At 59.7% G+C, this 55,965-nt stretch carries 60 protein-coding genes and 1 pseudogene (1 of these 61 only partly in view); 34 read left to right on the forward strand and 27 right to left on the reverse strand.

The window, feature by feature from the left end:
* Positions 1-312 (reverse strand): annotated as a pseudogene (locus KX928_RS20775) (signal recognition particle-docking protein FtsY); the annotation flags it as partial.
* An 83-nt stretch (positions 313-395) separates the two neighbouring features.
* Positions 396-2,096 (reverse strand): NAD(P)H-dependent oxidoreductase subunit E, encoded by a 1,701-nt coding sequence (locus tag KX928_RS20780; protein WP_219506539.1) that lies wholly within the window; start codon positions 2,094-2,096, stop codon positions 396-398.
* 216 nt (positions 2,097-2,312) lie between these two features.
* Here KX928_RS20780 and KX928_RS20785 point away from each other — a divergent pair, with 216 nt between their 5' ends.
* Together KX928_RS20785 and KX928_RS20790 are read left to right on the forward strand one after the other, a co-directional pair.
* Entirely contained in the window at positions 2,313-3,398 is a 1,086-nt protein-coding gene (locus tag KX928_RS20785) for an alkane 1-monooxygenase (protein WP_219506542.1), read from the forward strand.
* Between the two features lie 4 nt (positions 3,399-3,402).
* Positions 3,403-3,810: a hypothetical protein gene (locus tag KX928_RS20790; RefSeq protein ID WP_219506544.1), complete on the forward strand. Its 408-nt coding sequence runs from the start codon at positions 3,403-3,405 to the stop codon at positions 3,808-3,810.
* A 7-nt stretch (positions 3,811-3,817) separates the two neighbouring features.
* Here the strand turns inward: KX928_RS20790 and xseA are convergent, their stop codons facing one another.
* Positions 3,818-5,359 carry an exodeoxyribonuclease VII large subunit gene (gene xseA, locus KX928_RS20795; RefSeq protein ID WP_219506545.1) on the reverse strand — a complete coding sequence of 514 codons (1,542 nt, stop codon included), beginning with the start codon at positions 5,357-5,359 and terminating at the stop codon, positions 3,818-3,820.
* A gap of 80 nt (positions 5,360-5,439) precedes the next feature.
* Here xseA and purD point away from each other — a divergent pair, with 80 nt between their 5' ends.
* Positions 5,440-6,702: a phosphoribosylamine--glycine ligase gene (gene purD, locus KX928_RS20800; protein ID WP_219506547.1), complete on the forward strand. Its 1,263-nt coding sequence runs from the start codon at positions 5,440-5,442 to the stop codon at positions 6,700-6,702.
* A 48-nt stretch (positions 6,703-6,750) separates the two neighbouring features.
* Here the strand turns inward: purD and KX928_RS20805 are convergent, their stop codons facing one another.
* Both KX928_RS20805 and KX928_RS20810 read right to left on the reverse strand, forming a co-directional pair.
* Positions 6,751-7,500 (reverse strand): FG-GAP repeat domain-containing protein, encoded by a 750-nt coding sequence (locus KX928_RS20805; protein ID WP_219506549.1) that lies wholly within the window; start codon positions 7,498-7,500, stop codon positions 6,751-6,753.
* Entirely contained in the window at positions 7,500-7,823 is a 324-nt protein-coding gene (locus tag KX928_RS20810; RefSeq protein WP_219506922.1) for a 2Fe-2S iron-sulfur cluster-binding protein, read from the reverse strand. The genes KX928_RS20805 and KX928_RS20810 overlap by 1 nt, the downstream gene beginning before the upstream one ends.
* Positions 7,824-7,949: 126 nt before the next feature.
* Here KX928_RS20810 and KX928_RS20815 point away from each other — a divergent pair, with 126 nt between their 5' ends.
* Positions 7,950-8,330 carry an OB-fold nucleic acid binding domain-containing protein gene (locus KX928_RS20815; protein ID WP_219506550.1) on the forward strand — a complete coding sequence of 127 codons (381 nt, stop codon included), beginning with the start codon at positions 7,950-7,952 and terminating at the stop codon, positions 8,328-8,330.
* A 60-nt stretch (positions 8,331-8,390) separates the two neighbouring features.
* Entirely contained in the window at positions 8,391-8,936 is a 546-nt protein-coding gene (locus KX928_RS20820; protein WP_219506552.1) for a peptidoglycan-binding domain-containing protein, read from the forward strand.
* A 46-nt stretch (positions 8,937-8,982) separates the two neighbouring features.
* Here the strand turns inward: KX928_RS20820 and KX928_RS20825 are convergent, their stop codons facing one another.
* The 6 genes from KX928_RS20825 to rpiA form a co-directional block, all read right to left on the reverse strand.
* The gene (locus KX928_RS20825) at positions 8,983-10,458 is read right to left on the reverse strand and encodes a Do family serine endopeptidase (RefSeq protein WP_219506554.1); all 1,476 of its coding nucleotides are present in this window, start codon (positions 10,456-10,458) and stop codon (positions 8,983-8,985) included.
* Positions 10,459-10,656: 198 nt separating this feature from the next.
* A complete protein-coding gene (locus KX928_RS20830; protein ID WP_219506556.1) occupies positions 10,657-10,860 on the reverse strand; it encodes a DUF2065 domain-containing protein in 204 nt (67 codons plus the stop codon).
* Positions 10,857-11,756 (reverse strand): protease modulator HflC, encoded by a 900-nt coding sequence (hflC, locus tag KX928_RS20835; RefSeq protein ID WP_219506558.1) that lies wholly within the window; start codon positions 11,754-11,756, stop codon positions 10,857-10,859. Before hflC ends, KX928_RS20830 begins: the two co-directional genes overlap by 4 nt.
* On the reverse strand, positions 11,756-12,910 hold the full coding sequence (gene hflK / locus KX928_RS20840; RefSeq protein ID WP_219506560.1) for an FtsH protease activity modulator HflK: 1,155 nt from the start codon (positions 12,908-12,910) through the stop codon (positions 11,756-11,758). Before hflK ends, hflC begins: the two co-directional genes overlap by 1 nt.
* Before the next feature lie 74 nt (positions 12,911-12,984).
* Positions 12,985-14,442, reverse strand: a complete 1,458-nt coding sequence (locus KX928_RS20845) for an FAD-dependent oxidoreductase (protein ID WP_219506562.1) — start codon at positions 14,440-14,442, stop codon at positions 12,985-12,987.
* A 98-nt stretch (positions 14,443-14,540) separates the two neighbouring features.
* The gene (rpiA, locus tag KX928_RS20850) at positions 14,541-15,329 is read right to left on the reverse strand and encodes a ribose-5-phosphate isomerase RpiA (protein ID WP_219506565.1); all 789 of its coding nucleotides are present in this window, start codon (positions 15,327-15,329) and stop codon (positions 14,541-14,543) included.
* A 181-nt stretch (positions 15,330-15,510) separates the two neighbouring features.
* On the opposite strand from rpiA, the gene KX928_RS20855 reads away from it, so the two are divergent.
* The 3 genes from KX928_RS20855 to KX928_RS20865 all read left to right on the forward strand — a co-directional run bounded on the left by KX928_RS20855 (position 15,511) and on the right by KX928_RS20865 (position 18,567).
* Positions 15,511-16,203, forward strand: coding sequence for a glutathione S-transferase family protein (locus tag KX928_RS20855; protein WP_219506567.1), 693 nt, complete (start codon positions 15,511-15,513; stop codon positions 16,201-16,203).
* Entirely contained in the window at positions 16,203-17,576 is a 1,374-nt protein-coding gene (locus KX928_RS20860) for an L-serine ammonia-lyase (protein ID WP_219506569.1), read from the forward strand. Before KX928_RS20855 ends, KX928_RS20860 begins: the two co-directional genes overlap by 1 nt.
* A 61-nt stretch (positions 17,577-17,637) precedes the next feature.
* Positions 17,638-18,567, forward strand: a complete 930-nt coding sequence (locus KX928_RS20865; RefSeq protein ID WP_219506571.1) for a DMT family transporter — start codon at positions 17,638-17,640, stop codon at positions 18,565-18,567.
* Here KX928_RS20865 and KX928_RS20870 read toward each other — a convergent pair.
* Positions 18,473-19,192 carry a thiamine diphosphokinase gene (locus KX928_RS20870; protein ID WP_219506573.1) on the reverse strand — a complete coding sequence of 240 codons (720 nt, stop codon included), beginning with the start codon at positions 19,190-19,192 and terminating at the stop codon, positions 18,473-18,475. The two genes, KX928_RS20865 and KX928_RS20870, sit on opposite strands and share 95 nt — an antisense overlap.
* A gap of 138 nt (positions 19,193-19,330) precedes the next feature.
* On the opposite strand from KX928_RS20870, the gene KX928_RS20875 reads away from it, so the two are divergent.
* Positions 19,331-21,580 carry a hypothetical protein gene (locus KX928_RS20875; RefSeq protein ID WP_219506575.1) on the forward strand — a complete coding sequence of 750 codons (2,250 nt, stop codon included), beginning with the start codon at positions 19,331-19,333 and terminating at the stop codon, positions 21,578-21,580.
* Between the two features lie 59 nt (positions 21,581-21,639).
* Here the strand turns inward: KX928_RS20875 and KX928_RS20880 are convergent, their stop codons facing one another.
* Together KX928_RS20880 and KX928_RS20885 are read right to left on the reverse strand one after the other, a co-directional pair.
* On the reverse strand, positions 21,640-21,864 hold the full coding sequence (locus KX928_RS20880) for a DUF2842 domain-containing protein (RefSeq protein ID WP_219506585.1): 225 nt from the start codon (positions 21,862-21,864) through the stop codon (positions 21,640-21,642).
* 10 nt (positions 21,865-21,874) lie between these two features.
* Positions 21,875-23,167, reverse strand: a complete 1,293-nt coding sequence (locus tag KX928_RS20885) for an adenylosuccinate synthase (RefSeq protein WP_219506586.1) — start codon at positions 23,165-23,167, stop codon at positions 21,875-21,877.
* Between the two features lie 177 nt (positions 23,168-23,344).
* Between KX928_RS20885 and KX928_RS20890 the strand changes: the two genes are divergently transcribed.
* Positions 23,345-23,740: a DUF6524 family protein gene (locus KX928_RS20890; RefSeq protein WP_219506588.1), complete on the forward strand. Its 396-nt coding sequence runs from the start codon at positions 23,345-23,347 to the stop codon at positions 23,738-23,740.
* 56 nt (positions 23,741-23,796) lie between these two features.
* Positions 23,797-24,015: a hypothetical protein gene (locus KX928_RS20895; RefSeq protein WP_219506590.1), complete on the forward strand. Its 219-nt coding sequence runs from the start codon at positions 23,797-23,799 to the stop codon at positions 24,013-24,015.
* Here the strand turns inward: KX928_RS20895 and KX928_RS20900 are convergent.
* The 3 genes from KX928_RS20900 to nthA are packed head-to-tail and all read right to left on the reverse strand — an operon-like array spanning position 24,012 to position 25,605.
* Positions 24,012-24,329: a nitrile hydratase accessory protein gene (locus KX928_RS20900; protein ID WP_219506593.1), complete on the reverse strand. Its 318-nt coding sequence runs from the start codon at positions 24,327-24,329 to the stop codon at positions 24,012-24,014. The two genes, KX928_RS20895 and KX928_RS20900, sit on opposite strands and share 4 nt — an antisense overlap.
* Positions 24,326-24,997 (reverse strand): nitrile hydratase subunit beta, encoded by a 672-nt coding sequence (gene nthB / locus KX928_RS20905; RefSeq protein ID WP_219506596.1) that lies wholly within the window; start codon positions 24,995-24,997, stop codon positions 24,326-24,328. Before nthB ends, KX928_RS20900 begins: the two co-directional genes overlap by 4 nt.
* Positions 24,994-25,605: a nitrile hydratase subunit alpha gene (nthA, locus tag KX928_RS20910; protein WP_219506598.1), complete on the reverse strand. Its 612-nt coding sequence runs from the start codon at positions 25,603-25,605 to the stop codon at positions 24,994-24,996. Before nthA ends, nthB begins: the two co-directional genes overlap by 4 nt.
* Before the next feature lie 322 nt (positions 25,606-25,927).
* Here nthA and secG point away from each other — a divergent pair, with 322 nt between their 5' ends.
* From secG to KX928_RS20995, 17 genes are all read left to right on the forward strand, one after another.
* A complete protein-coding gene (gene secG / locus KX928_RS20915) occupies positions 25,928-26,293 on the forward strand; it encodes a preprotein translocase subunit SecG (RefSeq protein WP_219506599.1) in 366 nt (121 codons plus the stop codon).
* Positions 26,294-26,465: 172 nt separating this feature from the next.
* Positions 26,466-28,112: a CTP synthase gene (gene pyrG / locus KX928_RS20920; RefSeq protein WP_219506600.1), complete on the forward strand. Its 1,647-nt coding sequence runs from the start codon at positions 26,466-26,468 to the stop codon at positions 28,110-28,112.
* Between the two features lie 200 nt (positions 28,113-28,312).
* Positions 28,313-28,981 carry a hypothetical protein gene (locus KX928_RS20925; RefSeq protein WP_219506602.1) on the forward strand — a complete coding sequence of 223 codons (669 nt, stop codon included), beginning with the start codon at positions 28,313-28,315 and terminating at the stop codon, positions 28,979-28,981.
* 88 nt (positions 28,982-29,069) lie between these two features.
* Positions 29,070-29,846 (forward strand): 23S rRNA (adenine(2030)-N(6))-methyltransferase RlmJ, encoded by a 777-nt coding sequence (gene rlmJ, locus KX928_RS20930; protein WP_219506603.1) that lies wholly within the window; start codon positions 29,070-29,072, stop codon positions 29,844-29,846.
* Between the two features lie 65 nt (positions 29,847-29,911).
* Entirely contained in the window at positions 29,912-30,562 is a 651-nt protein-coding gene (locus KX928_RS20935) for a hypothetical protein (RefSeq protein ID WP_219506605.1), read from the forward strand.
* Positions 30,563-30,613: 51 nt separating this feature from the next.
* Positions 30,614-31,006, forward strand: coding sequence for a tellurite resistance TerB family protein (locus tag KX928_RS20940; RefSeq protein WP_257884009.1), 393 nt, complete (start codon positions 30,614-30,616; stop codon positions 31,004-31,006).
* Between the two features lie 37 nt (positions 31,007-31,043).
* Positions 31,044-31,484 (forward strand): tellurite resistance TerB family protein, encoded by a 441-nt coding sequence (locus KX928_RS20945; protein WP_219506610.1) that lies wholly within the window; start codon positions 31,044-31,046, stop codon positions 31,482-31,484.
* Positions 31,481-32,221, forward strand: coding sequence for a phosphate/phosphite/phosphonate ABC transporter substrate-binding protein (locus tag KX928_RS20950; protein WP_219506619.1), 741 nt, complete (start codon positions 31,481-31,483; stop codon positions 32,219-32,221). The genes KX928_RS20945 and KX928_RS20950 overlap by 4 nt, the downstream gene beginning before the upstream one ends.
* A 127-nt stretch (positions 32,222-32,348) precedes the next feature.
* A complete protein-coding gene (locus tag KX928_RS20955) occupies positions 32,349-33,125 on the forward strand; it encodes an ABC transporter ATP-binding protein (RefSeq protein WP_219506621.1) in 777 nt (258 codons plus the stop codon).
* A gap of 33 nt (positions 33,126-33,158) precedes the next feature.
* Entirely contained in the window at positions 33,159-33,896 is a 738-nt protein-coding gene (locus KX928_RS20960) for a transporter substrate-binding domain-containing protein (protein WP_219506623.1), read from the forward strand.
* A gap of 48 nt (positions 33,897-33,944) precedes the next feature.
* Positions 33,945-34,829, forward strand: a complete 885-nt coding sequence (locus KX928_RS20965; RefSeq protein WP_219506627.1) for an ABC transporter permease — start codon at positions 33,945-33,947, stop codon at positions 34,827-34,829.
* Entirely contained in the window at positions 34,826-35,632 is an 807-nt protein-coding gene (locus tag KX928_RS20970) for an ABC transporter permease (protein ID WP_219506629.1), read from the forward strand. Before KX928_RS20965 ends, KX928_RS20970 begins: the two co-directional genes overlap by 4 nt.
* A gap of 85 nt (positions 35,633-35,717) precedes the next feature.
* Complete coding sequence (locus KX928_RS20975; RefSeq protein ID WP_219506631.1) at positions 35,718-37,052, forward strand: glutamine synthetase family protein; 1,335 nt, start codon at positions 35,718-35,720, stop codon at positions 37,050-37,052.
* Between the two features lie 5 nt (positions 37,053-37,057).
* Complete coding sequence (locus KX928_RS20980) at positions 37,058-37,735, forward strand: type 1 glutamine amidotransferase (protein ID WP_219506633.1); 678 nt, start codon at positions 37,058-37,060, stop codon at positions 37,733-37,735.
* On the forward strand, positions 37,735-39,093 hold the full coding sequence (locus tag KX928_RS20985; protein WP_219506635.1) for a glutamine synthetase family protein: 1,359 nt from the start codon (positions 37,735-37,737) through the stop codon (positions 39,091-39,093). Before KX928_RS20980 ends, KX928_RS20985 begins: the two co-directional genes overlap by 1 nt.
* 54 nt (positions 39,094-39,147) lie before the next feature.
* The gene (locus tag KX928_RS20990; protein ID WP_219506637.1) at positions 39,148-40,452 is read left to right on the forward strand and encodes an NAD(P)/FAD-dependent oxidoreductase; all 1,305 of its coding nucleotides are present in this window, start codon (positions 39,148-39,150) and stop codon (positions 40,450-40,452) included.
* Positions 40,453-40,538: 86 nt separating this feature from the next.
* Entirely contained in the window at positions 40,539-41,729 is a 1,191-nt protein-coding gene (locus KX928_RS20995; RefSeq protein WP_219506639.1) for a DegT/DnrJ/EryC1/StrS family aminotransferase, read from the forward strand.
* Positions 41,730-41,731: 2 nt separating this feature from the next.
* Here KX928_RS20995 and phaR read toward each other — a convergent pair whose 3' ends face one another.
* From phaR to KX928_RS21010, 3 genes are all read right to left on the reverse strand, one after another.
* Positions 41,732-42,295, reverse strand: a complete 564-nt coding sequence (gene phaR, locus KX928_RS21000) for a polyhydroxyalkanoate synthesis repressor PhaR (RefSeq protein WP_219506641.1) — start codon at positions 42,293-42,295, stop codon at positions 41,732-41,734.
* Positions 42,296-42,429: 134 nt separating this feature from the next.
* Positions 42,430-42,876, reverse strand: a complete 447-nt coding sequence (locus KX928_RS21005) for a phasin family protein (RefSeq protein WP_219506643.1) — start codon at positions 42,874-42,876, stop codon at positions 42,430-42,432.
* 140 nt (positions 42,877-43,016) lie between these two features.
* On the reverse strand, positions 43,017-44,822 hold the full coding sequence (locus KX928_RS21010) for a PHA/PHB synthase family protein (RefSeq protein WP_219506645.1): 1,806 nt from the start codon (positions 44,820-44,822) through the stop codon (positions 43,017-43,019).
* A 107-nt stretch (positions 44,823-44,929) separates the two neighbouring features.
* Between KX928_RS21010 and phaZ the strand changes: the two genes are divergently transcribed.
* Positions 44,930-46,210 (forward strand): polyhydroxyalkanoate depolymerase, encoded by a 1,281-nt coding sequence (gene phaZ / locus KX928_RS21015; RefSeq protein WP_219506648.1) that lies wholly within the window; start codon positions 44,930-44,932, stop codon positions 46,208-46,210.
* Positions 46,211-46,217: 7 nt separating this feature from the next.
* On the opposite strand, the gene KX928_RS21020 is transcribed toward phaZ, so the two are convergent.
* From KX928_RS21020 to KX928_RS21045, 6 genes are all read right to left on the reverse strand, one after another.
* The gene (locus KX928_RS21020; protein WP_219506650.1) at positions 46,218-46,928 is read right to left on the reverse strand and encodes an alpha/beta fold hydrolase; all 711 of its coding nucleotides are present in this window, start codon (positions 46,926-46,928) and stop codon (positions 46,218-46,220) included.
* A 131-nt stretch (positions 46,929-47,059) separates the two neighbouring features.
* A complete protein-coding gene (locus KX928_RS21025; protein WP_219506652.1) occupies positions 47,060-47,791 on the reverse strand; it encodes a substrate-binding periplasmic protein in 732 nt (243 codons plus the stop codon).
* Between the two features lie 80 nt (positions 47,792-47,871).
* Positions 47,872-48,978: a transporter substrate-binding domain-containing protein gene (locus KX928_RS21030; RefSeq protein ID WP_219506654.1), complete on the reverse strand. Its 1,107-nt coding sequence runs from the start codon at positions 48,976-48,978 to the stop codon at positions 47,872-47,874.
* Positions 48,979-49,130: 152 nt separating this feature from the next.
* The gene (locus KX928_RS21035) at positions 49,131-49,745 is read right to left on the reverse strand and encodes a hypothetical protein (protein WP_219506925.1); all 615 of its coding nucleotides are present in this window, start codon (positions 49,743-49,745) and stop codon (positions 49,131-49,133) included.
* 17 nt (positions 49,746-49,762) lie between these two features.
* Positions 49,763-50,197: a VOC family protein gene (locus KX928_RS21040; protein WP_219506655.1), complete on the reverse strand. Its 435-nt coding sequence runs from the start codon at positions 50,195-50,197 to the stop codon at positions 49,763-49,765.
* Between the two features lie 9 nt (positions 50,198-50,206).
* Positions 50,207-50,959, reverse strand: a complete 753-nt coding sequence (locus KX928_RS21045) for an alpha/beta fold hydrolase (RefSeq protein ID WP_219506657.1) — start codon at positions 50,957-50,959, stop codon at positions 50,207-50,209.
* 119 nt (positions 50,960-51,078) lie between these two features.
* On the opposite strand from KX928_RS21045, the gene KX928_RS21050 reads away from it, so the two are divergent.
* Together KX928_RS21050 and KX928_RS21055 are read left to right on the forward strand one after the other, a co-directional pair.
* Positions 51,079-51,837: an ArsR/SmtB family transcription factor gene (locus tag KX928_RS21050; RefSeq protein ID WP_219506660.1), complete on the forward strand. Its 759-nt coding sequence runs from the start codon at positions 51,079-51,081 to the stop codon at positions 51,835-51,837.
* Between the two features lie 3 nt (positions 51,838-51,840).
* On the forward strand, positions 51,841-52,257 hold the full coding sequence (locus KX928_RS21055) for an MAPEG family protein (RefSeq protein ID WP_219506662.1): 417 nt from the start codon (positions 51,841-51,843) through the stop codon (positions 52,255-52,257).
* 25 nt (positions 52,258-52,282) lie between these two features.
* On the opposite strand, the gene KX928_RS21060 is transcribed toward KX928_RS21055, so the two are convergent.
* Entirely contained in the window at positions 52,283-52,528 is a 246-nt protein-coding gene (locus KX928_RS21060) for a hypothetical protein (protein ID WP_219506664.1), read from the reverse strand.
* 193 nt (positions 52,529-52,721) lie between these two features.
* Between KX928_RS21060 and thrS the strand changes: the two genes are divergently transcribed.
* From thrS to bufB, 3 genes are all read left to right on the forward strand, one after another.
* Positions 52,722-54,680, forward strand: coding sequence for a threonine--tRNA ligase (thrS, locus tag KX928_RS21065; protein ID WP_219506666.1), 1,959 nt, complete (start codon positions 52,722-52,724; stop codon positions 54,678-54,680).
* Positions 54,681-54,885: 205 nt separating this feature from the next.
* On the forward strand, positions 54,886-55,188 hold the full coding sequence (locus KX928_RS21070) for a BufA1 family periplasmic bufferin-type metallophore (RefSeq protein WP_219506668.1): 303 nt from the start codon (positions 54,886-54,888) through the stop codon (positions 55,186-55,188).
* Between the two features lie 88 nt (positions 55,189-55,276).
* Positions 55,277-55,965, forward strand: the 5' portion of a protein-coding gene (gene bufB, locus KX928_RS21075) for an MNIO family bufferin maturase (protein WP_219506670.1). It continues 166 nt past the right edge of the window; the window shows 689 of its 855 coding nt (coding positions 1-689); the start codon lies at positions 55,277-55,279; its stop codon lies off the right edge, out of view.

Consider the following 55,965-nt stretch of genomic DNA (forward strand, 5'->3'; position numbering starts at 1 on the left):
CTCTGGCTCTGGCTCTGGCTCTGGCTCTGGCTCTGGCTCTGGCTCTGGCTCTGGCTCTGGCGAAACAGCCACCGGTTCGGGGGGCAGGTCAAGGTCTTTTACCTGCTCCGTCACTGTTTCTTCAGCGGCTGCGGGCGCGTCGGCGACGGGGGCTTCATCCGCTCTTTCATCCAACTGCTCACGCACCGCATCACCCGTCGCAGATGCAAGTGTTTCTTCTACACCGCCATCTTCGACGATTGCCTCCAGCCCTTCGTCAATCTTGGACGAAGACTTGAAGAGACGATCCTTGAGTTTCTTGAAAAATGCCATGCGCGGCCCCGCTTCTCACTGGGTCCCCATCTAAGGGGATTTTGCCAGAAGGGAAAGGCCCGCGGCCGCTTTGTTGACCGCGGTCAGATCTCGTCGGGGAAGTGCTTCATAACCAATCGGATCGGGTTGGGAGCGGCCTGCCCCAGGCCACAGATCGACGCATCGACCATTGCCGTGCTCAGTTCCTCCAGCAAGCCCTGATCCCAGGTGTCTTGCTGCATCAATTTGACGGCTTTTTCACAGCCCACGCGGCAGGGCGTGCACTGGCCACAACTTTCGTCTTCAAAGAAGCGCAGCATGTTCAGGGCCGCGGCCCGTGCCGAATCCTGATCGGACAAAATCACGACCGCGGCTGACCCGATGAAGGACCCCAATGGTTGAAGGGTGTCAAAATCCAACGGCACGTCATTGATGGACGCGGGCAACAATCCGGAGGATGGCCCCCCCGGTTGGTACGCCTTGAAGACATGTCCCTGCGCCATGCCACCCGCTGCATCAATGATATCCGTGATCGTCGATCCGGCGGGCAACAGATAGACGCCGGGCGCGGCGACACGGCCCGAGACCGAATAGCTGCGCAGTCCTGTGCGCCCATTGTGTTCGGTCGATGACAGCACGGCGGGACCCTCCCGGCAGACCCGCGCGACCCAGTGCAATGTCTCCACGTTATGTACCAGCGTGGGGCGGCCAAAGACGCCCACCTGCGCCACGAACGGCGGGCGATGGCGTGGCATGCCGCGTTTGCCCTCGATGCTCTCGATCATCGCGCTTTCTTCGCCACAGATATAGGCCCCGGCACCGCGGCGCAGGTCGATATAGCCCGGCGCGACCATGCCTGCCTCTTCCAGTGCACGAATTTCGCGGCGCAGAATTTCCAGAACAGCCGGGTATTCATCCCGCATATAGATATAGGCGGTTTCCGCTTCGACGGCCCATGCGGCGATCAACATACCTTCGAGGAACAGATGCGGCACCCGTTCGAGGTAGTAGCGGTCCTTGAACGTGCCCGGTTCGCCCTCGTCTCCATTCACCGCCAGATACCGCGGGCCCGGGTTGGCGCGCACGAATCCCCATTTCTTGCCGGAGGGAAAACCCGCGCCGCCAAGACCGCGCAGACCGGATGCAAGGATGCTGTCCTGCACCTCTTCCCAGTTGCCGTTGTCCCGCAGACGTTCCAGCGCCGCGTAGCCACCTTCGGACCGATAGGCGGCGAAATCCTGATACTCCGGGATATGAGCATGGGTATCACCGGCGGCGATGGCCGCGGTGACCTTTTCGGCAGTTGCGTGATCGATATGGGCATGTCCCAGTTCCAGCACAGGGGCGGTATCGCAGCGGCCCATGCACGGTGCCCGAAGCACCCTCACCTCGGACGGATCGAGGCCCTCTTCCAACGCGGTTTTGAGCGCCTGAGCCCCGGCGAGCTCGCACGAAAGAGAATCGCACACCCGGATTGTCAGCGCGGGCGGTGGTGCCTCGCCTTCCCTGACCACATCGAAATGCGCGTAAAACGTAGCAACTTCATAGACCTCCGCCATCGACATCCGCATCTCTTCGGCCAAGGCGCGCAGATGGGCGGCGGAAAGATATCCGTAGTGATCCTGAATCCTGTGCAGATGTTCGATGAGCAAATCGGCGCGGCGCGGCGCATCCCCCAACAGGGATTTGACCTCGGTCCAGGCATCATCCTGTAGCTGACGCCCCTTGGTGTGGTGACGCCCCTTACCCTTGCCTGATTTCCAGACCCCTTTGCGTGGGGATTTATCAGAGGTGTCCAATGCCATTCTTCATTCTCCGTGCCCGCGCCATTGGCCCAAGGCGTAAAGTCACTGTCAGTCTTGCGCGGACTTTATCAGCCCGATTTTGCGCAAGATACAGCCAAACACACTCTCCAACAGGGCCAGAAACGACACTCTGTGTCTGATCCGAAACTTCCGTCATTAACAGCGACATCGCACGTCTCTTGGAGCATCGTCGGGAAAGAGGTAAAGACAACAATCATGAGCCAACGATTTTCCGCCATCACCTTTGCCGCTGCCAGCCTGATCCCGGCAGGCTGCCTGTTGTTGGGGGCGGTGTTTGGGGGGCTGTGGTGCTACGTAGCTGTGCTCAGCATCAGCGTACTGGTTGTTTCCCTGGATCGGAGCAGGCTTCGCGCCGTTGCCTCAGAACGGCAGGCGGACTGGTTGCCACGCGCGGTCACCCTTGCGCATTTTACTGTTTTGCCCGCCAGCATTTGGGCCATCGGCGCGCCGGATCATCTGACATTGGGCGAAGCCGCGGCGCAACTTCTTGGCACGGGCCTGTTTGTCGGGCAAGTCTCCAACGCTTGTGCACATGAACTGATCCATCGTGCGGACCGGCTTAACCGACTGTTGGGCACGGCAATCTACTGTTCGCTTCTCAATGGCCAGCATGTGTCAGCGCATCTTCTGGTGCATCATGTTTTCGCGGGCACGGCAAAAGACCCCAATTCAGCACCAATGGGCCAGAGCTTTTGGCGGTTCTTTCTGCGGGCAAGCGTGCATGAGTTCATAGCCGGTCTGCGCGCCGAAAACCGGCGGCGGCAGCACTTGCCGGTGCGGATGCATCCCTACGTGGTTTACGGTATCGGCGGCCTGATCAGCCTTTCTGCCTCCTTCATTCTGGCGGGGGCCCTTGGTGTTTTTGCACTTCTTCTGCTGGCGGTCCACGCGCAAATGCAATTGCTGCTGTCGGACTATCTGCAGCATTACGGATTGCGGCGGCATATCGCACCGGACGGGAAAGTGGAACGCATGGGACCGCAGCACAGCTGGAACGCGCCGCATGACTTCTCGGCTGCGCTGATGCTCAACGCCCCGCTGCATTCGGACCACCACATGAACCCGGGCCGGACCTTTGACCGCTTGCGTCTGGAAACCGACACCATGCCCACCCTGCCCAGATCAGTACCGGTGATGGGCGCCATCGCTCTTGTACCACCTCTCTGGCGGCAGATCATGGACCCGCGCGTGCGCCATTACGGCGCAGTGGCCGCTCACAGCAACGTCATGCCGCCGCTGACACCGGACACTGGCGGCAGGTCGGCAGTTCTGTCAGAGTGATCCTATGAAACCGATACACGCCCTGACCTGTTTTTTCGCGCTTGCGCTCACGCCCGCGGTATCCCTGGCGGAGACGGCAATGACCGCTCAGGAGTTCGATAACTACACGCGCGGAAAGACCCTTTTTTACGGGCAGAATGGCGCAGCCTACGGGGCGGAGATCTATATGGATAACCGTCGGGTGCGCTGGTCCTTTCTGGACGGCGAATGCAAGGAAGGCGAATGGTACGAAAGCGCCGATCAGATCTGTTTCGTCTACGAAGACAACCCCGACCCCCAGTGCTGGACGTTTCACCGGGACGGCTCCGGGTTGATCGCCCGCTTTGAAAACACACCGGGTGCGACAGAGCTGTATGAAGCCGATGATCTGGGGGCCGAAATGGTGTGCCTTGCGCCCAACACGGGCGTGTGAATACCGCCTAGAAAAGCGATCCCTGTCCTGCTGGTTTTGGCGGGTCTTTGCGCGACGGGCTTTTACCACCAACGGTGACACGACCATCCGCAAACTGAATTTCCAGCGCGGACGCCGATTTGGCGGTTTTGCTATCCGTGACAAGCTTTCCGGCACTGCGCACCACGGCGAAGCCGCGCTCCAGCGTCGCCTCATAGCCCAAGGTCAACCGCAGTCGTTCCAGCCCGTCGATCTGGTCGCGCCACGCGGTCAGGTTTCTTTGTCCGACCTCTGACAGTCGCTTGGCAAGGCGCGCAAACTCCGTCGCCTTTCGCATGTGATCCTGGGCCAGACTGTCGGGCCGCAACCGCCGGGACTGTGACGCCAGTTGCTCCCGTTTTACGGCGATGACGCGCGACAGGACGGGGGCAAGCCGCACTGAAATGTCGTGCAGGCGTCTGCCCTCGACCTGCAAGGACCGGCGCAACGTGGCGGGGCGCAACGTGCCGCTCATATCCGCCAGCTTCACTTTTCGCTTCTGGACCCCGCCAATGAGCGCGGGGCCGAGACGGGCGCTGACCAGATCCAGCCTCTGACGCGGCGTATCAAGCAGGGTATCGGCACGTGGCAGCGCGCGCGCGATGTCTCGCAGGCGCTGACCGCGACGGGTCAGACCACTGCTCAACGCCTGACGCATGCGCGCGTCCTGACCGTTCAGCACGGCAATGAGCTCGTGGCGGACCGGAACCGCCAGTTCCGCGGCCGCGGTTGGCGTCGGCGCCCGTTTGTCGGACACAAAGTCAATCAGCGTGGTGTCGGTCTCGTGCCCGACGGCGGAAATCAGGGGGATCCGCGAGGCCGCAGCCGCGCGCGCGACGCTTTCCTCGTTGAACCCCCAGAGGTCTTCAACCGATCCGCCACCCCGCGCGACGATCAGCAGGTCGGGACGTGGCAACGCACCCCCCGGCGTCATCGCGTTGAACCCTTCGATGGCGCGGGTGACTTCGGGTGCACATTTCTCGCCCTGAACCGCCACCGGCCAGATCAGCACCTTGCGCGGGAAGCGGTCACGCAGCCGATGCAGGATGTCGCGGATGACAGCCCCCGACGGTGAGGTGACAACGCCGATCACCTCGGGCAGATAGGGCAGCGCCTGTTTGTGCTTCGGATCGAAGAGCCCTTCCGCTTCCAGCATCTTCTTGCGCTTTTCCAACAGCGCCATCAGCGCGCCCATGCCCGCTGGTTTGATGTCTTCGATCACGAGCTGGTATTTTGACTGACCGGCAAAGGTCGTCACGCGACCGGTGGCCACAACCTCCATGCCCTCTTCGGGCTGGGTTTGCAGACGCGCCGAGACACCTTTCCAGATAACCCCGGATATCACGGCTCGGTCATCCTTGAGGTCGAGGTATATGTGTCCGGAACGCGGGCGCGACACACGGCCCACCTCGCCCTTGATCCGGACGTGGCCGAACTCGCCCTCGATCACGCGCTTGATCGCGCCAGACAGCTCGGTGACGGTGAATTCAGGGCTGTTGAGGCCCTCGTCAGGGCTGTCGATCAGGTCCATGCGGCCTCTGGTGTTGTATCGCGGCTGGCGCCAGCTTAGAACGCGGCGAACCGAAGGCCAAGCAGATCAGGAGCAGCCGCATGAACATTCTTATCCTTGGCAGCGGCGGGCGCGAACACAGCCTCGCCTGGGCAGTGATGCAAAACCCCAAGTGCGACCGCCTGATCGTCGCGCCCGGCAATGCAGGGATCGCGGAAATTGCCGATTGTGCGGCGCTTAACATCGAAGATGGCGGTGCCGTTACGACATTCGCTGAGGAAAATGCCATCGACTTCGTGATCATTGGCCCGGAAGCGCCGCTGGCGGCGGGCGTGTCAGACCGGCTGCGCGACGCGGGTTTCCTGGTTTTCGGCCCAAGCGGGGCTGCGGCACGTCTCGAAGCCTCCAAGGCCTTCACCAAGCAGCTGTGTGATGCAGCCGGTGCGCCGACAGCCGCCTATGGCCATTTCACAGATGCCGCTGCCGCGCGCGCCTATGTCCGGCAGCAGGGCGCTCCGATCGTCATCAAGGCAGACGGGCTTGCGGCAGGCAAGGGCGTGATCATCGCGGAGACCGAAAGCGATGCTCTTGCCGCCGTGAACGAGATGTTCTCGGGCGCTTTTGGTGAGGCAGGTGCAGAGGTGGTCATCGAGGAATTCATGCAGGGTGAAGAAGCCTCGTTCTTCGTGCTCTGCGACGGTGAAACGGTTCTGCCCATTGGTACCGCGCAGGATCATAAACGTGTAGGTGAAGGCGATACCGGCCCCAACACCGGCGGCATGGGCGCATATTCGCCCGCACCGGTAATGACACAAGCGGTGATCGACGCGGCGCTGTCCGATATCGTGAAACCCACCATGGCCGAGATGGCGCGGCTGGGCACGCCGTATCAGGGAGTATTATTCGTGGGCCTGATGATTCAGGACGGCGCACCACGGCTTGTGGAGTACAATGTGCGGTTTGGCGATCCCGAATGCCAGGTGTTGATGATGCGGCTGGGCGCACAGGTTCTCGACCTGATGCAGGCCTGTGCAGAGCGGCGGCTCGAAGAGATGCAGGTCAATTGGGCGGATGATCACGCGATGACCGTTGTTCTCGCCGCCTCGGGCTATCCGGGATCATATGCAAAGGGTTCGGTCATCGCGGGTCTGGACCGGCTGCCCGAAGACAGCAGCCATATGGTGTTTCATGCGGGCACCGGGCGCGAGGCCGGGCAGTTCACCGCGCAGGGCGGCCGGGTGCTGGCGGTGACAACCCGGGCGGACACATTGGCCGAAGCGCGGCAAGAGACCTATGCCATGGTTGATCAGATAGACTGGCCCGAAGGGTTCTGCCGCAGAGACATCGGCTGGCGGGCGCTCTGAAAGCGCGCGGCGGGGCATCGCCCGGCACCGGATGGCCGGCGCCGGGGGTTACTCAGGCAAACATGCCATGGCCTGTGCAAAGGCCGCGCGGCTGGTATCGGTACCGATGGGCGTCTGCACCCATTCGCCCGCTTTGAAAGACACCGCCACAAGGCTGGCCCAATTGGCAGAGGCGACAATCATTTCGGGATGCCCCCTGCAGGTTCGGATTCCGCCCGCGATGTCCCGCTCGCCAATGCGGTGATTGGTAAGACCACTCAGCATTGCCCACTGTGTCAGCCTGCCGTCTTCGAACCGGTAAACATTCAGTGTTTTGGCCAGATGCGGCCTGTCGACAAACGCAACCTCAACGCGACCGTCACCATCCAGATCCGCAGCCCCCACGGGCGCCAGCCACCGAAACCGGGTGCCGATGTGCGGGGTCGCCGCAATACGCCCGTTCGGTCCGTAGATCGCCAGTCGCGCGCCCGAGGTCTGGCTGCTCTCCACGACGATGACCTCGGCAGCCCCGTCGCCATCCAGATCCGCCAGGCGCGGCGCCGTATCTTCGAACACCAGTTCGTCCGGCAGAACAAATCGCTTCTCTTCGCCTGTTGACAGATCAAGCACAAGAGTGATGTGCTCGATGCTGTCGCCCAACACCCCGTGCGGATAGCGGGTTGTGGGCATGTCGTACCCGGCTGACAGGATTGTCTGCGCTGTGGCCACACCCGGTGGCAACAGGCACAAGGCCAGCAACACGCGGCGGGCAAGGCCGCGCCACGGGCGCGACAGAAGACGCCGCGCCCTGATCTGCATCAGATCTGCTTTTCCGGCATTTGAACGACCAGACCGTCCAGAGCATCCGTCACCTTGATCTGGCAGGTCAGACGAGAGCGGGCGGGGTCAGGCTCATAGGCAAAGTCCAGCATGTCTTCTTCCATGTCTTCTTTTGCAGGCAGTTTGTCGGTCCACGACGGGTCAACATAGACATGGCAGGTGGAGCAGGCACAGGCACCGCCGCAATCGGCCTCGATGCCGGGGATATTGTTATCCCGCGCGCCTTCCATGACAGTGAGACCGTTGGCAACGTCCACCACATGTTGCTTGCCGCCGTGTTCGATATAGGTGATCTTTGCCACGTTTGTCGTTCCCTTGCTGATCTGTTTGAGCCTGTCTACCGGGGCGATATAGAAGGCGCCAGCCTCTTTTGCGAGCCGCAGGCACACAGGGTTGCCGGAAACTCCATTTGTTCTATATTTGTTCTCATGCGTGTCATCTCTCCCCCTGCTCCCGGCACATTGCCCGGAAACAATCCCTGGCCCCGCCCGCCCTGCTGTCTTGTGGCGTCTCGGCTGAACGAGCCGCCCGAAAACGCGCGCATCATGGTGGCGGGGCTGGTGATCCTGCGCCAGCGCCCCGGCACCGCAAAGGGCGTGATCTTCGTCACGCTCGAAGACGAAACCGGTGTGGTGAACGTCATTGTCTGGCGGCACATCTACGAAAAATACCGCCGCGCGGTTATTGCCGGGCGCATGTTGCGGATAACCGGCCGGTTACAGCGCGCACATTCTGTCATGCATGTTCTGGCAGAAGAGATCGAGGATGTTTCGTTCATGCTGGATGCTCTGGTACATCCCGGCCCCTAGGCAGATCACCGCAAAAGCTCTACACAACAGGATAGAGAAAGACCCAAGAGGCATTGGGCCATGACACAGGCACGCCATTTCAGAACCGCCAACATCCTGTGCGTCGCAGCGGGGCTCCTGTACCTCCTGACCGCCTGCACACCTGCAGCGCCTGTGCCCGAGGCCGCCAGTCTCTCGCCACTCTCCAACCGCACAGCACCGGAAACCGCCGAACCGGGCACCTGCTGGGACAAAACCGTGACACCCGCTGTTGTGGAAACCGTGACCGAACGCGTGCTCATTTCACCGGCAGACATCAGCCCCGAGGGGCTTATCCGACAACCGGCCCGGTACCGAAACGAGGAACGGCCCCGCATCGCGCAACCCAGACAGGAACGCTGGTATCAACTGGTCTGCCCCGAAGACCTGACCTCTGAATTTACCGAGAACCTGCAACGCGCGCTTGCCGCCCGCGGATATCATTCCGGCGCCATCACCGGGGAGATCGATACCGAGACGCGTGACGCGATTGCGAAATACCAGACCGCGCAGGCCCTGCCCGGTTTCGACCTCACGACCAAGGCCGCTGAACAGTTGGGGCTGATCCGCGCCACCTTGCCCCAATAAAAAAGGGCGCTGCCGCGAGCGCCCTTTTCACTGAAATCAGCCTGGCTTACTCCGCCAGCGACAGGGCGACAAACCGCGGATCGCCGGCGCGGCGCACCAGAAGCAGCAGAGACTTCCGCCCCGCTTCCTCCGCAGCCTCCACCCGCTTTTCGAGGTCCGCAATGCTGGTCACTTTCTGCTGGCCGGCTTCGGTGATGATGTCACCTGCCCGCAGGCCTTTCTCGAAGGCTTCGGAGGTCTCGTCGACCTCCATCACTGCCAGACCCAGCATTTCCGGATCGGTCCCAAGCTCCTCGCGCAGTTCATCCGTCAGCGCGGTGAGCGTCAGCCCTAGAAGCGACTTGGTCACCGGGTCTTCTTCGCTGTCAGGGCCCGCAGCAACGGCAGGCACGGCGCCCTCTGCCTCTTCGCGGCGGCCCAGGGTCACCTTCAGCGTCATGGAGGTGCCCTCGCGCATGACAACCACGCGCACCGTCTCGCCCACCGGGCTGTTGCCGACGGTGCGCACGAGACTGCGGGTATCGGACACATCCTTGCCGGCAAAGCTGATGATCACGTCGCCAGCCTCCATGCCCGCCTCCTTGGCGGGACCCTCCGGCACATCCGTGACAAGCGCGCCGGATGCAGATGCAAGCCCCATCGCTTCGGCCACGTCTTCGGTCACATCCTGGATACGCACGCCCAGCCAGCCGCGCCGCGTCTCACCAAATTCCTTCAGTTGATCCACAACCCGCGTGACAACGTTAGAAGCCATCGAGAAGCCAATGCCGATGGAGCCGCCATTGGGCGACAGGATCGCGGTATTCACCCCGATGACCTCGCCATCCATGTTGAAGAGCGGCCCGCCGGAGTTGCCGCGGTTAATGGCGGCGTCCGTCTGGATGTAATCATCATATGTCCCGCTCAGTGCCCGGTTGCGCGCGGAGACGATGCCCGCGGACACGGAAAACCCCTGACCCAGCGGGTTCCCCATAGCGACCACCCAGTCGCCGACACGCGCCAGATCGCTATCGGCGAAGGACACAAAGGGCAGCGGCCCGTCCGCTTCTACCTTCAGCAACGCGATATCGGTGTTCGGGTCGGTGCCGATCACTTCGGCCTTGAGTTCCCCGCCATCGAAGAACTCGATCAGAATTTCATCCGCGCCATCGATCACGTGGTTGTTGGTTACAACATAGCCGTCCTCGGAAATCACGAAGCCGGACCCCAGCGCAGATGAGCGGCGCGGGCGATCGCCGTCCCCATTGTTGCGATCCTGGAATTCGCGGAAGAAATCTTCAAAGGGCGAGCCTTCCGGCACGATGCCCTGCGGGCCCGTGCGACCGGCCACCACCGTCGATGTGGTGATATTCACAACCGACGGGCTGATCTTTTCCGCCAGGGGCGCCAGACTGGATTGTTGGGCCAATGCACTCAAAGGCTGAACCAGCATGAACGCCAGTGTCAGCACAGCCACGAGCATCAACCGCATCTGATTGGTGATGAAAAAGTGTTTGGACATGGATACCGCCTTGGGCTGCATTCGTCGTCTCCTGAAGTCTTGTTTTGTTGGCCGACGGCCATTCTGCACAGATTGCTGTGCGATTGCACACAGACTGCATTTAGGGTGGCTGCCGTGCAATAATAAAGATGTGTCGCGTCGGCACAGTTTCAACACTGTGTTACCAAACCGTGAAGGAACGCTCAAATTTAGTAAATTTGTACGCATTCGTCCGGGATCTTACCCGAAGGTGGCACCCATTTGCCACGCCAGCCAGACGAGGATCAGACCACTCACCACGATCAAAAGGCCGACCTGGCGCACTGCACTTTCCGGCATTGCCCGCAACGCTTCCAGCATCCGCTCAATAAGCGAAGGGGCCAGCGCATAGGCCAGCCCCTCGACGATCATCACCAGCCCAAGCGCCAGAAGCAGCGTGCTCACCGGCTCTCGCCCTCTTCCGAGCGCACGCCCTGATCGGAGCGCAGGTAGTTAAAGAATTCGCTGTCCGGCGACAGAACCATTGTCGAATTGCTACCCTTGAGCGCACGTTCGTAAGCGGTCAATGAGCGGTAGAACTCAAAGAATTCCGGGTCCGCTCCAAAGGCCTGCGCGAAAATCGCGTTGCGTTCAGCATCGGCCTGACCCCGGATGATGTCCGCTTCTCGCGTCGCATCCGATGTCACTTCAACAACAGTCCGGTCCGCAAGGGCGCGCACACGCTGCGCCGCTTCCTCACCCCGGGCGATTTCATCCGCTGCTTCCCGCTCACGTTCGGCGCGCATGCGCGCGAACGTCGCATCCAGGTTCTGCTCAGGCAGGTTGGTTTGCTTCAAGCGCACGTCGACGACGTCCAGACCCAGCGGCAGGGCCCGCAGGCGCGCCTGTTCCGTAATTCGCGCCATCAACCCTGCCCGGTCTGCCGATAGAATTGTATTCGAAGTTACGCCGTCAGAGCCCAGAACTGCGCGAATTGTCGGGTTCAGAATGCCTTCGAGCCGGTCTTCAGCCGCCCTCATGCCGCCAACACCAACCGCCTGCCGGAATTGTGTCACATCCGAAATACGGTAGCGTGCAAAGGCGTCCACAACCAAACGACGGTCGTCAGAAGGGGTGACCTCGGTCACCTCGGTATCGAGAGACAGAATGCGGTCGTCGTAGCGCACAACCTCCTGGATCAGCGGGATCTTGAAGGCCAGACCGGGGTTTTCCTTGACCGATTTGATCTGACCAAACTGCAGGACCAGCGCCTTTTCACGCTCGTCGACGATAAACACAGAGCTCAGAACACCAACAACGGCGATGACAACGATGGGTATCAGGAATCCACTAGCACGCATCAGTTATTCCCTCCGGCAGCGCCGCGGCGCAATTCATTCAACGGCAGATATGGCACCACGCCCTGGCCACCTGCGCCGCCCAGATCACTCTCCAGAATGATCTTGTCGACGTCGCCAAAGACACGCTCCATCGTTTCAAGATAGAGCCGCTTGCGGGTCACCTCCGGCGCCTTAGCGTATTCCTCAAGCACCGACGTAAAGCGCGCGGCTTCACCCTGTGCCTCGTTCACCTGCTGGGCGCGGTAGGCTTCGGCCTGTTCCAGCTGGCTGGCGGCTTCACCGCGCGCGCCCGCAGTCACCCGGTTGGCATAGGCGTCGGCCTGCCGTTCCAGCCTGTCCCGTTCCTGCTCGGCGGCCTGCACTTCGCGGAAGCTGTCGATCACCTCGCGCGGCGGGTCGGCCTTGTCGAGGTTGAGACGCACGATATTGACGCCACTGTCATAGGCATCGAGCGTACCCTGAATGAGCTGCTGCGCCTCATCGGCGATGACCTGACGATCCCGGTTCAGGATCGGGGCCAATTCGTTACGCGCGATCACTTCGCGCATCGCGGATTCCGACACCGCGCGAATGGTTTCGCGGGCCTCCGCAAGGTTGAACAGGTACTTGGCCGGGTCGTTGATATTCCAGACCACCTGGAAATCGATATCGATGATGTTTTCATCCGTGGTCAGCATCAGGCCGCTGTCCACGCGCGATCCGATGTCTTCGGTCTGTTCGCGGGTCACCGGCAGGACTTCGGCCGTGACCAGAGGCCAGGGCGCAAAGTTCAGACCGGGGTTCCCGGTTGCTGAATACTCGCCAAGGAAAAGCTCCACGGATTGCTCTTCGGGCGCGACAGTGTAAAAACTCGCCATACCCCAGAGAATAATCGCACCCAGAACACCCAGGCCAATTGTGCCGCGGGTCAGTGCAGGGCCACCGCCGCCGCCGCCGTTTCCGCCGGTGCCACCACCGCCGCCCTTGCCGCCCATCAGGACGCGCAACCGTTCCTGACCTTTTTTGACCAGCTCGTCTATTTCCGGGATTTGTGCCCCATCGCCGCGCGGGCCGCGCGGGCCCCCGCCATTACTGCCGCGGTTACCACCGCCGGGCCTGTCATCATCGGAATTTCCGCCGCCGCCCCCCCAGGGGCCGCCATTATTGCCAGCCATTCAGTCTCTTTCCCTCCTAAACCGCTCAGATACGCGATTAATTCCAGTCATAGGTACGTAAGGTTGCGCGGAAATCAAGCCGTCCGCATTGGTACACGCATTGTCACCATTTCTTCGGACATCGTCGGATGCACCGCAACCGTCCGGTCAAAATCCTCCTTGGTCGCGCCCATCTTGATCGCGACCCCGGCCATCTGGATCATTTCACCGGCACCGGGTGCGACGATGTGACAGCCCAGAACCTTGCGGCTCGCCTTGGAAACGACAAGTTTCATCAGAACCCGGTCGGGGCGTCCGGCGAAGGCGGTTTGCATGGGCCTGAACGAGGTACAGTATACCTCCACAGGTTCCTGATCGCGCGCCTCTTCTTCGCTCAGACCCACGGTGCCCATTTCTGGTTGTGTGAAAATCGCAGACGGGATCAGGTCGTGATCCACCGGCGTGGGGTTGCTCTTGAACACGGTTTCGACAAAAGCCATGCCCTCACGGATCGCAACCGGCGTGAGATTAACCCGGTTGGTCACATCCCCGATAGCATAGATCGACGGCACGGAGGTCTGGCTGTAGGCGTCCACCCCGATTTCGCCGCGACGGCCAAGGGTCACGCCGACCTCTTCAAGCCCCATGTCCTTTGTATTCGGGTCGCGCCCGGTGGCAAAGAGCACCACATCGTACTCACCCTCGGACCCGGTCGTGGACTTTACCCACACTGGTTCATTCGCGGTGCCCTCGGCCGCGCGCAGCTGCGCCATTTCCACCCGTTCCTGCGCCGTGCCTCCCATCGCCCCGGTCTCGCCGGCGCTGCGGTCGGCACTGGCAGGCGCCATTTCGAGGATGTTGGTGCCGACGTGCAGCTTGATCCCGCGCTCCCGCATGGATTCAGCGACAAGCCCGCGGGCTTCTTCGTCGAACCCCCGCAGGATCTGGGCCCCACGGTAATACTGCGTCACCTCGACGCCCAGGCCATTCATGATCCCGGCGAACTCGCAGGCAATATAGCCACCGCCGACGATCAACATCGACCTGGGCAGCTTGTCCAGATGAAAGATGTCGTCTGATACGATGCCAAGATGGGCGTTGGGCGTTTGCGGACGCACCGGGTGGCCCCCGGTCGCCACCAGAATATGCTTGGCCGATTTCGTCTCGCCGGTTGACAGGGTCACCTCGTGTGGTCCCGACACCGAAGCGCGTGCGTCAAACGTCTCGACGTTCGAGCCTTTGAGCAGGTTGCGGTAGACTTGCTCCAGACGGTCCAGCTCGTCATTCAGCCGTGTCCGGAATGCGGGCCAGTCGAAAGGACCCTGCTTGAGGGTCCAGCCGTAGGACTGCGCGTCCTCGACCACGTTGGCATACTCACTTGCGAAAACCATCAGCTTCTTGGGCACGCACCCCCGGATCACGCAGGTCCCACCGTAGCGGTCATCTTCGGCCAGCGCCACTCTGGCGCCTGCTTCTCCGGCAGCGACGCGGGCTGCGCGCACACCGCCTGACCCGCCGCCAATCACAAAGAGATCGTAGTCAAAATCGCTCATCGGAGGCGGCCTTTCCAAGTCTTTGATCGTATTGCTTGCTGTATATATGCGCCGGTCATGCTTTTACCACCGCACCTCTTGCATGGTTACAGGCGGGATCAGTCAGAGAGGTCCGCAAAGAGATTATCGCTCTCCACGAAATCCAGTCTTTCCGTGGCGACGGTGCCTTCGTTGATGTCGCGCACTTCAACCCTGCCGTCGCCGTAGCCGATCACGACCGTATCGCAGATATCGATGAACAACCCGTTCTCCACAACACCGGGCATCTGGTTCAGCACCAGCGCCAGCTGCCGGGCATTGCCGATCCGTTTTACGTGCAGATCGATGATATGGTTGCCCTCATCCGTGACGAAGGGCACATCGCCGTTCATGCGCAAGGTGCTTTTCCGGCCCAGAACGTCCATCGATACGAGCGTTTCCTCGACCAGCGCCTGCGTGGTTTGCCAGCCAAACGGAATGACCTCGATGGGCAGTGGAAAGGCGCCCAGTGTCTCTACTTCCTTGCCCACATCCGCGATCACAACCATTTGATCCGACGCGGTTGCCACTATCTTTTCCTGCAAGAGCGCGCCGCCACCACCCTTGATCAGGTTCAGCTGGCCATCAAACTCGTCTGCCCCGTCGATGGTGATGTCCAGCCACTTGGCTTCGTCCAGCGAGACGACCTCGATACCGACCTCGCGCGCCAGTTCGGCCGTCCGGGTGGAGGTGGGCACACCTCTGATCCGCAGGCCATCGTCACGCACCATCTCCCCGAGGCAGCGCACGAGCCATGCCGCGGTGGAGCCTGTGCCGAGGCCAACCCGCATCCCGCTTTCCACAAATTGCGCCGCGCGTTTGGCAGAGACGAATTTCGCTTTGTCGATGGGGGAAAGTTCTGAGGACATCGGTGGCTCCTTGGGCAGCTTTGCCTCGCCTTATAGGAAACCTCGCGGGCAGGCGCGAGGGGTGATTTTGGACGATTGGCCCGACCCTTTCCTGCCAGCGCGGGTCAGCGCGGGCAAATTCCGCTGCAAAACGTCGCATTTCCGTCTGGGCAAGACCGGGAATCACGGTAGCTAAGGTGCCATGACGAGCGCCCCATATACGCTTCACTATGCACCGGATAACGCGTCACTGGTCGTGCGGCTGGCGCTGGAGGAAATCGGCGCGCCCTATCGGACCCTTCTCGTCGACCGCAGCGCCCGGGCACAACGGGCACCGGGCTATCTGGCCCTCAGCCCAAACGGATTGATCCCCGTCCTCGAAACGCCGCAGGGACCGATCTTTGAAACCGCCGCCATCCTGTTGTGGCTGGCGGACCGCCACGGCTGCCTTGCGCCGCACCCTGACGCCCCGGACCGCGCCGCGTTGCTCAAATGGTTGTTCTTTTTGTCAAACACGCTCCACCCCGCGCTCAGGATTTTGTTTTACCCGTCCGTCTATATCGGCGCGCAACGGGAGGATCAGCTGCAGCTGCAATCTGTTGCGCGGCACAACATTCTGGGTCATCTGGGCGTACTTGACGCGCATTGGCGTCAGGTCGAGCCGCCGCTGCTCCTGAATATCTACCTGGGCCCCACGTTAAGGTGGCTCAAACTCTATCCGGCAGATACAGACACCGCGTGGTTTGATCTGACGGCCCTGCCCGCCCTGCACGGTATGGCAAAGCAACTCGAAACACGTGAAAGTGTCGCAAAAGCGCAGTTGGCCGAAGGGCTGGGCGCGCACCCGTTCACCGCGCCGCGTGCGCCCAGCCCGCCCGAAGGAAGTGCTGTCTGATGTTTCTGTCCGTATTCGATATGTTCAAGGTGGGCATCGGCCCCTCGTCCTCGCACACGATGGGCCCGATGGTGGCCGCCGCACGGTTTCTCGACCTGATGCGCGCGTCGCCCTTCGCCTTTCACGGCTTGCGGGCCTCGTTGCACGGATCGCTGGCCTTCACGGGCGTCGGCCACGCCACGGATCGCGCGACCATTCTGGGTCTCGCGGGTTTTGTGCCCGACACCTACGACGCCGAAAAAGCCGAGCACGCGTTGCAAGAGATCAGGACCAGCGGCAAGATTCGCCCCCAAGGATTACCGGAGCTGGCCTTTGATCCCGCGAACGACCTCGTCTTTGACTTTGACACGGTCCTTCCGGGCCATGCCAACGGCATGATGCTGATGGCCACGGATGCGCAGGGCGATGTGACCCTGCGCGAGACCTATTATTCGATTGGCGGCGGCTTTGTCATGACAGAGGCCGAACTGGCAGAAGGCAAGGACACCGAAGAAGGTGCGCCAATTCCCTTTCCTTTCAAAACCGCAGCGCAAATGCTTGAAATGTCCCAGGCTTCAGGACGCACAATTGCGGAAATGAAACGGTCGAACGAGGCTGCGCGCGGTGGTGTGGATAACCTCAAGTCCGGAACGCGACGTCTGTGGCAGGTGATGAACGACTGTATCGAGCGCGGGCTGACAACCGAGGGTGTGCTGCCCGGCGGACTGGCCGTCAAACGCCGTGCGAAAGGTATTTACGACAAGCTGCTCCAAGAGCGCGGTATGAACCTGACGGCCCCGCATACCATCAACGACTGGATGAGCGTCTACGCCATGGCTGTAAACGAGGAAAACGCGGCCGGGGGGCAAGTTGTGACCGCGCCGACGAACGGTGCGGCCGGTGTATTACCTGCGACGCTTCGCTACTATCTCGATCATGTCCCCGGCGCCTCGGAGGCCCATGTGGAGGATTTCCTGCTGACCGCGGCCGCCATTGGTGGCCTCGTCAAGTTCAACGCCTCGATATCGGGTGCGGAGGCCGGATGTCAGGCCGAAGTGGGATCCGCCGCTGCCATGGCGGCCGCTGGCTTATGTGCCGTCATGGGAGGCTCTCCGGCGCAGGTGGAAAACGCCGCCGAGATCGCGCTGGAGCATCACCTTGGCATGACCTGCGACCCGATCAAGGGGCTGGTGCAGGTGCCATGTATCGAACGTAACGGGCTGGGCGCAATCAAGGCCGTGTCCGCCGCGTCACTTGCCTTGCGCGGCGACGGGACACATCTTGTGCCACTGGACGCTTGTATTGAGACAATGCGCCAGACAGGCGCAGACATGTCCGAGAAATACAAAGAGACTTCGCTGGGCGGATTGGCCGTAAATGTGCCAAACTGCTAAAAGTTGAGTCGACGCGCAAGCTGTTCTTGCAATGATTGAATACCGCTCGTAGGTTCTGCCAATGGCACTCGACAGACCTCTTCTTGGCATCATGCTCATGCTTGGATTCTGCATCCTCGCACCCGTTGGTGATGCCGTGGCAAAGATCCTTGGCGAAACAGTACCCGTCGGGCAACTTGTGCTGGTGCGGTTTGCCGTTCAGGCGGTCATCCTGATTCCCCTGGTCTGGATCACCCGGCGCAACTGGCGCATGTCCAACCGGGTTCTGGCGCTGACGCTGCTGCGCACGATCCTCCATATCTTTGGCATTGGCGCAATGGTGACGGCCCTGAAATTCCTGCCACTTGCAGATGCCATCGCAATCGCCTTCGTGATGCCCTTCATCATGCTCTTGCTGGGCAAATACGCTTTGGACGAGGAAGTCGGACCACGCCGGTTGATCGCCTGCCTCGTTGGCTTCATTGGCACGCTGTTTGTGGTCCAGCCCAGCTTCACCGCCGTCGGGTGGCCTGCGTTGCTGCCCTTGGCGGTGGCGGTGAATTTTGCCCTGTTCATGCTGGTCACCCGTCAGATCGCCAAGGAAACCGACCCGATCAGCCTGCAGGCGATCAGTGGCACCATGGCGGTGATCATGATGCTGCCCGTTCTCTACGTTTTTCAGGGGTCGTCCCTGGCACAGCTGCAGGTGATACAGGTCAGCACTGTTGACTGGACCCTCCTCATCGGGATCGGGTTGCTGGGCACTGTGGCGCATCTGCTGATGACATGGTCACTGCGATATGCACCTTCGACCACCCTGGCCCCGATGCAATATCTGGAGATACCCTTCGCAACGGTCATCGGCTTCATCGTCTTCGGTGATCTGCCGAACACCCTGGCCTCTGTCGGTATCGCGATCACGATGGCTGCAGGTCTTTACATCGTTCTGCGCGAGCGGGCCACCGCGCGTGCCGTGGCTGCGCAGCAAGTCTCTGTGCAACCGGCCGAATAAAGCGCCGCGGAAGAAAACACAAAAGCAGGGGTGCCTCCACCACCAGTTTAAGATCGCCGGTTGTGCGATTGGACGTGCCCGATGTGCCGCTTGGGGAAAATGCCAGACCATCTATCGGCCACTGCAAACCCTCGGACCGGCCCTGCACGTCCCCCATCGGGAAAAGGGAGACGCGGGTGCCGACCGGCGTCGGCAGGTCGAAATCCTGCGGGCACAGAAAGATCACGTCTTCATCGCTGAGGATCACGCAAGGCCGGTCGGGGCGCATGACCAGCGTGTGCAGGGCTGCAAGCTGATGATCGACCCGACGCCCCATGAAGCCTACCGCGACCACAAGCGGGGCATCGATGTTGCGCAGGGCCTTGTCGAAATCAGTGCTGATCTGGTCAGGGATCAGATGCACGCGCTCCTCGGGGATTTGCGCGCGCGCCGCCTCTGAGATAGAATCCATATCACCGAATACAGCCGTCAGTTCGACCCGCGCCTGCAAGGCAGCGTCCGCGCCGCTGTCCGCTGCGACACAGGTCGGTGCGATGTCGAGCGCCACCCGAAGATCATCTGGCCCGATGGCGCCACCGCCAATCAAAGTGACTGGCTCGAATTTGTGTATAATTTTATTATTCACCGAAGTTTAATGTCCTTTTTGGAAACAGAACACATTGTTGCCACGAAATGATACCGTAATGAGCACAGATTCGCGCCGCTTTGGACTTTCCCCGTATGGTAAACAGTTTGTTGAAATCACGCAGAGGACGAGCATCCGATGATGAATAACAACAAGATTTTGACAGTCTCTTATGGAACTTTTTCCTGCACTCTGGAAGGGTTTGAAGACTCTTTTGATACAATGAAAGCCATTGCGGAATACTTTCGTGATTTGGCCGCGGATGATCGTTACTTTGGCGCCGAACCGCCACAACCAGATGCAGAAATGCTGGCGCGGATTGCCGAGCGTGAGGTCGCCCGCCGGGTCGAAGCGCGCGAACACGACGGGCGCATTATGCTCAAGGCGCACGACGAAGCCGTCCAGCCGGAGACGCCTGCGGTAGCGGCGGCTGCCCCGCTCGCGGTACCCGCCGCCGCTGCGGTGCCTGACGAGGAGATTGTAGCGCCATCGGAAACAACCGCGCGGGAGGTCGTTGCGGAAGAGCCTGATCCCGAAGAGATGTCCGACGCTGCAACAGAAGTTGAGACGCCCGAGGCAGCCGCCCCCGAAATCGCGGTCGACGATGCTGTCGAAGACGAAAACGAAGAACCTGTTGTCGTTGCCGAGGAGGAAACCGCGGCAGCCCCCCAAGTCACGCCTGAGGAAGACACCGACGCAACCGAAGAAGTCATGGGCGAAGATGCGGTTACTGTTGAAGACGCTGATCAAGACCCGCAAAGCCTTGTGGCGGAAGGACACGAAGAGGGTGCCGAAGACGAGACCACTCTACAGGACGTTTTTGAAGAAGAACTGCAGGATCAGGACGCTGCATTGAGCGCCGAGGCGTTCTTTGCCGACAGCCCGTCCTACGAAGACGTTCAGACCGAAACCGAAGCTGAAGGCGATGTCGTCGAAGAGATGGAAAGCTTCGACATGCCTGCTGATTTTGCAGAACCGGTTGACGCCCCCAAAGTGGCCGCCGAAAGCATTGCCGCCAAACTGCAGCGCATTCGTGACGTTGTTTCCAAGCAGGATGATGACGCCCTGTCGGACGACTACGATGAAGACGCAGCCGAGCTGGAGGCAGAGCCTGCCGTCGATTTCCTTGACATGCCATTTGACGTGGCCACCCGGCAGAAAGATGAGCCGGCGGAGGAAACCAGCCTCGCCGACGCCACCCTGAGCGATGCGGCACAGGAAATCGGGGACGCGCTGGACGCCGACGACCAGATCGCGGCGGAAGCGGAAGCCGAAGTCGAGGAAGAGGAAGATGATCTTTCCAGCATCCTGAGCCGTATTGAGGCCGGCACCCATGATGCCGAAGACGCCCATGACGAGGATCTGCTGGCCGCAGACGATGACGATGCGGCAGAAGACGTCGCGGAGAACCTGTTTGGCGACGATGACGCGGATACTGACCCGGTTCCCGCCCGAGAGAGCATTGACGCGTTGAGCGGGGATGCCGACGTTGCAGAGGACCCCGCCCCGGTTTATGGGCGCGTTCTCAAAGTCAATCGCGCAGACCTTGAGGCAGCGCTCGACTCCGGTGATCTGGAAGAATTCGACGACGAAAACGATGACGCGGCCCTGTCCGCGGAAGAAGAAGCTGATCTGCAACGCGAACTCAATGCCGTGACCAGCGATGATGTCGACGACACAGATGCAAAAGACACGGCACTCGACGGCCTGCCTGCGATTGACGATGGCAATGACAAAGACCTGTCGCGCCTGATGGCCGAAGCCGATCAACAGATGGAAGAACCAGAAGGTGCGACGCGCCGCAGTGCGTTCGCCCATCTGCGCGCTGCCGTGGCTGCACGGTTCGCGGATAAATCCATGGCGCGTGAGGAAAACGAGGAAGAAACCACCAAGGACTACCGGAGCGATCTGGCCGAAGTTGTTCGGCCTCGACGTCCCGTGGCCTCAGGCAACCGCACCGAACGCCCAGCCGACGCGCGCCCGGCCCCGCTGAAACTGGTGGCCGAACAGCGTATCGATGCAGATTCGCTGCGTGACAATGGCCCGGTTATGCCGCGCCGCGTGGCGGCAACGCTCGACGAAGATCTGGATCTTGGTGAAGACACCGGTTTTGCCGCCTTTGCCGAAGAAATGGGCGCAACCAAACTTCCGGATTTGTTGGAGGCGGCCGCGGCTTACCTGTCATTCGTGGAGGGGCAGGAGCAGTTTTCCCGACCGCAGCTGATGACACGTGTCCGTCAGGCCGAATGCGGTGAATTCAGCCGCGAGGACGGTTTGCGCTCTTTCGGACAGCTGCTGCGGTCCGGCAAGATCGAAAAGATCAAGGGGGGTCGCTTCACGGCATCAGAGGCGATCGGCTTCAAGCCGGATGAACGTGCGGCAGGCTGACACCGCCACTTGAATGCGAAGAAACCAGCAGGCTTTCGGGCCTGCTTTTTCTTTTTATGTCAGGGGTCTGTCTTGTCCGGATCAGCCTGACCAATCCCCTTGAAAACGAATTTGAACGGCAGCGCCCAAACGATGCCCAAGACAACGTAGACCAGGAATTCAACCAGGAGCGACGGCCTGTCCAGCCAGTTGACGACAGTCACCGCCGCAATGATATAGGCGGGCAGCCCGACAAGCAGGATCAGAAGGGACAGGCGGCGCCGCGCTTTGTAACTGACAGGCATGATGGCTTTCTCAATCGGCAAACGGGTCCGTCACAAGGATTGTATCCTCGCGTTCAGGTGACGTAGAAAGTAGGGCGACCGGGCAATCGATCAACTCTTCGACGCGCCGCACATATTTAATCGCGTTCGCCGGAAGATCTGCCCAGCTGCGCGCGCCTTCGGTGGATTCGTGCCAACCGGGCATTTCCTCGTAAATGGGAGTGCAGCGCGCCTGATGGTCCGCCGCGGTGGGCAGGTAGTCCACACGCTCGCCATCCAGCTCGTACCCGACGCAGATTTTCAGGGTGTCAAAGCCGTCCAACACATCGAGTTTCGTGAAGGCGATGCCGTTCACGCCTGAGGTGGCGCATGTCTGACGGACGAGTACGGCGTCAAACCAGCCACAGCGCCGTTTTCGCCCCGTAACCGTGCCGAACTCGTGACCCCGCTCGCCCAGACGCTGGCCGTCAGCGTCGTCAAGCTCTGCCGGGAATGGCCCCTCGCCAACGCGGGTGGTGTAGGCCTTGACAATCCCCAGCACGAAATCGATGGAGCCGGGCCCGATGCCGGTGCCCGTAGCGGCCTGCCCGGCAATCACGTTCGACGAGGTCACAAACGGATAGGTACCGAAGTCGATATCCAGCAACGCGCCTTGCGCGCCTTCAAAAAGAATGCGTTTGCCCGCCTTGCGCTTTTCGTTCAGCACTTTCCAGACGGGTGCCGCGTATTCCAGCAAGGTGGGGGCAATGGCCCGCAGCTTGGCGACCAGATCCGCCCGGTCGACAGGTTCCAGCCCTAAGCCGCGCCGCAAAGCATCATGGTGTACCAGCGCGCGATCCACGCGCAATTCCAGGGTCGCGTCATCCGCCAGATCGGCCACGCGCACGGATCGGCGGCCGACTTTATCCTCATAGGCAGGACCAATACCGCGGCCCGTCGTGCCGATCTTGGCGACCGAAATCTGTGCCTCGCGCGCACGATCCAGCTCTCCGTGGATCGGCAGGATAAGCGGCGTGTTCTCCGCGATCATCAGGGTGTCCGGCGTGATCTCCACGCCCTGGCTGCGCAGGCCCTTGATTTCGCTTTCCAGATGCCATGGATCCAGCACAACGCCGTTCCCGATCACGCTGAGCTTGCCGCCGCGCACAATCCCCGACGGCAGCAGGCTGAGCTTGAAGACTTCACCGTCGATCACCAGCGTGTGCCCGGCATTGTGCCCCCCCTGAAACCGCGCGATCACGTCGGCCCGCTCGGAGAGCCAGTCCACGATCTTGCCTTTCCCCTCATCGCCCCACTGGGCGCCGACAACGACAACATTTGCCATGGCTGGTCCTTTTTGGTGTGTTTCAAACCCGCGCTGGTATAGCGGTGACACACGTGGGGCGAAACCAGAAAATAGTCTTTCCACACATTCATGGATCACAGCCCTCCACCATAGACATTCAGTGCCGACGGGGAGATATTTTCCCGCAAAACACTTGGACGATTGGAGCAGGCGACGATGGGATTTCTGACGAGATGGTTTTTTGCGTTTGGGTTGCTGGCACTGACCTTCAATCCGACACAGTACAATTACATCAACTGGGTGCGCGATTACGGGTCCATGAACCTCTCGATTGCGGTGCTTCTCGCCCTGGTGCTGGCCGTGGGATACATCATCTATCTTCGCGCAACGCTACGGTCGATCGGGGCCGGTGGCATGATTTTGGTGATGGCGATCCTGGGGGCATTGCTCTGGGTATTGTATGATCTGGGCGTCCTGCGTCTTGATAATTCGAGCCTGAACGTGTGGCTCGGCTTGCTTTCCCTCTCGCTGGTGCTGGGGATCGGTCTGAGCTGGAGCCATGTGCGGCGCGCGCTTTCGGGTCAATCGGACGTCGACGATGTCGATGAGTGAGTGGAGCATGGTCGCGCCGCGTTCCGTCGGCTATGATCCTTGCGAAAGGACATCACATGCCACGCACGCCAGACCGCCCGGAAGACTTCCAGAAGTTCTACTATGCCAAGGTGGGCCTTGGCGAAGGGTGCGGATGCGCGGAGCGCGTGATCGACATGCATGAATTCAACCGCCTCGCCGGCAAGCCAAAGCTGCGCCTGCCCCGTCTGCCGCAAAAAGGCGCGTGGCGGCGGTTTCTGAACAAGGCAGGCCTGACATCACGCCCCAAAGCCTAATCCTGCAGATTTACCGGCGCCCCGTGTGGCGTTGCCAGATAGGCCTCTTCCCATGCCTGCCTGATCTGCGCGATTTCGGTGATATCCGTCATGCCCATGCTGGCCAGAAAATGCTCCAGCGTTTCAAGCCAGGCCACGAAATAGTCGTCGCCACCGTCCAGTTCCTTTGTCAGACCATGCGCTTTCAGTGTCGCACCAAAACGCGTTGCCCAATCGGGCCAGTCGAAATACCCCGCTTCGTTCAGGTGAACCGTGAGCGCGAAAACCTGTGCATGCCAGGGTTCGGAAAAAACCGGCTGGGGTATGGCTGTCATCCCGCCACCAGATAGCTTTGCCACAAATCGAGCACCACTTCATCCGCCGGGTTTTCCGGGTGCGCCCATAGCTCCGACGCCGGGAATACCACCGCGTAAAGCGGCTCGGCTGCGTCCCCGAGCCCATGTGCCGAACTGTCAGGCAGGACATGCGTCCCGTGATACCGCAATATACAACCCCGCGCGCCCGCCGCATACCGGGGTAGCCGGGTGTGTCCCCCATCTACAAGCGTGTTTTCCGCCAGATGGCGGGTGAGCACGACATCGCCCGGCGCGAAGGCGGGGGCCATATCGCTCGCACGGGTCGCCGGCCCACCCTTCGCCAGTACCGCGGGCACGGCCTCTGCCGTCAACGTCGTTGCAGCACGAGGGCTCATCGTGGGGTTGGCACCCGCCATCTCGTCGGCAGTGACCAATCCTGTCTCGACAAGCAGATCGGCAAGCGCGGCCATCCATTTTTCGTAGTAGGAAAAACGCGCGTAATCCATAGGGGCAAGCCTTTCGCGCGCATGGCGTGACACGTCGATGTTCCAGGCGCCGTGCGCGCCAGCGGCCAGCGTCACGGCGAGGGCGCGCTTGTGCCAGTCTTCGTGGAACACCTGATCTTCCGGTTCCGGAACCACCCGCCCATCGCCGTACCGACCGCCCATATCGTGCACGCGGGTCATGGCGCAACCGCCAGGCCGGTACCGATCATACTGTCGCGGGTCACCAGATCCATCAGGGCGGCCTCATCCATGCCATCGGTGCCCGGCGGCCGTTGCGGAATGACGAGGTAGCGAACCTCTGCGGTCGAATCCCACACGCGCACGGCCACATCCGGCGGTAGAGTCACGCCGAAATCCGACAGCACGGCGCGGGGCTCGCGCACGACACGCGCTCGGTAGGCGTCCGATTTGTACCAGCCGGGCGGAATGCCCAGCAAGGGCCACGGGTAGCAACTGCACAGGGTGCAAACCACGATGTTATGGACCTTGTCGGTGTTTTCCACCGCAACCATGTGTTCACCCTGCCGACCATAGTAGCCCAGATCGGAAACAACCGCCGTTGCATCCTCAAGAAGCGCGGCCTTGAATGCCGGATCACGCCAGGCGCGGGCAACCACATGCGCACCATTTCTGGGACCGATCCTGTTCTCATAAGTATCGATGATCGCATCGAGCGCGGCCGGATCAACCAGCCCCTTTCGGGTCAAAATCGTTTCCAGCGCCTTGATACGCAACGCCGGATCAGGCGGCAGCAGGCTGTGCGGGTGGTCAGGGTGATCATGGGGCATATGCGTATTTCTGGGACGCCCGTCAGCGGTTGTCCAGCGGTTCCTCGCCTGAGTTATCCACAGCCTGGATTTTTGCCACGATTTTTCCCGCCAAACGTGTTATGAATTTTGCATGAAGTGAGTCTTCAGCGCCTCAATTCCAGGATATCCCTCTTAGTCTGCGCGCATGAGAGAGTAACTTCGACAGACCGTCGCCCGGATGACACGCCTCGCGACGGTCTTGACTTGTGCACAGCAATCCAAATCAGGGCGATCCTCCCTTGCGAGTATGAGCAAACTTGCCTAGATACCCTCAAAGTCAAATCAAACCCGCAGGTCCTTAATGGAAAACGTCATCCTGATCGTCCACCTTATTCTGGCGCTGAGCCTGATCGCCGTTGTGCTCATGCAGCGCTCCGAAGGTGGTGGTCTGGGTATGGGTGGCGGTGGCGGTGGCGCCATGTCCGGACGTGCCGCAGCGACTGCGCTGGGAAAACTGACATGGCTTCTGGCCATCGCCTTCATCGGCACCTCGATCACCCTGACCATTTTCGCGGCGGAAAACGCCTCCGGCTCATCGGTTGTGGACCGCCTTGGCGTGACGCCGCCCGCGCTGAACGAGCCCGCGACCCCCGCCGTCCCAGAGAGCGATGCACTGTTGCCGCCTTCGGCCGATGACACCGCGCCGCTTGTTCCTCTGGCGGATTAACCTCTGACTACAACCCCTTGCGGATGTAAGATGTTTTGCAACATCATGTTGCGGTACGTCTTGCCTTTGCACCCCGAATCCTGTTAGGCTTAAGTCCCGTGGAACTGCGAATTTCGCAGCCAATTCGGGCGGCTTTTCAAAACCGCCAAGATGCACGGGAGCATATCAGACCATGGCACGTTATATCTTTATCACCGGTGGTGTGGTGTCCTCCCTTGGCAAAGGTCTCGCTTCAGCCGCGCTGGGATCCCTGTTGCAGGCACGTGGCTTTTCCGTGCGGTTGCGCAAGCTTGATCCCTACCTCAACGTCGACCCGGGGACGATGTCCCCGTTCGAGCATGGCGAGGTTTTTGTCACCGACGACGGCGCTGAGACCGACCTCGACCTCGGTCACTACGAGCGCTTCACGGGTGTCGCGGCGCGCAATACTGATTCCGTATCCTCGGGTCGCGTCTACTCCACCGTGCTCGAAAAAGAGCGGCGGGGGGATTACCTGGGTAAAACGATTCAGGTCATTCCGCATGTCACGAACGAGATTAAAGCCTTCCTCGATATTGGCGGCGACGAGGTGGATTTCATGTTGTGCGAAATCGGCGGCACGGTGGGCGACATCGAGGGGCTGCCCTTCTTCGAGGCCATTCGCCAGTTCGCACATGACAAGCCGCGGGGTCAGTGCATCTTCATGCACCTGACACTGCTGCCTTACCTTGCCGCCTCGGGCGAACTGAAAACCAAGCCGACCCAGCACTCGGTGAAGGAACTGCAGAGCATCGGGATCGCGCCCGATATTCTGGTTTGTCGTTCCGAACAACCCATTCCGGAGAAGGAGCGCGAAAAGATCGCCCTCTTCTGCAACGTCCGCAAGGAAGCAGTGGTTGCGGCCTATGACCTGAAAACCATTTACGACGCGCCGCTGGCCTATCATGAACAGGGTCTGGACCAGGCGGTGTTGGATGCGTTTGACATCTCTCCCGCACCGAAACCGGACCTGACGGTGTGGCGGGATGTGTCTGACCGCGTTCACAACCCAGAAGGCGAAGTCAAGGTCGCTATTGTGGGCAAGTACACCCAGCTTGAAGACGCTTACAAATCCATTGCCGAGGCTTTGACCCACGGCGGCATGGCAAATCGGGTCAAAGTCCGTGTCGAATGGGTTGATGCCGAAGTCTTCGACCAGGCGGACGATGTCGCCCCGCATCTCGAAGGGTTCCACGCGATCCTCGTGCCCGGTGGTTTTGGTGAGCGCGGCACGGAGGGCAAGATCAAGGCTGCCGAATTCGCGCGCACCCGTAAGGTCCCTTACCTGGGCATCTGTCTGGGCATGCAGATGGCGGTGATCGAAGCCGCGCGCAACGTGGCCGACATCAAGACGGCGGGATCTGAGGAATTTGATCACGAGGCGGGCAAGAAGCGATTTGAACCGGTTGTCTATCACCTGAAGGAATGGGTGCAGGGGAATGCGAAGGTTTCGCGCAAGGTCGGGGACGACAAGGGTGGCACCATGCGACTGGGTGCTTACGACGCTGTGCTCAAAGAAGGCACACGGGTTGCAGAAGTATACGGCTCTTTGGCGATAGACGAACGGCACCGTCACCGTTACGAAGTGGACATCAAGTACCGGGATCAACTGGAAAAGGCGGGACTGTGTTTTTCGGGCATGTCGCCCGACGGTAAATTGCCGGAGATCGTCGAATGGCCGGATCACCCCTGGTTTATCGGCGTGCAATTTCACCCCGAGCTCAAATCCAAGCCGTTTGACCCGCACCCGCTGTTCAAAGACTTCGTGCGTGCCGCGAAAGAGATTTCACGCCTCGTGTGACAATCGCGTCCCTTGCATCTGGAAACAATCATCCGGTTTCCAGATGATTTGGCACATTTTTTCCGATCAAATTGCTGCGATGGGCGGTTTCTCGCACCCCTGCATTCACTGACCGCCAAAAAACGTGGTTAACACTTTCAGACTCAAATCCTCCCGCATAACGTGAACTTGTACAGATTTGAGGTTTGGGAGTTACGAATATGACAATGAAGGCCTTCCCTATCGCGGCTTTGCTCGTGTCACTGGGTGCGTCTGTTGACGCCAAGGTCATTGGTTTTTCAGCTGTGTTCACGGGTGACAATCTCTCTGAATTATACACTGCCGATGCCGAGATCTGCGAGGATGTTGACGGCGGCTGTAACATTCCCGGCTTCACGGTGCCCGAGACACTGCGATCCCCCCTCGCTCCTTTCGCCGGCCTGTCCACGGGCACGCGGCTGCCCTTCCGGTTTGACCTCGATGAGTCCAGCGGCGTGGAATGCGCGATCGGCAGCTACTTCGAATGTTCCGGGCTGGAAGGCGTGAATGAAAAGCTCGACAGTACCGGGCAGCTCGTGGGATTCGAGGTCTTTGACTTTTGGGGAGACTATGATGTTCGCGTCGACCTCGCCGGTCAGAGCGTGGATTTCTTCGGTGCCGCGGGCAGCTTTCTACCCGGTGGGTGCACCGCTGAAGAAGGGGCTGAGAAAGGGCTGCCTGAAGGGTTTTGCGACTTTTTCGGTTACGAGGCCAACTTCGAAATCGTGGCTGATGGTGCCGTCGCATTTGCGGCAGACGACGTCGCTGTTGTGCCGCTGAATGCGTCGATCCTCTTTTCACTGTTCGGAGTGACAGCCCTGGCCGCGGCACGGCGCGTGAAAAAGACATAACTGCCACGCGCCGGGTGTGTCAGTAATTCTGTGACCCGATCCACGTTTTCACGTTGCGTGCCAGCTCCGTTGGGCTAAACCCGGCGGCATGCTCAGCTATCAACACAGTTATCATGCCGGAAATCTTGCGGATGTGCACAAGCACAGCCTTTTGGCATGGATACTGGGATATCTGCTGCAAAAAGATAAGCCGTTAACCTATATCGAAACACATGCAGGCCGGGCCCTGTATGATCTGGCCGATGCCGCGTCGCTGAAAACCGGGGAAGCCGCCAAGGGTATCGGACACGTGTCGGATTGGTTCGGGCCGGATCACCCCTATGCCAGAGTCCTAAGGATCACGCGCGATGCGCATGGCCCCGACAGCTACCCGGGTTCGCCGTTGATCGCGGCCACGCTGCTACGCCCAAACGACACGATCCACCTCGCAGAATTACATCCTGCCGAACATGCCGCGCTCGATTTCGCGCTCTCCGCCTATGGGCCCAAATGCTACAACATGGACGGCTTCGAGCTTGCGCATTCCGTGGTGCCACCCACGCCCCGCCGCGGGTTCATACTGATCGACCCAAGTTACGAAATCAAAAGCGATTACAATGACATTCCGAACCACATTGCCCACCTGTCGCGTGCATGGAACGTCGGGATCCTGTGTCTGTGGTATCCGATCCTGACATCGAAATCCCACCTTCCCATGATCACACGCCTGCAAGACACCTATCCGGAAGCCTTGCGGCACGAAGTTCACTTTGCCCCGGCGCGTCCGGGGCATGGCATGGTCGGGTCCGGCCTGTTTGTCATCAACCCGCCCTATGGTTTGGATATCGAAGCCCGGCGCATGGGTGAACGCTTTGCGTCATTGTAGTATCGGGCGGGCTGCTATCTCATTCCCGGCTAGGCAGAATCCGTTTTGCGTGGCAACATGCAGACATGCGTTTGGGACTGACACTCATACTGATGACCCTGGGCCGCGCTGCGCTTGCCTGCGGCACACCGGTGTGTCTGGTCGATCCCGAGGCATTGCAGTTGACGCGGATCATCACCTTCGACGACACACGGTCCAGTCAGGGGCCGGGATATCTTGTGCCAGACCTTCTGGTGCTTGAAGGCGCGATATTCGGCGAGCGGTTTGCCGGCCAGGTCATTGCCCCGGTCGGGGATCACGATCAGGTCGATGGCGCGGCGCTTCCACCCTTGACGGTGATGCCCGGAGATAAGGGCCAGAACCTGTCGGTCGTGTTCATGCAAGGCAACAACGTGTTGAACGGCTACGGCGTGGCGGGATATCCCAAGCGCCATGCGCAGGGCGAAGGCGCAATGGCCTTTCTGTTTGACGATGACCAGTCGGCGCTTTCGTTCCAGCTGCGTGGCGGAGAAGAAGGCACCGCCCGCGCGGTGTTTCTGCGACGAGACGGTCAGGTTATCATGAGCATGGATCTTCCGCCGGCGGGCGAACATGCGTTTGGGTTTATCCGAGCAACCGGCATCGCAGACATCGCGGGTGTCGTGATCACCAACACCGATCCGCAGGGCCTTGCGCTCGACAATGTCCGCTTTGGCAAAAACCCGGAACTCAGTTAAACACTTATGTTTGAAAGACTATTCCCCCGCAGGAAACCCGATCCGAAGCCCTTGCCACAACCTAATGCGCAGCTGGCCCTCGGCGCGCTGCTGGTACGTATCGCGTTTGCGGACAAGTCATATCAGGCCGCGGAAGTCGGGCAGATCGACAAAATTCTGGCCAGCACTTTCGATCTCAAGCCACTGGAGGCCGCAAAGTTACGCGCAACATGCGAAGCGCTGGAGCGGCATGCACCGGGCACCCCGGAGTTCGCCCGGATTCTGCGCGACGAGGTGGATTACGAAGACCGAAAAGCCCTGGCAGATGCGATGTGGTCCGTGGCTCTGGCCGACGGCGAGCGGGATGAAGGCGAAGAACTTCAGTTGCTGGCAATCGAAACGGCGCTTGGCTTGACGGATGCTGACATTGCGGCGGCGCGGCGTACAGCACTTGCACCCAAGTGATATTGGCAGAGCCTGCAATCCCGACTATATCGCCCTCATGTTTGGAGAATTCATAAAACGGTTGACGCAACCGGAACCTGCCGCGCTTCCCGATGAGGACGCCCGGCTCGCTTTGACTGCTCTGCTCGTACGCATCGCGCGGTCTGACAATGATTACAGCGCCCGGGAAAAAGAGCGGATAGACCAGATCAACGCCCGCAGATACAATTTGGGTCCCGGCGCCACAAGTGCCCTGCGCGCGGAAGCCGAAACGCTTGAGGCAGAAGCCCCCGATACCGTCAGGTTCACCCGCGCGATCAAGGATGCTGTGCCCTACGAAGACCGGCTCGCGGTTGTGCAGGCGCTTTGGCAGGTCGTTCTGGCCGATGGTGCCCGGGCGCAGGAAGAGGACGCAATCGTTCGGATGGCAACAAATTTCCTGGGCGTCAGCGACCGCGACTCGGCTCATGCCAGACAGGCCGTGGACCGCGCCGGGTGACAGCCAGCCTGCCGATGTATGACACGACCACAACCCGGGCTGCCAATGACCGGCTGTGGCGGCTGATCCGACAGCAACTGCGCCACGGACCCGTTGATCTGGATCGTCAAAGCGATCCGCACGATACGTGGAATGACCCCGGCCTGGTCCTGTCGCAAACCTGCGGATTGCCCTATCGCAGCGTTCTGCATGACAGTGTTGCGCTGGTGGGCACACCGGATTACCGCGTGCGCGGCTGCCCACAGGGATATTATAAATCCTACGTGGTGGTGCGCAAAGATGACCCGCGCCGCGACATCGGTGATTTCAGGGAAGCTGTTCTGGCACGCAATGACGTGCGGTCTCAATCAGGATGGGCAGCCATCGAAGGATACCTTGCCGAAAACGATGTTGGGTTCAGTTTCGTCGGGCACACGCTCGACACCGGCAGTCATCTGCGCGCCGCTGAGGCGGTGGCAGCGGGGCGTGCCGACATAGCCGCCTTGGACGCTGTGACGTGGACGCTGATCAAACGCGAAAGCGCGGTGGCCGGGCAGTTGCGGGTGCTGTTGTCAACGCGGCCAACCCCGGGTCTGCCTTTCATCACATCCGCGGGCAACGACGTGGACCGCCTGTTTGATGCCATCGCATCCGCCATCCCTGCCCTGTCCGGTCGTGACCGCGGGCGATTGCTTCTCAAGGGAATTGTGCGGATCCCAAAGGAAGCCTACCTCGCAGAACCGCTGCCTCCTGAATGAATCGGGCGTACAAGCCTCAAAAACTCCCAACTTACCCGGCGGATTTCAGAAATCCCCGCATTCTGCGTTGCAAATGACGTCAAATTGACCCCTTATACCGCCTTGAATCAACAAAGAGACAGTTGCCTTGTCCACTCAACCGCCAGTCATCGAGATCAGAAACCTGCACAAGGCCTATGGCGCGCTCGAAGTACTCAAGGGCGTGAGCATTACCGCCCCGAAGGGCCACGTAATCTCGCTCATCGGGTCGTCGGGGTCTGGGAAGTCCACCTTGTTGCGCTGTTGCAATCTGCTGGAGGACAGTCAGCAGGGCGACATCATCTTCAAGGGCGAGCCGGTCAAATGGCAGGGCTCCGGCCATGGGCGCCGCCCGTCGGATGCGGGCCAAGTTTTGCGCATTCGCACGAACCTGTCGATGGTTTTTCAGCAGTTTAACCTCTGGGCACATATGTCGATCCTGCAAAATGTGATGGAAGCACCGCTCACCGTGCTGAAACTCGAACGTGCGCAGGTCGAAGAAGCGGCGCGCCGTTATCTCGACAAGGTCGGCATCGGCGACAAATGTGATGCCTACCCCGCTCAGCTCTCAGGGGGTCAGCAACAGCGCGCCGCCATTGCGCGTGCATTGTGCATGGAACCGGAGGCGCTGTTGTTTGATGAACCGACCTCCGCTCTCGACCCGGAGCTTGAACAGGAAGTTGTCAGGGTTATCAAGGATCTGGCAGCCGAAGGGCGCACGATGATGATCGTGACGCACGATATGAAACTGGCCGCCGATGTGTCGGACCACGTGGTCTTTCTGCATCAGGGCCTGATCGAAGAACAGGGTCCACCGGAAACGCTTTTCGGTGCACCCAAATCGGAACGATTGCGCGGGTTCCTCTCCGCAACCTACGCAGCGTAACCCAAAAATCAAAACCAAACGGGAGACTTAACAATGAAATCGATTATCCTGACCACGGCGGCCGTTGCACTGACCGCCGGAATGGCCATGGCCGACGGCCACGCGAAAACTGTCCGCATGGGCACCGAGGGCGCCTACCCTCCCTACAACTTCATCAACGATGCGGGCGAGTTGGACGGCTTTGAGCGCGAATTGGGCGATGAACTCTGTGTCCGCGCCGAACTGACCTGCGAATGGGTCAAGAACGACTGGGACAGCATCATACCTAACCTCGTCTCGGGCAACTACGACACGATCATGGCCGGTATGAGCATCACCGACGAACGCGACGAAGTCATTGACTTCACCCAGAGCTACATCCCGCCTGAAGCCTCCGGATACGTTGCAGCATCCGAAAACGTCGATATAGAGAGCGGCGTGATCGCGGCTCAAACGGCGACCATCCAGGCAGGCTACATCGCCGAAAGCAGTGCCACACTCGTTGAATTCGCCACGCCCGAAGAGACGGTTGCAGCCGTGCGCAACGGCGAGGCCGATGCGGTCTTCGCACAGAAACAGTATCTCGACTCTCTCGTCGAAGCCTCCGGCGGCCAGCTGATGTACGTGGGCGAAGACGTGCCGCTGGGTGGTGGGGTCGGTATTGGCCTCAGAGAGAGTGATGAAGAATTGCAGGGTAAATTTGACGCAGCCATCGTTTCGATGAAGGAAGACGGCACGCTGAACGCGATGATCTCGAAATGGTTCGGCGACGACGCGACCCTTTACGAATAAAGATAATGACCGGCGCGGCGACGGCCGCGCCGGTCAGATCAAACCCAGATGTTTTCCTATTGCACCGAACCCGACACGCTCGCATCGCTGGCATGGCTCACATGCTATCTGACGACGGGCGCGCACATGTCCCTTTACATGTCGGTTTTCGTGGTGCTTTTGCTCATCGCGATCACCGCTCCTGTAGCACTTCTGTTCGGTTTCGGCGGAGCGAGCGCCGCGCGATCTGCCTTTCCGCCGCTTAGTTGGCTTGGCAAGGGCTACATCGCAATTGTGCGCGGCGTGCCGGATATCGCGTTTTTCCTTTTCTTCGTCATCGCACTGGATCAGGCCATCGAATGGCTGCGCCATCAGGCGCTGTGCCCCGACTGGTCCGAGCCGATCCGGCAAGGCAACGATTTCGTTGTCTGCCAGGCCGCCAAAATGCCTTTGGGCAATGCGCCACAGTGGGTTCATGAAACCTACGGCTTCTCCCTTGCCGTCCTGACCTTCGCCATCGTTTTCGGTGCTTTCGCGGCCAACGTTCTTTTTGGCGCCATGCGTGCGGTCCCGCGCGCACAGCTGGAGACAGCGGAGGCCTATGGCATGACTGAACGGCAGACCTTCTGGCGCGTCCTGGTCCCGCAGATGTGGGTCTACGCCCTGCCGGGTCTTTCCAACCTCTGGATGGTTTTGATCAAAGCCACGCCCCTGCTGTTCCTGCTGGGGGTCGAGGACATCGTGTACTGGGCGCGCGAACTGGGCGGTACAAAAACGCCGCGCTTCACCGATTACCCGCATGGTGACTGGCGGATGTGGTACTTTCTGGCCCTGTTGGTTTTCTACCTGATCTTCACGCGCATCTCCGAGGTTGCGCTTGACAAACTGATGGCGAGGCTTACCCGCGGGCAAGCAACAGCCGCTGGCGAAGCGCAACGAAAGGCTGTCGCATGAGCTGCTGGCAAACCATTCAGGACTATGGGCTGCGGTCCGTCGGTATCGGGGAAAGGTTGCTCCCGCGCGAAGACTTCACCTTGTGCCACCAGTTCACGCTGATCGGGTCGGGCATGATCTGGAACATCTACTTCGGTGTTCTGGCCCTGTGCCTTGGGTTCTTCCTGGCGACCGCGCTGGCGATGGGCAAAGCCTCGTCACGCGCCGTGTTCCGCAAGCCCGCGCAGTGGTTCATCTTCATCTTCCGGGGGTCGCCGCTGTTCATCCAGTTCTTCTTTGGTTACTTCCTGTTTTTGAACCTGAAATCGGTTTATCCGATCTTTGACCCGTTCACGGCTGCGTGGCTTGGCGCGCTGATCGTGTTGTTCCTGAACACGGCCGCCTATTCAGCCGAGATTTTCTACGGAGCCCTTCTATCCATCCCCAAGGGCGATACAGAAGCCGCCGACGCCTACGGCATGTCGGGCTGGTCACGGTTCAAACGGGTTATCTGGCCGACGATGCTCAGGCTCGCGTGGCCTGCCTATACAAACGAGGCGATCTTTCTGTTTCACGCAACGGCACTGGTCTTCTTCTCCGGCTTTCCGGCGTGGCAGCAACGGGGCGATGCTCTCTATTACGCGAATTATTTTGCCGACAAGACATTCAATCCGTTTGTGCCCTATCCCATCCTTGCCGGGTACTTCATCCTGCTGACGCTTGTCATTGTGGGCGTGTTCGGTCTCGTCAATGCCCGTCTCAACCGCCATTTACCGCAGAATATGCGGCGCAAAATGAGGTTGCGCCCGAACCTGATCCGGTAGTATCCATAATTTGATCAAATTATCCGTGGCGCTGGCCATGGGTCAGGCCCATGCGCCTTTTGCCAGCCCACCACCTTGGTGAATTATGAAGAACTGGCTCCGCAAGAACCCCCAAGTCCGCACCATCCGTGTCGCGGCCTCCGATCTCAATGGACAGGCCCGTGGCAAGCGCATCCCTTCGCGATACGCCGACAAGGCTGTCGAAGACGGCACACGGTTCCCGATGTCGGTCCTCAATCTGGACATATGGGGCGAGGATATCGACAACAGCCCGCTGGTCTTTGACAGCGGTGACAAGGATGGCGTCCTGAAACCAACGGAACGGGGGTTCATGCCGATGCCATGGCTGGATGCCCCCACAGCGTTACTGCCGATATGGATGTTTCACGAAGATGGCCGCCCCTATGAAGGGGACCCGCGCCACGCCCTGCGCGCTGTTCTGGAACGGTACACAGCGCGTGGGCTGACCCCGGTTTGCGCCGTCGAGCTGGAGTTCTTTCTGATCGACGATTCCGGGCGGAAACTGCAAGTGCCCCCCTCGCCACGTTCCGGCAAACGCCGGGTTGCAGGCGAAATCCTGTCTTTGCGGGCTCTTGATCAGTTCGATACCTTCTTTACCGATCTCTACGATGCCTGCGAAGAGATGGACATCCCGGCAGATACGGCGATTTCAGAAGCGGGCCTGGGGCAGTTCGAGATCAACCTCATGCATTGCGACGACGCCCTGCGCGCGGCAGATGATGCATGGCTTTTCAAGATGCTGGTGAAAGGCATGGCGCGCAAACATGGGTTTGCCGCCAGTTTCATGGCCAAGCCCTATGAGGATTACTCCGGATCGGGCCTGCACGTGCACTTCTCGGTTCTGGATGATGAAGGCAATAACGTGTTTGACGACGGTGGCCCCGAAGGCACCGACATGCTGCGGCATGCCGTGGCGGGCTGCCTGAGCGCGATGCCCGGCTCTGCTTTGATCTTTGCCCCCCATGCCAACAGTTTTGACCGGATGGTGCCGGGGTCACACGCCCCGACCGGCATCAGCTGGGCCTACGAGAACCGTACATCCGCTATCCGCATTCCCTCTGGCAGCCCGGCGGCACGGCGTATCGAACACCGGGTCGCGGGAGGTGATGTCAATCCGTACCTGATGCTGGCCGCCGTGTTGGGGGCCGCCATCAACGGTATTGAGGATGCTGTCGAGCCCCCAAAACCAATCACCGGAAACGCCTACGCGGCGGAGCTTCCACAGATTCCGGGAGACTGGAAAACCGCGATTGACAGTTTCGAGGCCAGCCCTGAAATCGCGCGGATTTTCGCGCCCGAGATGATCCGTAATCTTGTGCTGACCAAACGGCAGGAACTGCATTACATGCAAGAACTCAGCCCGTCAGAGCAGGTCACCATATATCTGGATACGGTGTGAGCCCCATGAAGATAGGCATTCTGATCACCGGACATCCGCCCGACGCATTGATGGCGAATGGAACCTACGACGCGTATTTCGCCCGCCTGCTTGACGGGCACGGGTTTACCTTTCAGGGGTGGTCTGTTGTTGACGGTATCTTCCCGAAAACTGTGCATGACGCCGATGGCTGGCTGATCACCGGGTCAAAGCACGGAGCCTATGAGGCGCACGGCTGGATATCCCCGCTGGAAGACTTCATCCGCGACGCCTACGCGGCGAAACGCCCGATGATCGGCGTCTGTTTCGGTCATCAGGTCATTGCGCAGGCCATGGGGGGCAGGGTCGAGAAATTCGAAGGCGGCTGGTCCGTCGGGCATACCGAATACCGGATGGACGACAAGACAATTGCCATAAATGCATGGCATCAGGATCAGGTTGTCAAAAAGCCTGACGGTGCCGTTGTTATCGCCAGCAATGCGTTCTGCCAGTATGCGGCGCTGCGCTACGATGACCGGATCTGGACGATCCAGCCCCATCCAGAGTACGAAGCCGATTTCATTGACGGGCTGATCAGAACACGTGGCAAGGGGGTTGTGCCGGAAACCCTGCTGGCGCAGGCCACGGAAAAACTCGGTGCGCCGACAGACCGGGATCTGATTGCCGAAACCATGGCGTCATTTTTCAAGAAAGAGAGGGCCTGATGGCCGATTGGACTCAAGAACTGCCCGCTGCGGCGCAGGTGTATCTGGAAGGGCGCAGGCTGGATGAAGTGGAATGTATCATCTCCGACCTGCCCGGCATTGCGCGCGGGAAAGCCGTGCCAGCGTCGAAATTCGCGCGTCAGGACTATTTTCACCTGCCTGACAGTATCTTTTACCAGACCATCACCGGCGACTGGGGCGAAGCCGCCGGCGAGGAGGGTTTCATCGAAAAAGATATGATCCTCAAACCGGATATGAGCACGGCCTCGGCAGCTCCATGGACAGGCGACTGGACTTTGCAGGTCATCCATGACGCCTATGATCGTGCCGATGTGCCGGTGCCTTTCAGCCCACGCAATGTGCTGAAACGCGTCTGCCAGCTATATCGTGACAAGGGATGGGAACCCGTCGTCGCCCCGGAGATGGAATTCTTCCTGGTCGCCCGAAATCTGGATCCTGCCCATGACATCAAGCCGATGATGGGGCGCTCCGGTCGCCCGGCTGCCGCCCGGCAGGCCTATTCCATGACCGCGGTCGATGAGTTCGGCCCGGTGATCGACGATATCTACGATTTCGCCGAAGCCCAGGGGTTTGAGATTGACGGTATCACGCAGGAAGGCGGCGCCGGCCAGTTGGAGATCAACCTGCGCCATGGCGATCCGGTCAAACTGGCGGACGAGGTGTTCTACTTCAAACGGCTGATCCGCGAAGCGGCGCTGCGACATGATTGTTTCGCAACCTTCATGGCCAAACCCATCGCGGACGAACCGGGCAGCGCCATGCATATCCACCACTCCGTTCTGGATACGAAAACAGGACAGAACATTTTTTCCGACAAGGACGCCGGAGAAACCGATGCCTTCGCGCACTTCATCGCGGGGCTGCAAAATCACATGCCCGCCGCCTTGGCGGTGATCGCGCCCTACGTGAACAGCTACCGCCGCTACGTGAAAGATCACGCTGCCCCCATCAATCTTGAGTGGGGTCGGGATAATCGCACCACCGGCATTCGCATTCCCCTGGCAGGACCGGAAGCACGCCGCGTGGAAAACCGTTTGGCTGGTATGGATTGCAACCCCTACCTTGGCATCGCCGCCAGTCTGGCTTGCGGATACCTTGGGCTGACACAGGGCAAGGCCCCAGCCGCTGAATTCAAGGGCGATGCCTATGACGGTGACGGAGATATCCCGCGTGTGCTTGGGTCAGCGCTGGATTTGTTTGAAGAAGCAACCGATCTGCACGAGGTGCTGGGCACGGAATTTGCGCGCGTCTACTCCATCGTGAAGCGGGCAGAATACGACGAGTTCCTGCAGGTCATCTCCCCGTGGGAACGCGAACACCTGTTGCTGAACGTGTGAGCCGGTGATCGCGCGGGCTGAACTGTTGACTACTCGTGCAAAGGCGCTCTTGCGATGAACCTCCTGTTTGCCAACGATAAAACCGGTGAATACCCGCCCAGTTGGTATGCGGCCAGTACAGATGCCATGCCCCCCTTCGACAGCCTGAAAGGTCAGGTCGACGCCGATGTCTGCATCGTCGGGGCGGGCTACACCGGGCTGTCGGCAGCGCTTCACCTGGCCGAAGCCGGTCGCCGCGTTGTGGTGCTGGACGCTCACCGTGTGGGGTTCGGCGCCTCCGGCCGCAATGGCGGTCAATTGGGCAGTGGGCAGCGGGTCGATCAGGAGGCTCTGGAAAAAATGGCCGGGCGTGAAACTGCCCGGGCCCTGTGGGACCTCGGGGAAGATGCCAAGGCGCTCGTTAAAAACCTGATCGCCAAACATAACATCAACTGCCATCTCAAGCCGGGTGTCGCCTGGACCGGATCGACCGCGTCGGATGTTGCCGGGCTTCACGATTACGCTGCGGTGCTTCAGAACCGCTACGACTATGATCAGATCGAGGCGTTGGACGCTGACGCCTGTCACGCCCTCTGCCCCTCTCCCGACTACAAGGGCGGGCTTCTGGACCGGGGCGCTGCGCATCTGCATCCTCTGGCACTGACTGTGGGCTTGGCGCGGGCCGCAAGCGCCGCGGGTGCCCAAATCTTCGAACGCTCCTGCGTGCATCACCTGGATCACGGAAAACGGGTCACTCTGCGCACAGATGCCGGTCGCGTGGTCGCGGATCACGTGATCCTGGCGTGCAACGGATATCTGTCGTCGCTGGCGCCCGCCGTGTCCGCCCGGGTGATGCCCATCAATAACTTCATCGTCGCAACCGAACCGCTGGAGAACCGGGCGCAAGAGGTGCTGACGCAGGATATCGCGGTGGCCGACAGTCGCTTCGTGGTCAACTACTTCCGCCTGTCTCACGACAAACGCCTGCTGTTTGGCGGTGGCGAAAGCTACGGGTACCGCTTCCCATCCGATATTTCTGCTGTTGTCCGAAAGCCCATGCAGATCGTCTTCCCGCACCTCAAGGATGTCAAAATCGATTTTGCCTGGGGCGGCACGCTCGGCATTACGATGAAACGGTTCCCCTACCTGGCCAGAGTAGCGCCGAACATTCTGTCAGCGTCCGGATATTCCGGTCATGGCGTCGGGACAGCAACCCATGCCGGGCAGCTGATGGCCAAGGCTATTCAGGGCGAGACGGACGGTTTTGACACGATGGCGGCCATTCCGACCCCTGCTTTCCCCGGTGGCGGTGCGCTGCGCACGCCCTTGCTGGTGCTGGCGATGAGTTGGTATGCGCTGCGGGATCGGCTGGGTTTCTGACGTTTCGGCACGTTGCAAAAGATTCACTTGGTTGGGCCGGGTCATTGATTTAGAATTTCCAAAACATCAATTAAGGAAATTCGAATATGAGCCTTCCGGACATGCATGCGGCAGAAGCCATCCCGGACGCAGCGCGCGAAGAAATTGAGCGCCTCCTGCAAACCGGAGACCTGTTCCGCTACACGGCCCCCTCCGATGCGCCTGTTGCGCTGCTGGAAGCCGAATTCGCGAAGCTGATGGGCAGCAAGTTCGCCCTCGCGGTTTCGTCGTGTTCAGCAGCCCTGTTCCTCTCCTTGAAAGCGCTGGATTTACCACGGGATGCGCGTGTCCTTATCCCCGGGTTCACCTTCGCGGCTGTGCCGTCTTCGATCGTTCACGCCGACTGCGTTCCGGTGTTGTGCGAAGTGGGCGATAATTACCGCGTTGATCTCGACGACTTCGCTGATCGGCTGACAGATAATATTTCGGCTGTCATCATCAGCCACATGCGCGGGCATACATCCGATATGGATGCGATTATGGCGCTGTGTGAGGATGCCGGCGTTCCGGTGATCGAGGACGCGGCTCATTCGCTGGGCACACTGTGGCGGGGCCGAAAGATCGGCACCATCGGCAAAGTGGGATGCTTTTCCTTCCAGTCCTACAAGATGGTCAATGCGGGTGAAGGCGGCATTCTTATCACGGACGATGCGGATCTCGTGGCCCGCGCCATCATCATGTCCGGCGCTTACGAGCATAACTGGAAAAAGCACCCGGTCCTGCTGGAGGCGTTCGGGCGGCATCAGAACAAGCTGCCACTCTATAATCTGCGCCTCAACAACCTTTCAGCAGCCCTCGTACGGCCACAGTTGGAAGAATTGCCAAGGCGCGTCCGCGATGGACGCCGCAACCATGACTACGTCGCTGACCGCCTGATGCAATCGGCTTACATCGACGTGCCCGCGCCGCTGGAGGGCGAGGAACGGGCGCCCGACAGCATTCAGTTCAATCTTGTCGGATTGGACGATGCAACCATCGCCGCGTTCTCGCGCCGTGCGGCCGAGGCGGGCGTGACCGTGCAGGTGTTCGGGCAAAGCACGGACAATGCGCGAGCCTTCTGGAACTGGCAGTTTCTGAAAGAATTACCGGAGCTGCCGCAGACCCGGAACATGTTGATGCATGCCTGCGACGTGCGCCTGCCCGTGCGATTGAGGCGACCGGAACTGGATGCGGTTGCAGATGTACTGCTGACCACACTCGACAAGGTCATCCGCGCGCCGAAGTCAGCCGTCGCCTGACATCACTTCAGCTTGGACAGCTTGTCCTGAAGTTCCGCCAACTGCTTTTTGATCGCGTCGAGATCTTCGCCGCCGTCTTCACCTGCGGCGTTGCTGTCCTCTTCCGGTGCACTCCATCCGCTGGCGCCGCCCAGGCCACCTGTCATCGCCTTCATGAAAGCTTTTTGCTGCGCCTGCATCAATTCGAACCCGGGCATTTTCGCCATCGGGTTCATCGCATTCATCTTGTCCATCATCTGGGACTGCCCATCCCGCAACATCTCGAAGGAGGCTTGCAGGAATTGAGGCACGACACTGGCGCCCGGTGTCATGTAGCTGCGCACCAGATCATTCAGGACGTCAACGGGCAGAACACTTTCGCCCCGGCTTTCATGTTCGGCAATGATTTGAAGAAGGTATTGGCGTGTCAGGTCGTCGCCTGACTTCAGATCCACGATCTGAACCTCGCGGCCTTCGCGGATCAGGCTGGCGATATCTTCCAGCGTGACGTAGTCGCTGGTTTCCGTGTTGTAGAGACGCCGACTTGCATATCGCTTGATGAGCAATGGTTTGTCTTTTTCGGCCACAAGAAATCTCCCTCATCCTGCGCTGCACTGCAGCTTAGGACACAGTTTTGTAAAAAGAAAGGGCGGGCTTACGAAGCCCGCCCTTCTAGTTTGCGCCATTCAGGGAGGAGTTAGGCGCTAAACTATAAACCGTATTACTTGGCTGTAGCTGCTTTTTTGACAGCGGCAGTTGCTTCGGTTGTCGCTTTTTTGACAGCGGCCGTTGCATCTTCGCTCATGTCTTTGCCAGCAGCCATCATCAGCTCAACTGTGTCCATTTGCGCTTTTTTCGCAACTTCTGCGAATGCCGCCATGTGCTCAGCAGCTGTTTCGGAGTATGCGGACGCGAAGTCGGTCATTGCTTTTGCGTAGTCAACCGGCTCTTTTTTTGCTTTCGACATCTCTGCCAGCTTGGCGAGTGTTTCCTGGGTCCATTTGCTGGAGATCGCTGTGGATTTCTCAGCAGCTGTCAGGGCCACGCCGGACAGTTTCTCGTTCAGTGTTGCAGATGTTTTGAAGGCATCTTCAAAAGCAGCTGTGTCAACAGGGAATGCGCCCATGACGTCTTTGAATACGGCGGTCAGGTCAGGTGTCTTTGTCATCTCGAAAATCCTTTTGTCGCTTGCGGGAACATCCCGCGCTTCTGCGTCTGCAAAAGGATATACATGCTGCAGCGCGGCATTTCAAGTATTTTTTCTGCACCGCAGCATTATTCTATCTGTCAGGTAAAAGCCCTTGAAATTCAGAGCGTTGCCTTCTTTGCAACATATGTTCCAGGCGCATCGCACAAAACCGGATGCTCCGAATCGCCCGGAATGCGGGCAGGAATTTTCTTGCCAGAGCGCTTTTTCAGCCAGCTTTCCCAGCGAGGCCACCATGAGCCTTCGGTGAAATCCGCATCCTGCAACCAGTCCGCGTGATCGAGGCTCAGATCGGGGTTGGTATAATGCCCGTACTTGTTGCGGGTCGGCGGATTGACAATGCCCGCGATATGCCCCGATTGCGTGACGATAAACGTCTTGTCCTTTGATCCCATTTGCCGAACGCCGCGGTAACTGTCCTTCCAGGCTGCGATGTGATCCGTCTCGCAGGCGATGGCACACAGCGGGACCTCGATGTCCTGAAGACGCAGTTTGTGACCCATCAAGTCAAACCCGCCTTGCGCAAGTTCGTCACGCTGGCACAACCCGCGCAGATATTGCATCGCCATTTTCGCGGGCAGGTTCGCCCCGTCCCCGTTCCAGTAGAGTAGGTCAAAGGCCGGCGGCGTCTCTCCCATCATGTAACTTTTGATTGCAGGGCCGTAGATCAGATCGTTGGACCGCAGGAACGAGAAGGTCCGCGCCATGATCACGGACGGCAGGACACCCTTGTCTTCGACTTCCTTTTCAATCCCGTCGATAAAGTCATTCGTGAGGAAGGGGGCAAATTCGCCCTGGTCGGAGAAATCCGTCAGCGCGGTAAACAGGGTCGCCGATTTCACCGATTTGTCGCCGCGCTGTTTCAGCAACGATAGCGTCAGGGAGAGCGTCGTGCCCGCGATGCAGTATCCGACAGCGTTTACCTGTTTTTCACCGGTGATTTTCTGGATTTCGCTGATCGCAGCGAGATACCCATCCTCGATGTAATCCTCCATCCCGATGTCCCGATAGGTCGGATCAGGATTGACCCAGGATACCATGAAGACCGTGTAACCCTGATCCGCCAGCCACTTAACAAGGCTGTTTTGCGCCTTCAGATCGAGGATATAGAACTTGTTGATCCAGGGTGGAAAGATCACGAGCGGCGTTTTGTAGACTTCTTCGGTTGTCGCCTCGTACTGAATGAGCTCCATCATCCGGTTACGAAACACCACTTTGCCCGGTGATGTCGCGATGTTTCGCCCCAGCTCAAAGGCATTTTCGTCCGCCAACTTGACGACCAGTTCACCCTTGTTGGCTTCCAGATCACTGATCAGGTTTTCCAGTCCCTGAACAAGGCTTTGGCCTTCGGTTTCAATCGCCCGCTCGAGCGCATCGGGATTGGTGGCCAGAAAATTTGTCGGTGACATCATATCGACGATCTGGCGCGCGAAATACGTCAGCCGGTTCTTTTCATGTGGGTCAAGTTCCTCCACGTTCTCCACGGCAGTCTGCAGCGCCTCGGCGTTAATGAGGTACTGCTTTTTGATGTAGTTGAAGTACGGGTGCGAGTCCCAGAGAGGATTTGCAAAGCGCCGGTCCTTCGGCCCCGGATCTGCCGGTGCGGCCAACTGACCCTTCGACAACTCATGCTGCGCCTGCACAAACTGCTTCATCGTGTCGGCCCAATAAGACATCTGGTGTTCGAACACCTTGGCCGGGTTGCTGACAGCTTCGGCCCAGTAAGCCTGCGCTGCCCGGCCGAACAGTTCCTGATTCGGCCCATCTAACGCGGGGTTATGGGTCTGGCGGTTCGTCAAAACCCGTTGCAAACGTCCTGACAGGTCCTCCACTTTTTTCAGATTTTCCGTCATTCTCTCAAGCGTCTCGCCGGAGGGGATCACGTCACTGTCAGAATGTGTTGTCATGTTAACCTTTCCCTCGTATGTTCGCAGTTGCAGCATAACGTCGTTGGCTTCAGGGGGCGAAGCGACTGCATGTACCGGTGCGCCCGGATTGTAACAAGGAGACCCCTATGCGCTATATGGCAACATACGACCTGATGGAGACCATTCGCAACACGAACCAATGGCTCGGCGCAACGGCGCTCGCCATGGGAGCATACCCCGCTTTCTCCATGATTCCAAACCCGGCGTTTGCCTGGATGCAGGCCTGGGGCGAGGTCACGGAGCGGACTTTTCAGCGCATGATCGTAAAGCCGGACTGGAACATTCCGGCTGTGCCATCAAGCGACGGACAAGATCACGTCGTCAGCACCGAGATCGTCATCGAGCGCAATTTCGGCGATCTGCTGCATTTCGTGGTGCCGGGACGCGACGTGCCCAAACGCAAAGTGCTGCTTGTCGCACCGATGTCCGGGCACTATTCGACGCTGCTGCGGTCCACGGTGATCAGCCTTTTGCCGGATGCGGATCTGTATATTACCGACTGGCACAATGCGCGCGACATTCCGGTCAGCGCCGGAAAATTCGATATCGAAGACTACACGCTTTATCTGGTGGATTTCATGCGCGCCCTGGGCCCGGACACCCACGTAATCGCTGTCTGTCAGCCGGCGCCGCTGACGCTGGCGGCGACCGCCTATCTGGCCGAGGAAGATCCAAAAGCCCAGCCACGCAGCCTGACGCTGATTGGCGGTCCGATTGATCCCAACGCAACCCCCACCGACGTGACGGATTTTGGCCACCGCGTCACAATGGGTCAGTTGGAAGAACTGATGATCCAGCGGGTGGGCTTCAAATACCCCGGCGTCGGGCGCATGGTCTATCCCGGACTGCTGCAGCTGTCTTCCTTCATCTCGATGAACGCAGAAACACACGCCAAGGCCTTCGGCGACCAGATCGGCCGGGTCGCGCGCGGTGAGGCCGCGGATCATGACAAACACAACCGGTTTTATGACGAGTATCTTGCCGTCATGGACATGACCGCTGAATTCTACCTCAGCACGGTGGAGCGCATTTTCAAAAACGGCGAGATCGCCAGCAACAGTTTCACCGTGGGCGGCAAGTTGGTTGATATCGGCAAAATCACGACTGTTGCTGTCAAGACGGTCGAAGGGTCAAAGGATGATATCTCCGCCCCCGGCCAGTGTATTGCCGCGCTGGACCTGTGCACTGGCCTGCCCGACAGCAAGAAAGCCAGCCATGTCGAAAGCGGCGCGGGGCACTACGGCATCTTTGCCGGGAAGAGCTGGCGCAGGAACATCCGGCCCCTGGTGCTGGAGTTCATCGATGCAAACAGCAGCAAGCCAGCCGGGAAACAGCGCAAACCCGCAAACAAGAACGCCGCGGCCTAGTCTCACCCTAGCGCAGCACCATCGGAAGCCCCATCCAGTCGCGCAGCGCCTGCGTTGTCTCGCGCGGTTGCTCCAGCGTTGGCAGATGTCCGGACTGCTCCATGACACGCAATGTCGCATAGGGGATGAGTTCAGACATGAATTCGTGGCGTTTGACCGGGCATAGCGCATCATGCGCACCACACAGGACCAGCGCCGGGATTTTGCACTTGCGCAGCGTGCTCTGCTGGTCGCGCCGGCGCTGGAGCGCGCGCGACTGTCGCACAAATACCTCAGGCCCTAAAGCCTCGGCCATGTCCATCACCAGGTCGAGCACGTCCCCTCGATGCGGACCCGGAGCAAGGTAATTCGGCTTCATCTCTTCGCGCATCACCTCCAGCATGCGCCCGGTTCGCGCAGCAACGATTTGGGGTTCACGCGCGGCGGCCACCTGCGGCGTTTCAGCGAGCGGATTTGTGTCCATCAGCGCAATGCGTGAAACCCGGTCCGGCGCGCGGCGCAATATCTCCATCGCCACGATCCCGCCCATGCTCAACCCCGCAAGCGCAAACCGGGCGGGCAATTGGTCAAGCAATGCCGACGCGATCTCCTCGACCCGTTCGCCCTGCGTAATCGGGGCCGCCATGACGGCCATCTCGGCAGACAGTTCCGCGATCTGCGGACCAAACAAGCGCGCGTCACACATCATGCCCGGCAAAAGAACCAAGGGTTCAGGCATCGCGGCGATCTCCGGTGTCCTGACGGAAAAATCTGTCCACTCTCTGCCCCGCTGCAACCATGACCCGCGCAGCATCATTACCCGCAATACGCGTATCCACAAGGTCTGGAACACGTACAGTCGGGCGAAACTCAGCCTTTCAACTGCTCCCAGTAGTACGCAAGATGGCGAGACACGATTTCCGCATAGGCCTCCGATTGTTTCAACCGGGCGAGACCGGCATTGAAACGGTACAGCAACGACGTCGCACGCCAGTGCGTTTTGGAAATGATCACATGCAGCGACTGGGTTGAAACCGGTCTGGGCAACGGGACTACGGCTTCCGTCAGCTGCGCCTTGAACATCTGCTGAACGCCGAGGAATTCATTCACAGTGACCGCGTCCACCTCGCCGGCCATCAGCAGATTAAAACAGGCCTCGGGCGTGTCGGGCTGCACCAGTTTGACCACATCGCGCGTCAGCCACCCGCGGCCGGGTCGGTCCAGATCATGCGTGAAATAGCCAGATGGGCGGCACAGGGTACGCCCCTCGATGTCGGCATCCTGCGTGAAGGGAAACTCGTTATCCGCCCGCACGAACATTAAAATCACCAGCTCGACCACCGGGTCTGAGAAATGGAAGTCGACACAGCGCGCATCGTCCTGCTGATAGGTCGCGCAATCTGGCCGGTACCACGGAAAACCCATGTCGTAGGATTTGTCCCTGATCGCGTCCAGATGCGTCGCCCAGTCATCACGCCATCTAATCCGGTAGCGCTCGGGTTCCGGGCTTTCCGCCATCGCCGCCGCCACCAGTTCCGTGACCATCCCCTGTTGCGGCCAGTCGATCTGTGTGAAAGGGGGATAATTCGAACCGGTGAGCATGCTTACGTCGGCGCGCGCGCTCCCTGCTGACCCAGCCAAAAGCGCGCAAAGCGCAATGATGCCGCTCCTGTTCATCGGTTTCATAACCCGGACCAGACTTTTTTCAGATGCCGATCAACAATCTGCTGATAGTCACCGGACCGGCGAATTGCCCGAAGACCGCGATTGACCGCCGCTATTGCACTGTCGGCGTTCGGGTTTTGTCTGGAGGCTATGGCATGCAGCGTCACGATACCGAGAGGCGCGTTCGCCAGACCCTCAACCTGATCTGAGAGGCCCATCCGTTCAACAGCAAGGCGACCAGTAAATTCATTCATCACAACCGCGTCCACACCACCACCTGCAAGAAGATCGAAACAGCTCTCAACCGTCGGCGCACGCACCAGGTCCACCGTGCCATCGCGCACCCAGTTCCTGTCACCCTCGTCCAGCATGAAAACCATACGCCCGGCAGGACGACATACGCGCCGGTCAATCATGTCGGCAGCACCGGTGAAGGGCACCGGGGCCGAAACCTGAACGAACATCAGCATGAGCATTTCGAACATCGGGTCAGAGAACAGAATGTCTTCGCACGCTATATGAACAGACAAGTCAGTACAGGGCGGACGGGGCCATGGAAACGACACATCCATAAGCCCATCGTTCAACAAGGGGTCAAAATGCGACCCCCAATCGTTGATCCGAAACGTCTCAAACCCGCTGACATCCGCACTTTCCCTCAATGCGGCGGCCATGACCTCGGTCAACATGCCGCCACCGGTCAGGCTGTGATCTGAAAACGGTTCTTGTCCATCGCCCGTGACAAGCCTGATCGGTGGTGGCGTGGCCGGGGTCGCCGGCTTGGTGGGCGTTTCTCCGTCCGCAATGACTGCTTCCTGCGCGACCGCCACCTCTTCCACCACGGCGGCTTCTGTTGTGGCAGGCTCTCTTTGCGGTGTTGCGGGGGGCGAGATTTCCGAGATCGCGTCGGTGCGTGGCAAACCGTCGATGCAACTTAATCGCAGATCCGTGCCGACCAGGATCGTATCCGGATCGTCCCCGATAACGGCCCTGTTCCACGCGTGAAGGGCGGTCCAGTGTCCGGCGTCCTTGTAGATCCGCAAGGCAATCAGCGACAGGCTGTCACCCGGCGCGACCCGGTAGCTACCGCCGCATGACTTTGCAAATACGCTGCCGCCGCTCATGCAGAATGCAAATATAAAAAATACGATCAATCGGCCCATCAATCATCCCCCAAGATGACGCTATCGGACACCATGACCAAGTCTTCTCGATGGTCAACGGTCAATCAACATATTGTGTGTAACTTTCCATTTATCCACAATGTGCTCTAGTTTTACGGGAAATTGATGCCCCGAAACGGTGGAAAATCCGCGTAACGCGCCTGCCGAGCCCCCAGCGGCTCTGAAGGCTCGGTACCGCGCCGCAACAACATGCCCCGCGGAGCAATGTAGCTGGAGATCGTTCGCTGGGCGACGGGTCGCCACACCAGGTTGAAGGCCGCCAGCTTGGGGAAAAACCACAGGTCGGAATAGGGAAGGTGATCGTGAATCCACCACGCCAGATCCCGCCAGTCGCGCCCGTTTTCGTATCTGTCCGTGAACCAGGGTATCGCAAGGGATGTACCTGCAATCGCCGCGTCCCCGTCATCACGATCCCAGATGTGACATTCGATCGGATTATCGTTCGATGCGCAGTTCAGCCTGTTGACGTTGCCATAGCCATTGAGCGTCGGGGAACGGTATCCTGACCGGATTGCGAGGCGGCCGAAGGTTTCCTCCAACGGGTCCAGAAGTTTTGTACAGAGCATCCGACCGTTTCTGATGGCAAGATCGGGATCCGGCGGCACGTTCGGGATGCCGTGGATATTGCTGATCTCGGAGTAGAGAAAATCCCGCATGTAAAAGTGTCTGGACAGGCGTACCCGGCCCAGAGTTTCCAGACTCCACATGCTTTTGGGACTGCGCATCAGCCCTCTCCATAACCGGTCCAGCGAAACGCACCATCCGCGCGCAGCGGTGAAAACGGATTGTAAGCAATTTCCCAGATATGGCCTTCGGGATCGGCAAAATACGCATGATGCCCTCCCCAGAACACATCCTGCGCCGGTTTGAGAATTTTGGCGCCGGCCGCTTCCGCCTTTGCCACCAGCGGTGCGACCTCTTCCTTGGTGCGCAGGTTGTGCGCGAACGTGCACGCACCGTAGCCAAGGGACGACAGGGGCACACCGATATCCTCCGCCAGCTTGTCCAGCGGGTAAAGCCCAAGTGTCTGACAGATCAGATCATAGGCAATCACCGCGTCCGGCGTGTCGATACGCTGCCACCCAAGAGCATCATAGAAACCGGCCAAAGCGTCCATGTCCTTTGCACCCAAAGTGATCAGACTTACCCGTTGTTCCATGTTCTTCTCCTATTCAACCAATGCCAGAACCTCACTGACAGCGTCTTCGATGATACCCAGGCAGGGACCATCCGAAAAACGATGATCCGCGTCTTTGACGAGCATCAGGCGCATATCAGGACAGCTGGCATGGTGTAAAAGCTGCAAGGCGGTCTCAGTACTGACCGCAGTATCTGCGGTCCCCTGCAGGCACCGGACCGGAAAAGCCAGATCCAGTTGTGACTGCAAGACGAGCTGGTTACGCCCGTCTTCGATCATCCGCCACGTGATGATGTACGGGTCCATGTAGTCCGAGGGAAGGGCGATACGCCCCTCCGATTGCAGCTTCAATTTCTGTTCGTCGGAGAAGCTGTTCCAATAGCCGTTTTCGGTAAAATCCGGGGCCGCGGCGATTGTAACCATGCCGATGATGCGTTCTGGCCGTCGCTTGGCAAGAAGTAATGCCTGCCATCCGCCCATGGAGGACCCGACCGGCAGCACAGGTCCCTCGGTCAGCGCGTCGATGATCGCCACGGTGTCCTGTGACCAATCCCCAATTGACCCGTCCTCGAATCGTTCCGACGACTGGCCGTGGCCTGAATAGTCGAACCGAAGGAAGGCACGGCCCTCGGCCCGCGCCCACGCCTCCAGATGCAGGGCTTTCGTGCCTTCCATGTCTGATTTCAACCCGCCCAGGAAAACGATCCAGGGGCCGCGACCGGGCGTCAGGTGATAGGCCAGCCGACGCCCGTCCGGGCCATCGTGAAAACGCGGTGTGGTCATGGGTGCTCCCTTATTTGCGGGATCATGCGCGCAAGCCGATCTGCGCTGCAATCCCCACATCGAAATTTTTATAGGTTACCATATTGTCACGTGACTATTTAATCACCTATAAGGATTTCATGGATTCGATTTTCAAAGCTCTTGCTGACCCGGCCCGCCGCACGCTTCTTGACAGCCTGCGTGCGAAACCAGGCCAGAGCCTGCAGGACCTGCAGGGCCAGCTGGATATGACGCGCTTTGGTGTCATGAAGCATCTGGGCGTTCTGGAAGAGGCGAAGCTGATCGTGACCCACAAGAAAGGCCGGTTCAAGTACCACTACCTCAACGCGCTTCCGCTTCAGGAAGCGATAGATCGCTGGGTGGAGCCGTTGCTTCAACAACCGGCGGCACGAGCGGTGCTTAATCTGAAATCACAACTTGAAGGAACACCGAAGATGACCAAACCAGATTTCATGATGCAGACCTTTATTCACTGCACGCAGGATGCGCTGTGGCATGCGTTGACGGACCCGGAGGCAAACGCCGCCTACAACTTCGTCTCAAGCACATGCACGCGGGAAGGCAACGCGCTGATCTTCAGAACGCCTGATGACAACCTGATGCTGATCTGCACCGAAACGAAACTGACACCGAAAACGCGCATTGAAAGCACGTTCGAACCGCATTGGGCGGGGCCGGATGTGCCGCTCGAAACATCGCGTTTCGTCTATATTATCGACCCGCAGGGCGACAACTGCCTGCTGACCCTGGAACACTACGACGTGCCCGCCGGACAGGAAGGCGTGGCCGACGGATGGCACCGGACGCTGGCAGGGCTGAAGACATGGCTGGAAACCGGTCAGGCCGTCAAGTTCGCGCCGCTAGAGGCGGAGGCTTGAGCGATGGAGGCCGGAACTCTTTCAACCGAGCTGGGCATTGTCATCATGCTGTCCGTTCTCGCGGCATCGCTGTGGATTCCGTACATCGTGGGTGTGAACATTCACCCCCAGGAAGGCGTTGATGATTTTGCGCGCCCGCCCCCGCTCACGGGATTTCCCGACTGGGTGCACCGCGCGCACCGTGCGCACCTCAACCTGCTCGAACAGTTACTGCCATTCGCGCTGCTCGTGCTGGTCGTGGATCGCCTTGGCGGCTACTCGGCACTCACCTTCTGGACCGCCATCGCATTCTTCTGGCTCCGCGTTGCCCATGCGCTCGGCATGATCTCAGGCGTCGCAAGGTTCCCGCTGCGCCCGATGATCTTTGTCGGTGGCTGGCTGTGTTGCCTGATCATGGCGTACGCGGCTTATGCGGCGTAGGCCGATGTAACCCGTCCCGGTGGGGTCAGCCGCTCACGTAGGGTGAAGCCCCGGGACGATAGAAAATCTTCTGATTGTGCAAACGACCGAGCAATTCCTCGTTTTCACGCTGGTCAGCTTCGATCACCGTCACCGATTGCAGATCGGCCGGGTTTTCATCCGACAAGGCACGCCGCATCTTGCACAATTCACGTCCGCGCGCGCGCAGTGCTTCTTCGATCAGATCGACATCATGAATACTCAACTCGAACGTCTTGTTATAACGCGGCATGTATTTCCCCCGGTGAGCAAAAATCTGGCTTGGCTTATGTCGGATTTAACACGTGAAATGTCGCAGTCAACGTATTCTTCGGTATACATCTTGCACGGCAAGCTTGACTGTCGCGAGGGCAGCCTTCATTAGATCGCGCATCAACCCGCAACCGGGCGTCTCGTAGGCGCCAAACCGACGAGGAGCGCCCAGGATGGCCCCAAAAGACAATGTGATCTCTCTCACTTTTCCCGATGGTAACGCGCGCGAATACGAGGCTGGTGTAACCGCTGGCGATGTCGCGGCAAGCATATCGACCTCGCTGCGCAAGAAGGCAATCAGTGCAACCGTGAACGGCATGCACTTTGATCTCGCCTGGCCGATTGATGCGGATGCCAGCATTGCCATTCACACCATGCAGGATGAAGAACAGGCCAACGAACTGGTGCGGCACGATCTGGCCCACATCATGGCCCGTGCGGTGCAGGAAATCTGGCCGGATACGCAGGTCACCATCGGCCCGGTGATCAAGGACGGCTGGTATTATGACTTCGACCGCGAAGATCCTTTCACCCCGGAAGACCTCGGCCTGATCGAAAAGAAGATGAAAGAGATCATCAACAAGCGCGACCCGGTCCGGACAGAGGTCTGGGATCGCGCGCGCGCGATCAAGCACTACACGGACAACAACGAGCCCTACAAGGTCGAGCTGATCGACGCCATTCCCGGCGACGAGCCGCTGCGCATGTACTGGCACGGCGACTGGCAGGACCTTTGCCGGGGGCCGCACCTGCAGCACACAGGGCAGGTGCCCGGCGATGCGTTCAAACTGATGTCGATTGCGGGGGCCTACTGGCGCGGCGACAGCGACCGCGCGATGCTGCAACGCATCTACGGCGTGGCCTTCACCGGCAAGGAAAAGCTGCGCGCGCATCTCAACATGCTGGAGGAAGCCGCCAAGCGCGATCATCGCAAGTTGGGCCGCGAGATGGATCTCTTCCACATGCAGGAGGAAGCGCCCGGCCAGGTTTTCTGGCATGCGAACGGCTGGTCGATCTACACCACCTTGCAGGATTACATGCGCCGCAAACAGCGCGCCGCGGGCTATCAGGAGGTGAACACCCCGCAGGTCGTGGACCGCAAGCTGTGGGAAGCCTCGGGCCATTGGGACAAGTACCAGGAGCATATGTTCATCGTCGAAGTGGACGAAGAGCACGCCCGTGAAAAGGCGATCAACGCGCTGAAACCAATGAACTGCCCCTGCCATGTCCAGATTTTCAACCAGGGTCTGAAATCCTACCGCGACCTGCCGCTTCGAATGGCTGAATTCGGATCTTGCAACCGGTACGAACCCTCCGGCGCGTTGCACGGCATCATGCGGGTGCGCGGTTTTACCCAGGACGATGGGCATATTTTCTGCCGCGAGGACCAGATCGAGGCGGAATGCGCGGCCTTCATCACCTACCTGTCCTCCGTCTACAAGGACCTCGGGTTCGACAGTTTCGAAATCATGTTCGCGACCCGGCCCGAAAAGCGTGTGGGATCCGAGGAAAGCTGGGATCACGTCGAAGCCGCGCTCGAAAACGCTATCAAGGCAACTGGCCATCCCTATACGCTGGACGCGGGCGAAGGCGCATTCTACGGCCCCAAACTCGACTTCAAACTGACCGACGCCATTGGCCGGGAATGGCAATGTGGCACCTTTCAGGTCGATCCCAACCTGCCGGAACGATTGGACGCTACCTTCATTGGCGAGGATGGCGCAAAGCACCGTCCCTATATGCTGCATCGGGCCTGCCTGGGATCGTTCGAGCGGTTTATCGGTATCCTGATCGAAAACTCGGCCGGCAAACTGCCATTCTGGCTCGCCCCGCGACAGGTCGTGGTCGCGTCGATCATTTCCGACGCGGACGACTACGTGCACGAGGTCGTCGACAAACTACGTGCTGCGGGCGTGCGAGCGGAGGCCGATGTGCGAAACGAAAAGATCAACTACAAGGTCCGGGAGCACTCAGTAGGCAAGGTGCCGGTCATCCTTGCGGTTGGCGCGCGGGAAGTCGACGAACGCACCGTCACCGTGCGGCGGCTTGGCGAAAAGCAGACGAGCGTTCAGCCGCTTGATGCCATAACAACTGCGTTAGGCACCGAAGCCACACCGCCGGATCTGTTGTAATATAATGTTGGTTCGCGCGCCGGTTTGTGGGTGCGGACCGCCATTTGTGTTACAGTCCGGCGCAAATGGACACGATTTTTGCGCTTGGACACAACAAGCTCTAACAGCTATGTGACACACAGGCTCGTGAGTGGCATGTTAGATGTGCAAAAGATAATTTTGCCCTATATCTGGCCGCAATGGTCCGTAACAAGGGAATGAAATCATGTCGAATACAATGAAGACTGTCGCCATCGCAGGAGCCGTCGCCGCGGCCATGGCGTCGCAAGTCACCACCGCTCAGGGCGCAGCCAAGGAAAAATGCTATGGCGTGTCCGTGGCAGGGGCAAATGATTGCGCAGCAGGTCCTGGCACAACATGCGCTGGCACCTCGGTTGTTGACTACCAGGGCAACGCGTGGACACTGGTCGACGCAGGCACGTGCACGGACATCGAACTGCCGAACATGGCAGATGGCACACCGCGCCAGGGTTCGCTGGAAGAGCTGGACCGCGATCTGCCGGCCTGATCCGGAAACGCTGCCGTCAGGCGTGTCGCGTGTGCCTGACCTCTCAAAGCAGGTCCACACTGGCGTTGACTAAGACTGGAGGGTTTGAATGCTAGATAATTCCCGACGCATCGACCGCCTGCCGAACAACGCCGGAGTGGGCTACAAACCTCAGCATTTTGACGATCTGCGCGCCGATCCGGGCCCGGTGAAGTGGATCGAGATTCATGCCGAGAACTACATGGGCGCAGGCGGCCGACCGCTTGCCCAGATGCGGGTTCTGTCCGAACGGTTTGCCGTATCCGTGCATGGTGTCGGGCTCAGCATCGGGGGTGAAACGCCGCTTGATCCGGATCATCTGGCGCGACTGAAGCACCTCGTCGAATGGCTCAACCCGGCCAGCTTTTCGGAGCATCTGGCATGGTCTACCCACGACGGGCAGTTCCTGAATGACCTGCTGCCCCTCCCCTACACCAACGAGACGCTTGCACAGGTTGCCAACCATATCGATCAGGTGCAAACGACCCTCAACCGCCAGATGTTGCTGGAAAACCCGTCAAGTTATCTGTCCTTTGCCCAAAGCACCTGGTCGGAAACCGGCTTTCTCAACGAACTGGTGAGGCGCACCGGCTGCGGGCTGCTGCTGGACGTGAACAACGTTTTCGTTTCGGCCACGAACCTTGGCCTGTCGGCTGACGGCTACATCGACGCCTTTCCGCTTCATGCGGTCGGCGAAATCCATGTGGGCGGACATGACGAGGATACCGACGATCACGGCGCCCCCTTGCTGATCGACAG

The sequence above is a fragment of the Roseobacter insulae genome (assembly GCF_019375555.1).
Lineage (GTDB): Bacteria > Pseudomonadota > Alphaproteobacteria > Rhodobacterales > Rhodobacteraceae > Roseobacter > Roseobacter insulae.

Bases quoted from the DNA above. Each gene is read 5' to 3' on its own strand.
- KX928_RS20780 (WP_219506539.1), bottom strand. From the start codon at position 2,096: ATGGCATTGGACACCTCTGATAAATCCCCACGCAAAGGGGTCTGGAAA.
- KX928_RS20785 (WP_219506542.1), top strand. From the start codon at position 2,313: ATGAGCCAACGATTTTCCGCCATCACCTTTGCCGCTGCCAGCCTGATC.
- KX928_RS20790 (WP_219506544.1), top strand. From the start codon at position 3,403: ATGAAACCGATACACGCCCTGACCTGTTTTTTCGCGCTTGCGCTCACG.
- xseA (WP_219506545.1), bottom strand. From the start codon at position 5,359: ATGGACCTGATCGACAGCCCTGACGAGGGCCTCAACAGCCCTGAATTC.
- purD (WP_219506547.1), top strand. From the start codon at position 5,440: ATGAACATTCTTATCCTTGGCAGCGGCGGGCGCGAACACAGCCTCGCC.
- KX928_RS20805 (WP_219506549.1), bottom strand. From the start codon at position 7,500: ATGCAGATCAGGGCGCGGCGTCTTCTGTCGCGCCCGTGGCGCGGCCTT.
- KX928_RS20815 (WP_219506550.1), top strand. From the start codon at position 7,950: ATGCGTGTCATCTCTCCCCCTGCTCCCGGCACATTGCCCGGAAACAAT.
- KX928_RS20820 (WP_219506552.1), top strand. From the start codon at position 8,391: ATGACACAGGCACGCCATTTCAGAACCGCCAACATCCTGTGCGTCGCA.
- KX928_RS20825 (WP_219506554.1), bottom strand. From the start codon at position 10,458: ATGCAGCCCAAGGCGGTATCCATGTCCAAACACTTTTTCATCACCAAT.
- hflC (WP_219506558.1), bottom strand. From the start codon at position 11,756: ATGCGTGCTAGTGGATTCCTGATACCCATCGTTGTCATCGCCGTTGTT.
- hflK (WP_219506560.1), bottom strand. From the start codon at position 12,910: ATGGCTGGCAATAATGGCGGCCCCTGGGGGGGCGGCGGCGGAAATTCC.
- KX928_RS20845 (WP_219506562.1), bottom strand. From the start codon at position 14,442: ATGAGCGATTTTGACTACGATCTCTTTGTGATTGGCGGCGGGTCAGGC.
- rpiA (WP_219506565.1), bottom strand. From the start codon at position 15,329: ATGTCCTCAGAACTTTCCCCCATCGACAAAGCGAAATTCGTCTCTGCC.
- KX928_RS20855 (WP_219506567.1), top strand. From the start codon at position 15,511: ATGACGAGCGCCCCATATACGCTTCACTATGCACCGGATAACGCGTCA.
- KX928_RS20860 (WP_219506569.1), top strand. From the start codon at position 16,203: ATGTTTCTGTCCGTATTCGATATGTTCAAGGTGGGCATCGGCCCCTCG.
- KX928_RS20865 (WP_219506571.1), top strand. From the start codon at position 17,638: ATGGCACTCGACAGACCTCTTCTTGGCATCATGCTCATGCTTGGATTC.
- KX928_RS20875 (WP_219506575.1), top strand. From the start codon at position 19,331: ATGATGAATAACAACAAGATTTTGACAGTCTCTTATGGAACTTTTTCC.
- KX928_RS20880 (WP_219506585.1), bottom strand. From the start codon at position 21,864: ATGCCTGTCAGTTACAAAGCGCGGCGCCGCCTGTCCCTTCTGATCCTG.
- KX928_RS20885 (WP_219506586.1), bottom strand. From the start codon at position 23,167: ATGGCAAATGTTGTCGTTGTCGGCGCCCAGTGGGGCGATGAGGGGAAA.
- KX928_RS20890 (WP_219506588.1), top strand. From the start codon at position 23,345: ATGGGATTTCTGACGAGATGGTTTTTTGCGTTTGGGTTGCTGGCACTG.
- KX928_RS20895 (WP_219506590.1), top strand. From the start codon at position 23,797: ATGCCACGCACGCCAGACCGCCCGGAAGACTTCCAGAAGTTCTACTAT.
- KX928_RS20900 (WP_219506593.1), bottom strand. From the start codon at position 24,329: ATGACAGCCATACCCCAGCCGGTTTTTTCCGAACCCTGGCATGCACAG.
- nthB (WP_219506596.1), bottom strand. From the start codon at position 24,997: ATGACCCGCGTGCACGATATGGGCGGTCGGTACGGCGATGGGCGGGTG.
- nthA (WP_219506598.1), bottom strand. From the start codon at position 25,605: ATGCCCCATGATCACCCTGACCACCCGCACAGCCTGCTGCCGCCTGAT.
- secG (WP_219506599.1), top strand. From the start codon at position 25,928: ATGGAAAACGTCATCCTGATCGTCCACCTTATTCTGGCGCTGAGCCTG.
- pyrG (WP_219506600.1), top strand. From the start codon at position 26,466: ATGGCACGTTATATCTTTATCACCGGTGGTGTGGTGTCCTCCCTTGGC.
- KX928_RS20925 (WP_219506602.1), top strand. From the start codon at position 28,313: ATGACAATGAAGGCCTTCCCTATCGCGGCTTTGCTCGTGTCACTGGGT.
- rlmJ (WP_219506603.1), top strand. From the start codon at position 29,070: ATGCTCAGCTATCAACACAGTTATCATGCCGGAAATCTTGCGGATGTG.
- KX928_RS20935 (WP_219506605.1), top strand. From the start codon at position 29,912: ATGCGTTTGGGACTGACACTCATACTGATGACCCTGGGCCGCGCTGCG.
- KX928_RS20945 (WP_219506610.1), top strand. From the start codon at position 31,044: ATGTTTGGAGAATTCATAAAACGGTTGACGCAACCGGAACCTGCCGCG.
- KX928_RS20960 (WP_219506623.1), top strand. From the start codon at position 33,159: ATGAAATCGATTATCCTGACCACGGCGGCCGTTGCACTGACCGCCGGA.
- KX928_RS20965 (WP_219506627.1), top strand. From the start codon at position 33,945: ATGTTTTCCTATTGCACCGAACCCGACACGCTCGCATCGCTGGCATGG.
- KX928_RS20970 (WP_219506629.1), top strand. From the start codon at position 34,826: ATGAGCTGCTGGCAAACCATTCAGGACTATGGGCTGCGGTCCGTCGGT.
- KX928_RS20975 (WP_219506631.1), top strand. From the start codon at position 35,718: ATGAAGAACTGGCTCCGCAAGAACCCCCAAGTCCGCACCATCCGTGTC.
- KX928_RS20980 (WP_219506633.1), top strand. From the start codon at position 37,058: ATGAAGATAGGCATTCTGATCACCGGACATCCGCCCGACGCATTGATG.
- KX928_RS20985 (WP_219506635.1), top strand. From the start codon at position 37,735: ATGGCCGATTGGACTCAAGAACTGCCCGCTGCGGCGCAGGTGTATCTG.
- KX928_RS20990 (WP_219506637.1), top strand. From the start codon at position 39,148: ATGAACCTCCTGTTTGCCAACGATAAAACCGGTGAATACCCGCCCAGT.
- KX928_RS20995 (WP_219506639.1), top strand. From the start codon at position 40,539: ATGAGCCTTCCGGACATGCATGCGGCAGAAGCCATCCCGGACGCAGCG.
- KX928_RS21005 (WP_219506643.1), bottom strand. From the start codon at position 42,876: ATGACAAAGACACCTGACCTGACCGCCGTATTCAAAGACGTCATGGGC.
- KX928_RS21010 (WP_219506645.1), bottom strand. From the start codon at position 44,822: ATGACAACACATTCTGACAGTGACGTGATCCCCTCCGGCGAGACGCTT.
- phaZ (WP_219506648.1), top strand. From the start codon at position 44,930: ATGCGCTATATGGCAACATACGACCTGATGGAGACCATTCGCAACACG.
- KX928_RS21020 (WP_219506650.1), bottom strand. From the start codon at position 46,928: ATGCCTGAACCCTTGGTTCTTTTGCCGGGCATGATGTGTGACGCGCGC.
- KX928_RS21025 (WP_219506652.1), bottom strand. From the start codon at position 47,791: ATGCTCACCGGTTCGAATTATCCCCCTTTCACACAGATCGACTGGCCG.
- KX928_RS21030 (WP_219506654.1), bottom strand. From the start codon at position 48,978: ATGAGCGGCGGCAGCGTATTTGCAAAGTCATGCGGCGGTAGCTACCGG.
- KX928_RS21035 (WP_219506925.1), bottom strand. From the start codon at position 49,745: ATGTGGAGTCTGGAAACTCTGGGCCGGGTACGCCTGTCCAGACACTTT.
- KX928_RS21040 (WP_219506655.1), bottom strand. From the start codon at position 50,197: ATGGAACAACGGGTAAGTCTGATCACTTTGGGTGCAAAGGACATGGAC.
- KX928_RS21045 (WP_219506657.1), bottom strand. From the start codon at position 50,959: ATGACCACACCGCGTTTTCACGATGGCCCGGACGGGCGTCGGCTGGCC.
- KX928_RS21050 (WP_219506660.1), top strand. From the start codon at position 51,079: ATGGATTCGATTTTCAAAGCTCTTGCTGACCCGGCCCGCCGCACGCTT.
- KX928_RS21055 (WP_219506662.1), top strand. From the start codon at position 51,841: ATGGAGGCCGGAACTCTTTCAACCGAGCTGGGCATTGTCATCATGCTG.
- KX928_RS21060 (WP_219506664.1), bottom strand. From the start codon at position 52,528: ATGCCGCGTTATAACAAGACGTTCGAGTTGAGTATTCATGATGTCGAT.
- thrS (WP_219506666.1), top strand. From the start codon at position 52,722: ATGGCCCCAAAAGACAATGTGATCTCTCTCACTTTTCCCGATGGTAAC.
- KX928_RS21070 (WP_219506668.1), top strand. From the start codon at position 54,886: ATGTCGAATACAATGAAGACTGTCGCCATCGCAGGAGCCGTCGCCGCG.